This window comes from Haloimpatiens massiliensis (assembly GCF_900184255.1).
Classification (GTDB): Bacteria; Bacillota; Clostridia; order Clostridiales; family Clostridiaceae; genus Haloimpatiens; species Haloimpatiens massiliensis.
Window position 1 is genome coordinate 345492 of the sequence record NZ_LT854640.1, and the last position, 57671, is coordinate 403162.

The 57671-nt window shown below is 29.2% G+C and carries 51 protein-coding genes and 2 pseudogenes (2 of these 53 cut by a window edge); 48 read left to right on the top strand and 5 right to left on the bottom strand.

Features of this window, described 5'->3' with window-relative positions:
* Positions 1–259, bottom strand: partial view of a DEAD/DEAH box helicase gene (locus C1715_RS09815; protein WP_102400318.1) — the 5' portion only. It extends 2714 nt beyond the left edge of the window; only the first 259 of its 2973 coding nucleotides appear in the window; its start codon is at positions 257–259; the stop codon falls past the left edge of the window.
* 694 nt (positions 260–953) lie between these two features.
* On the opposite strand from C1715_RS09815, the gene C1715_RS09820 reads away from it, so the two are divergent.
* The 4 genes from C1715_RS09820 (at position 954) to C1715_RS09835 (ending at position 4296) form a co-directional block, all read left to right on the top strand.
* Positions 954–2204 carry a S41 family peptidase gene (locus tag C1715_RS09820; RefSeq protein WP_102400319.1) on the top strand — a complete coding sequence of 417 codons (1251 nt, stop codon included), beginning with the start codon at positions 954–956 and terminating at the stop codon, positions 2202–2204.
* Between the two features lie 344 nt (positions 2205–2548).
* Positions 2549–3004, top strand: a complete 456-nt coding sequence (locus C1715_RS09825; protein ID WP_102400320.1) for a LytTR family DNA-binding domain-containing protein — start codon at positions 2549–2551, stop codon at positions 3002–3004.
* A 1-nt stretch (position 3005) separates the two neighbouring features.
* Positions 3006–3704 (top strand): LiaF transmembrane domain-containing protein, encoded by a 699-nt coding sequence (locus C1715_RS09830; RefSeq protein ID WP_035287766.1) that lies wholly within the window; start codon positions 3006–3008, stop codon positions 3702–3704.
* Positions 3705–3810: 106 nt separating this feature from the next.
* Positions 3811–4296: a cysteine hydrolase family protein gene (locus tag C1715_RS09835; RefSeq protein ID WP_180964047.1), complete on the top strand. Its 486-nt coding sequence runs from the start codon at positions 3811–3813 to the stop codon at positions 4294–4296.
* A 48-nt stretch (positions 4297–4344) separates the two neighbouring features.
* Here C1715_RS09835 and C1715_RS09840 read toward each other — a convergent pair whose 3' ends face one another.
* Entirely contained in the window at positions 4345–4821 is a 477-nt protein-coding gene (locus C1715_RS09840; RefSeq protein WP_102400322.1) for a YbaK/EbsC family protein, read from the bottom strand.
* 441 nt (positions 4822–5262) lie between these two features.
* Between C1715_RS09840 and C1715_RS09845 the strand changes: the two genes are divergently transcribed.
* The 6 genes from C1715_RS09845 (at position 5263) to C1715_RS09870 (ending at position 12837) form a co-directional block, all read left to right on the top strand.
* A complete protein-coding gene (locus C1715_RS09845) occupies positions 5263–6150 on the top strand; it encodes an AraC family transcriptional regulator (protein WP_102400323.1) in 888 nt (295 codons plus the stop codon).
* 88 nt (positions 6151–6238) lie between these two features.
* On the top strand, positions 6239–6976 hold the full coding sequence (locus C1715_RS09850) for a class I SAM-dependent methyltransferase (RefSeq protein ID WP_242971939.1): 738 nt from the start codon (positions 6239–6241) through the stop codon (positions 6974–6976).
* A 547-nt stretch (positions 6977–7523) separates the two neighbouring features.
* The gene (locus C1715_RS09855) at positions 7524–8912 is read left to right on the top strand and encodes an IS4 family transposase (RefSeq protein WP_102398663.1); all 1389 of its coding nucleotides are present in this window, start codon (positions 7524–7526) and stop codon (positions 8910–8912) included.
* Between the two features lie 239 nt (positions 8913–9151).
* A complete protein-coding gene (gene licT / locus C1715_RS09860; protein WP_102400325.1) occupies positions 9152–9991 on the top strand; it encodes a BglG family transcription antiterminator LicT in 840 nt (279 codons plus the stop codon).
* A gap of 171 nt (positions 9992–10162) precedes the next feature.
* Complete coding sequence (locus tag C1715_RS09865; protein ID WP_102400326.1) at positions 10163–12004, top strand: PTS beta-glucoside transporter subunit IIBCA; 1842 nt, start codon at positions 10163–10165, stop codon at positions 12002–12004.
* An 11-nt stretch (positions 12005–12015) separates the two neighbouring features.
* Positions 12016–12837 (top strand): PHP domain-containing protein, encoded by an 822-nt coding sequence (locus C1715_RS09870; RefSeq protein ID WP_102400327.1) that lies wholly within the window; start codon positions 12016–12018, stop codon positions 12835–12837.
* Positions 12838–13043: 206 nt separating this feature from the next.
* Here C1715_RS09870 and C1715_RS09875 read toward each other — a convergent pair whose 3' ends face one another.
* Entirely contained in the window at positions 13044–13376 is a 333-nt protein-coding gene (locus C1715_RS09875; RefSeq protein WP_102400328.1) for a MarR family transcriptional regulator, read from the bottom strand.
* On the opposite strand from C1715_RS09875, the gene C1715_RS09880 reads away from it, so the two are divergent.
* The 3 genes from C1715_RS09880 (at position 13309) to C1715_RS09890 (ending at position 17011) form a co-directional block, all read left to right on the top strand.
* The gene (locus tag C1715_RS09880) at positions 13309–14031 is read left to right on the top strand and encodes a dicarboxylate/amino acid:cation symporter (protein WP_242971940.1); all 723 of its coding nucleotides are present in this window, start codon (positions 13309–13311) and stop codon (positions 14029–14031) included. The genes C1715_RS09875 and C1715_RS09880 overlap by 68 nt on opposite strands.
* A gap of 309 nt (positions 14032–14340) precedes the next feature.
* The gene (locus C1715_RS09885; RefSeq protein WP_102400330.1) at positions 14341–15387 is read left to right on the top strand and encodes a helix-turn-helix domain-containing protein; all 1047 of its coding nucleotides are present in this window, start codon (positions 14341–14343) and stop codon (positions 15385–15387) included.
* The gene (locus tag C1715_RS09890) at positions 15368–17011 is read left to right on the top strand and encodes an ABC transporter transmembrane domain-containing protein (RefSeq protein WP_102400331.1); all 1644 of its coding nucleotides are present in this window, start codon (positions 15368–15370) and stop codon (positions 17009–17011) included. The genes C1715_RS09885 and C1715_RS09890 overlap by 20 nt, the downstream gene beginning before the upstream one ends.
* A gap of 135 nt (positions 17012–17146) precedes the next feature.
* Here C1715_RS09890 and C1715_RS09895 read toward each other — a convergent pair whose 3' ends face one another.
* Positions 17147–17452 carry a hypothetical protein gene (locus C1715_RS09895; RefSeq protein ID WP_102400332.1) on the bottom strand — a complete coding sequence of 102 codons (306 nt, stop codon included), beginning with the start codon at positions 17450–17452 and terminating at the stop codon, positions 17147–17149.
* Positions 17453–17851: 399 nt separating this feature from the next.
* Here C1715_RS09895 and C1715_RS09900 point away from each other — a divergent pair, with 399 nt between their 5' ends.
* The 13 genes from C1715_RS09900 to C1715_RS09960 all read left to right on the top strand — a co-directional run bounded on the left by C1715_RS09900 (position 17852) and on the right by C1715_RS09960 (position 32176).
* Complete coding sequence (locus C1715_RS09900) at positions 17852–18541, top strand: response regulator transcription factor (protein ID WP_423240835.1); 690 nt, start codon at positions 17852–17854, stop codon at positions 18539–18541.
* Positions 18531–19649 carry a sensor histidine kinase gene (locus C1715_RS09905; protein WP_102400334.1) on the top strand — a complete coding sequence of 373 codons (1119 nt, stop codon included), beginning with the start codon at positions 18531–18533 and terminating at the stop codon, positions 19647–19649. Before C1715_RS09900 ends, C1715_RS09905 begins: the two co-directional genes overlap by 11 nt.
* Positions 19650–20068: 419 nt before the next feature.
* A complete protein-coding gene (locus C1715_RS09910; protein WP_102400335.1) occupies positions 20069–20935 on the top strand; it encodes an ATP-binding cassette domain-containing protein in 867 nt (288 codons plus the stop codon).
* Complete coding sequence (locus tag C1715_RS09915) at positions 20935–22149, top strand: ABC transporter permease (protein WP_102400336.1); 1215 nt, start codon at positions 20935–20937, stop codon at positions 22147–22149. The genes C1715_RS09910 and C1715_RS09915 overlap by 1 nt, the downstream gene beginning before the upstream one ends.
* Positions 22150–22156: 7 nt before the next feature.
* A complete protein-coding gene (locus C1715_RS09920; RefSeq protein WP_102400337.1) occupies positions 22157–23266 on the top strand; it encodes a hypothetical protein in 1110 nt (369 codons plus the stop codon).
* A gap of 344 nt (positions 23267–23610) precedes the next feature.
* Positions 23611–24318, top strand: a complete 708-nt coding sequence (locus C1715_RS09925) for a response regulator transcription factor (RefSeq protein WP_102400338.1) — start codon at positions 23611–23613, stop codon at positions 24316–24318.
* Positions 24315–25226, top strand: coding sequence for a sensor histidine kinase (locus C1715_RS09930; protein ID WP_102400339.1), 912 nt, complete (start codon positions 24315–24317; stop codon positions 25224–25226). Before C1715_RS09925 ends, C1715_RS09930 begins: the two co-directional genes overlap by 4 nt.
* A gap of 268 nt (positions 25227–25494) precedes the next feature.
* Positions 25495–26415 carry an ABC transporter ATP-binding protein gene (locus C1715_RS09935; RefSeq protein ID WP_102400340.1) on the top strand — a complete coding sequence of 307 codons (921 nt, stop codon included), beginning with the start codon at positions 25495–25497 and terminating at the stop codon, positions 26413–26415.
* Complete coding sequence (locus tag C1715_RS09940; protein ID WP_102400341.1) at positions 26408–27154, top strand: ABC transporter permease; 747 nt, start codon at positions 26408–26410, stop codon at positions 27152–27154. Before C1715_RS09935 ends, C1715_RS09940 begins: the two co-directional genes overlap by 8 nt.
* A gap of 98 nt (positions 27155–27252) precedes the next feature.
* The gene (locus C1715_RS09945; RefSeq protein ID WP_102400342.1) at positions 27253–27987 is read left to right on the top strand and encodes a hypothetical protein; all 735 of its coding nucleotides are present in this window, start codon (positions 27253–27255) and stop codon (positions 27985–27987) included.
* Positions 27988–28203: 216 nt separating this feature from the next.
* Entirely contained in the window at positions 28204–28614 is a 411-nt protein-coding gene (locus tag C1715_RS09950) for a hypothetical protein (RefSeq protein ID WP_102400343.1), read from the top strand.
* 1 nt (position 28615) lies between these two features.
* The gene (locus C1715_RS09955; RefSeq protein ID WP_035291080.1) at positions 28616–28819 is read left to right on the top strand and encodes a helix-turn-helix transcriptional regulator; all 204 of its coding nucleotides are present in this window, start codon (positions 28616–28618) and stop codon (positions 28817–28819) included.
* 546 nt (positions 28820–29365) lie between these two features.
* Positions 29366–32176: an immune inhibitor A domain-containing protein gene (locus C1715_RS09960; RefSeq protein WP_102400344.1), complete on the top strand. Its 2811-nt coding sequence runs from the start codon at positions 29366–29368 to the stop codon at positions 32174–32176.
* 283 nt (positions 32177–32459) lie between these two features.
* Here the strand turns inward: C1715_RS09960 and C1715_RS09965 are convergent, their stop codons facing one another.
* A complete protein-coding gene (locus C1715_RS09965) occupies positions 32460–33167 on the bottom strand; it encodes a FadR/GntR family transcriptional regulator (protein WP_102400345.1) in 708 nt (235 codons plus the stop codon).
* A gap of 273 nt (positions 33168–33440) precedes the next feature.
* Here C1715_RS09965 and hypB point away from each other — a divergent pair, with 273 nt between their 5' ends.
* The 22 genes and pseudogenes from hypB to C1715_RS10080 form a co-directional block, all read left to right on the top strand.
* Entirely contained in the window at positions 33441–34112 is a 672-nt protein-coding gene (gene hypB / locus C1715_RS09970; RefSeq protein WP_102400346.1) for a hydrogenase nickel incorporation protein HypB, read from the top strand.
* Positions 34113–34290: 178 nt separating this feature from the next.
* Complete coding sequence (locus C1715_RS09975) at positions 34291–35418, top strand: RNA-guided endonuclease InsQ/TnpB family protein (RefSeq protein WP_102400347.1); 1128 nt, start codon at positions 34291–34293, stop codon at positions 35416–35418.
* Positions 35419–35806: 388 nt separating this feature from the next.
* On the top strand, positions 35807–38497 hold the full coding sequence (locus C1715_RS09980; protein ID WP_102400348.1) for an FAD-dependent oxidoreductase: 2691 nt from the start codon (positions 35807–35809) through the stop codon (positions 38495–38497).
* A gap of 44 nt (positions 38498–38541) precedes the next feature.
* Positions 38542–38883 carry a hydrogenase maturation nickel metallochaperone HypA gene (locus C1715_RS09985; RefSeq protein ID WP_102400349.1) on the top strand — a complete coding sequence of 114 codons (342 nt, stop codon included), beginning with the start codon at positions 38542–38544 and terminating at the stop codon, positions 38881–38883.
* A gap of 166 nt (positions 38884–39049) precedes the next feature.
* Complete coding sequence (locus tag C1715_RS09990) at positions 39050–39901, top strand: pentapeptide repeat-containing protein (protein WP_102400350.1); 852 nt, start codon at positions 39050–39052, stop codon at positions 39899–39901.
* A 571-nt stretch (positions 39902–40472) separates the two neighbouring features.
* A complete protein-coding gene (gene abc-f, locus C1715_RS09995; RefSeq protein ID WP_102400351.1) occupies positions 40473–42401 on the top strand; it encodes a ribosomal protection-like ABC-F family protein in 1929 nt (642 codons plus the stop codon).
* Positions 42402–42824: 423 nt separating this feature from the next.
* Positions 42825–43736, top strand: a complete 912-nt coding sequence (locus C1715_RS10000) for a hypothetical protein (RefSeq protein ID WP_102400352.1) — start codon at positions 42825–42827, stop codon at positions 43734–43736.
* Positions 43737–44317: 581 nt separating this feature from the next.
* Positions 44318–44944: a VanZ family protein gene (locus C1715_RS10005; RefSeq protein WP_180964048.1), complete on the top strand. Its 627-nt coding sequence runs from the start codon at positions 44318–44320 to the stop codon at positions 44942–44944.
* 77 nt (positions 44945–45021) lie between these two features.
* Positions 45022–45693: pseudogene (locus C1715_RS10010) on the top strand (RNA-guided endonuclease InsQ/TnpB family protein); the annotation flags it as partial.
* Between the two features lie 119 nt (positions 45694–45812).
* Positions 45813–46310, top strand: coding sequence for a GNAT family N-acetyltransferase (locus C1715_RS10015; protein ID WP_242971941.1), 498 nt, complete (start codon positions 45813–45815; stop codon positions 46308–46310).
* 163 nt (positions 46311–46473) lie between these two features.
* Positions 46474–48192 carry a methyl-accepting chemotaxis protein gene (locus C1715_RS10020; protein WP_102400355.1) on the top strand — a complete coding sequence of 573 codons (1719 nt, stop codon included), beginning with the start codon at positions 46474–46476 and terminating at the stop codon, positions 48190–48192.
* A gap of 279 nt (positions 48193–48471) precedes the next feature.
* Complete coding sequence (locus tag C1715_RS10025) at positions 48472–48933, top strand: MgtC/SapB family protein (RefSeq protein WP_102400356.1); 462 nt, start codon at positions 48472–48474, stop codon at positions 48931–48933.
* A 124-nt stretch (positions 48934–49057) separates the two neighbouring features.
* On the top strand, positions 49058–49969 hold the full coding sequence (murQ, locus tag C1715_RS10030) for an N-acetylmuramic acid 6-phosphate etherase (RefSeq protein ID WP_341457746.1): 912 nt from the start codon (positions 49058–49060) through the stop codon (positions 49967–49969).
* 60 nt (positions 49970–50029) lie between these two features.
* On the top strand, positions 50030–51430 hold the full coding sequence (locus C1715_RS10035) for a PTS transporter subunit EIIC (RefSeq protein ID WP_102400358.1): 1401 nt from the start codon (positions 50030–50032) through the stop codon (positions 51428–51430).
* A gap of 20 nt (positions 51431–51450) precedes the next feature.
* Positions 51451–52293: a PHP domain-containing protein gene (locus C1715_RS10040; protein WP_102400359.1), complete on the top strand. Its 843-nt coding sequence runs from the start codon at positions 51451–51453 to the stop codon at positions 52291–52293.
* A gap of 253 nt (positions 52294–52546) precedes the next feature.
* A complete protein-coding gene (locus C1715_RS10045; protein ID WP_180964049.1) occupies positions 52547–53401 on the top strand; it encodes a MurR/RpiR family transcriptional regulator in 855 nt (284 codons plus the stop codon).
* A 71-nt stretch (positions 53402–53472) separates the two neighbouring features.
* Positions 53473–53952: a PTS sugar transporter subunit IIA gene (locus C1715_RS10050; RefSeq protein WP_102400361.1), complete on the top strand. Its 480-nt coding sequence runs from the start codon at positions 53473–53475 to the stop codon at positions 53950–53952.
* 164 nt (positions 53953–54116) lie between these two features.
* A complete protein-coding gene (locus tag C1715_RS10055) occupies positions 54117–54350 on the top strand; it encodes a hypothetical protein (protein WP_102400362.1) in 234 nt (77 codons plus the stop codon).
* Positions 54351–54353: 3 nt separating this feature from the next.
* Positions 54354–54554 (top strand): annotated as a pseudogene (locus C1715_RS10060) (ABC transporter ATP-binding protein); the annotation flags it as partial.
* 609 nt (positions 54555–55163) lie between these two features.
* Positions 55164–56084 (top strand): metallophosphoesterase family protein, encoded by a 921-nt coding sequence (locus tag C1715_RS10065; protein WP_180964050.1) that lies wholly within the window; start codon positions 55164–55166, stop codon positions 56082–56084.
* 350 nt (positions 56085–56434) lie between these two features.
* A complete protein-coding gene (locus C1715_RS10075) occupies positions 56435–57304 on the top strand; it encodes a PhzF family phenazine biosynthesis protein (RefSeq protein ID WP_102400364.1) in 870 nt (289 codons plus the stop codon).
* Positions 57305–57519: 215 nt separating this feature from the next.
* Positions 57520–57671 carry the beginning of a nuclear transport factor 2 family protein gene (locus C1715_RS10080; RefSeq protein ID WP_102400365.1) on the top strand. It continues 1084 nt past the right edge of the window, so the window shows 152 of its 1236 coding nt (coding positions 1–152); it begins with the start codon at positions 57520–57522; its stop codon lies off the right edge, out of view.

Consider the following 57671-nt stretch of genomic DNA (forward strand, 5'->3'; position numbering starts at 1 on the left):
ATATCATAAATTCATTACATTTCATCAATTCTGAAGTAATATGGCTTAAAACTTTGCTGCCTTTATTATAATCATTTACAATAAGCTTGGGCCTTAAAGCTAAGTTAGAATCTACCAAGCTATTTACTAATCCTGTTTCATTTGCTTTTAAAATATCTTTGGCAATTTTAATATTATTATCATAGCTTACATCAATTGATTTAAAATCTATAATAGAATCTATAATTTCTTTATGATCTATTTTAGTTGAATTATTCATAGTAACACTTCCTTGATCTATAGATTTCAAAAATAAAATTAAACAATAATTACCTTGCCAACTATGTCCATATAAATTAAAATTCACCTGTTATTATAACATATACTATAGGATAATTATGACACAAAAAGTATTAAATTACTTGAATTATGAAATTTCTCTGGAATGAGTAGCATAAGAAGCCAAGGAATTATTTAAATTTAATTTTATAAATTCTTCTTTTAGATAGATAAAATTATCGTAAGCCTGGCAAGGACGCCAGGCTAGCGTACCTGAGGCAGGACGCTGAATGCGAGCGTTAGGTAATTTTATATGGCTAAAAGATTAGAATTCCTTAAATTAAATTTATTGTTTCGAGCTCTTATGCAAGTCATTGAGGAAAAATTTTATAATTCCAACACAGTATCCTTTAATGGTAAAAAACAGTGTTAGAAATATATGATATAATATAATAATAAATGGTAAAAACTAGTGAATTGTTTAAAGAAAAAGGTGTAATTAAATTTATTAGTGAAGAATATATGTAGTTGCAACATTTTATTGACAATGAAATGTCTACAACAAATTGGGATGAAATTGACATATGCTATTTAGAAAAAGTCTTAGTTACTAACTTAGCTAAGTAAGAAACTAAGAGATTTGCTTCATAAAGGTATGGGAGGCAGAAAGATATGATTCAGTTAAGGAGGGGTTTATGAAAAAGAGATTTAAGATAATATTATTTATAATAATTATAATCATAATACTATTATTAATAATAAAGAATTTTATAACAGTAAGCATAAAAAATGAATTTATAACAAAAGAACAGTGGAAGGAAGATATAGAGTATATAAGTAAGAATTTACCTAAGAAACATATTAATTTATTTTTTAAAATTGATAGAGAAAAGTTTTATAATTCTATAGAAAAATTGGAAAATGACTTGGAAAATCTAGATTCTTCTGAAATACAAGTAAGGATTATGGAAATTATATCCAGCGTAGGAGATTCGCATAGTACTATACGTAATTTTCAATCTAATATCATATATCCTATAAAAACTTATTGGTTTAAGGAATGTCTCTATGTTATTGAAGCTGATTTCCAATATAAAGAAATACTGGGTTGTAAAATATTAAGCATTAATAATGTTCCTATTGAAAATATTGTTAAGAATATAGATACATTAATACCTAATGAAAATAAATTCATGCTTAGGTTAAAAGAACCAGAATATCTGGTAGATCCTAAAGTTATGGAGTATTTTAAAGTTACAAAAGGCAATAATGAAATGAACTTTACACTTCAAGATTTAAATGGCGGAACGTTTAATACGAAAGTAATACCTAAGCGTACAAATGAAATAAAGTATTTGCCTTTAAGTGATTCTGTAAATATAAAACCTTTTTATAGTGAAAAGGAAGATGCATTTTGGTCTAAATATCTAGAAAATGAAAAAATACTTTATTGCCAGTTTAATTCCTGTAAAATTGGGACACCTAGCAAAAATGATATAAACTCAATAATAACTACAGTAAAAGAAAAAAAAGTAGAAAAGTTAATTGTAGATATGCGAAATAATTGTGGTGGAGTTTATACAGGAAAGAATAAATTTGTATCTAAAATAGCAAGTATTACAAATGAGAAATCACCAACCAAATTATACGTTATTGTGGGCAGAAGAACTTTTTCATCAGGAATTTTATATGTTTTAGAATTCCAAAAGTTAACTAATGCTAAATTTTTTGGTGAGCCAACTGGAGGAAAACCAATTCATTATGGTGATATGAGAAATATGACTTTACCGAACTCTAAATTAAATATAACTTACTCAACAAAATTTTTAAAAACTTCAACCAATGAAGCTGACACTTTTACACCAGATTTTATTATAGAACCTAGTATAAAAGACTATTTAAAAGGAATAGATCCTGTAATTGAGACCATAAAATCAAAACATTAGTAACCATAAAAATTATCTATCCTAAAATATCCCTTTTTCAGCAGTTCTCAGAATCATGTCATAATGGAGAAATAGATATGTTTCTTAATCATTAAACAATTATATATTGTTAATATATATAATGTAAGGTAAGCATTATATATAGCTTATTGAAATTAAATAGAGGATACAGAGTATGATTTTAAAATATTTAAAGAAAAATATGATTTTACCTACAAAAGAATTTCTTATAGATAAATATGCGTAAAAAACATACCAGTTACAAGTAAAAACTAACCACTTACTGTTGTTATATTTACAAGGAAAAAAATAGGTAATATAATAAAAATGTGGGGAGTGAAAATATGAAAATACGAATTGAAGTGGATAACAAAATCAAAGAAGATGAAGTTATTATTAGATGTAGTGAACTAAGTCAAGATGTTAAAAATATTCAAATTATACTTGATGATATGTTGTCACAGAAGAAGCATATAACTTTTTACAGAGGTGGTACTGAGTATTATATTTCCTTAGAAAAAATTTTATTTTTTGAAACTGAAAAAAATGGGATTTGTGCACATACCATTGACAATATATATAATGTGAAATATAAGCTTTATGAACTTGAAGAATTTTTACCAGGATATTTTATGAGAGTTTCAAAATCAACAATTTTAAATACAAATCATATTTACTCCATAACACGCAGCATATCATCATCAAGTAAGGTTGAATTTCAAAATACTCATAAACAGGTATATGTTTCAAGATATTATTATAAACCATTAAAAATTAAATTATTAGAAAAGGGGAAATGATATGAAAAAAGATGGGATTTTTTGGGGATTGATATTTATATTAGGAGGAGTTCTCTTGATTATAAATAAGCTTGGATACTTTCCTGATGTAAATGTGTTTAGTTTATTGTTAACAATTTTTTTAGTAGTAGTTATTGTGAAAAGTTTATTTACTCTTAATTTTTCAGGTATTTTATTCCCTATTGCATTTATTTGTATAATATATGATAAACAATTAGGGATAACAAAGATTACACCTTGGACTGTATTACTTGCAGCAGCACTTGGTAGTATTGGTCTTTCTATGATTTTTCATAAACGTACTAAAACGGTTAATTTTAAATGTCATTGTGAAGGCGATAAGTTTGAGAAAATCGATATAGAAGATGGAAGTTATGTTAGATTTAATAATTCATTTAGTGGTACTATAAAATATATAAATACAGATAAGTTTGAACAAGCGGATTTAAAGTGTTCTTTTGGAGCTATGAAGGTGTATTTTGATAATGCGGTCATGAGTAATAATAATGCTGTAGTTAGGATTAATGCTTCTTTTTCAGGAATAGAACTATATATACCTAAAAGTTGGAAGATTGAGAATAAAACTGATGTATTTTTAGCTTCCATTGAAGAAAAGAATAAAAACGATGAAATAACAACAAATACTTTAACATTAGTTGGTAACATTAATTTTTCAGGAGTAGAAATACTTTACATTTAATTAAAATTGTAAAGATGGAAAAATCACATATTTAGTATATCAACCAAGCATTTTCTGTATGAAAATAATTGCTAAAAAATTATATATTAGAGGGGAGTGTATATGTATGAAAGCAGCTTTTTTAATCATAGATATGCAGAATGGATGTCGTGAATTTTGTAAGTGTCAAAGGGAATTTGATGAGGCAGTGGAGTATATAAATGAGGTAGCTAAGTTGTTTAGAGAAAAAGAATTACCTGTTGTAAGAGTAATGGATATTGAAGTAGGGGATGGACCTGGTTCTAAAGGATTTGAATTTGTGGATTCTATTATTGCTAATGAAAATGATATTATAATTCATAAAGAGTATAATAATGCATTTTTTAAGACAGAACTTCATAATAAATTACAAGAACTTGAAGTTGACTTTGTGGTTATAAGTGGATTTGCAGCTGAATATTGCGTACTTTTCTCATATAATGGAGCAATAGAAATGGGATATGGAACATCACTGCTTCAAAATGGTATAGCAGGTGTTGAGTATGATGAAGTGAAAAAAATGCAGATAATAAGGCCAGTAGTTAGTATTGAGGTATTGGAATACTTTTTATAGCTTATGTTGCAACGTATTTTATTCCTAATTAACATTAAATAAATATTTTTATTGGTTAATCCATCCTTTACATACATTAACCCATTTTATTGGATTTGAATACTTTTCTAGTTCCATTATGCTTAATTCCACAGCACTGTTTCCGCTTCCTGCAGCTGGGTATACTGTAGAAAATCGTTTTATTGAAATATCAAGATAAACTTGAACTTTTTCATTTATGGCAAATGGACACACTCCACCTGGTGCATGACCGACTATTGTTTCTACTTCTTTAGCAGGAATCATTTTGGCTTTTTCATGGAATTCTTCTCTGTATTTTCTATTATCTATTTTAGCATCGCCCGCAACGACAATCAATATTCCTTTACTACCGACTAAAAATGAAAGAGTCTTTGCAATCCTTTCCGGCTCGCATCCAAGAGCTTCTGCCGCAAGTTCCACTGTTGCACTTGACTGTTCCAATTCCATTACTTTGTTTTCAATACCAAAGCTTTTAAAATATTCTTTTACTTTAGTAACTGACACTTTTTTAACCTCCCATGTTTTATTCATTCTTATATGCTCTCAGTATACAATAAGTTTATATATAAGTAAAACAATGTTTTCTAATTCATAAATTGCTGAAAATATCTCATCATTACCTAAGGCACATATATGGTATTTAGTATAAATCTTATTACTTGCCTTTTATGATTAATATACATAAATTCTATTTTATTATAGTCCAGTAATTTAAAATTAAAAGTCCTTATAAGATTATATATTAAGCCCCTAAATTAGTTTGGATAATTGTGTATGCATTTAATGTAATGTAGAAAGTAGTTAGGGGGAAGTTATGAAGAGTAAGATTTAGACAAAAAAATTAAAAGTGGAAATATCAATATTTAGCAAAACAGGAACAGTTCTATTGGCAAGTTGTTGTTATAATAAAATTATCCTATGGATAAGGGAAAGGTGGAGGTGACATTGAATTATAGGAAGGATATAGAGAAATGTATTAAATTTATTGAGGAGCATATTAAAGAAAATATTACTATTGAAGAAGTTGCTAATGAATCTGGATATTCTCCCTATCATTTTTGTAGGGTTTTTAGTTTATGTAAAGGCATGTCTGTTATGGAATATATTCGAAGGCGCAGATTGTCTTTAGCAACCGCAGAGTTATTCAAAGGTAGAAAAATTATTGATATTGCTTTGGAGTATGGGTTTGAAACACATAGTGGCTTTACTAGGGCATTTCGTAAAGTGTTTGGTTATAGTCCCACACAGTATATGATACGAATGAATGGATATTTGGATAAAAAAACAACATTTGAAATTGGGGGTGATATTATGAAGCCTGTTATTGTAAAAAGACCTGCATTTAAGGTTGCTGGTTATGGAATTAATATCAATATTACTGGAGTCACATATACAAAGGATATTGCATCTTTCTGGAGCAATTATAATGGTGAAAATTTAGAAAGTAAAATGTATAAAATTTTAAATCCACCTAAACATGCTGAAGTGGGATTGTGTGTTCCATTATCTGAAGATGGAAATGCAATATATCTTTTAGGTGTAATTGTTGATGACTTTTCAAAGGTAGAAGAAGATATGCTAACGGTAGAAGTTCCAGAAGCTGAGTATGCCGTTTTTACAACCACTCCTGTTGATACTACAAATGATAAAGAACAAAAGGGGTTTGCAAAGATTATTAAAGGAACGTGGAAATATATTTTTGAAGATTGGTTTAAAAACAGTGGATATATTTATGACGAAAATAAACTTGATTTTGAATTTTACGATGAACGTTGTCATTATAGAAAGGACACTGTTATGGATATTTATGTTCCTGTTAGAAAAGTGAAATAGAATTGAATACTTTTTTTATACTTAAAATAAGTATTTAGAATAAATCAAAGAAGAAAGGTGATAAAAGGTGTTAAGTTATTATGGGAGTTTGTGTTCAGAAGTATATGATATGGATAAGCCCATAGGTCATTCTTTTGGAGATGTAGAATTTTACATGAATAGATTAGAGTCATGCAAGGGAACTATTCTTGAACCCGCAACAGGAACTGGTCGTATATTAATTCCTCTTTTAGAAAAAGGATTAAATATTGATGGATTTGATAGTTCAAAAGATATGTTAAAGATATGTGAAAATAATTGTAAAAAAAGAGGCTTGAGCCCTAAACTTTTTGAGGCAAAGATGGAGTTTTTTTCACAAGATACAGAATATGATGCCATTATAGTGCCAACGGGAACGTTTCTTCTACTATATAAAAGAAAAGATTCAATAAAGGCATTAGAAAACTTTTATAGACATTTATCTAATGGTGGTAGATTAATTCTTGATATATTTTTACAAACGGATATTTCTATAGGTACAGTTTCCACAAAAACCTTGGAATGTTCTAATGGAGATATAATTACATTAGAAAATAAAATTGTAGAGGTTGACCATATAAATCAATATACTGTTTCTCATGGACGATATGAGAAATGGCGTGAAGGAGTACTTCTACAAACAGAATTAGAGTATTTTCCATTACGTTGGTATGGAGTAGAGGAGTTTAAATCAATACTTGAAAGTATAGGATTTAAAAATATTGTGATTTCTTCAGGTTATAAATTTGACCAGTATCCATCAAATTCTGAAGAAGTAATTACTTTTGAAGCTGTTGCTCTTAAATAGAAATATAATTACTAATTAGATATTTAATATAGTAATCAATCGAAAAAAATTTTTCTCCACTATGGGCTTTTTTGTAAGAGCCCCTAGGATGATAATGTAAGCTGAAAATTATTTTATGGAACTTATTAAACTGATATAAGCTAAGAATGCAATTAAGGTTATCAAAGGAATTCATCCATATGAAGAACCCCTAAGTAATATTATCCCACATCTTCATTTTCAATTTATGGACTCTCCAAATATATTAGAAGCAAACGGATTGCCAATAATGTTTCAGGATATAAGTATTAATTCAATTAATTTTAATTTGAATGAAGCTAATTCAATAGCGTTTTCCGATCTTTTATATGTTGATGTAAAATAAATAATAAAATACTCTAGGTGGTAAGATAGTAGTTGTAGATGAAATTTGTTTAATATATAACTCAACTTTCGCACATAAAATTTAAGGCGGAAGCCTTTAAAATAAACATATAAAGCAAAGAAACATTCCTTTTGGTATAATAGAATCATGACAAACATCACACCAAGGAAAGGAATGTTTCTTATGAATACTATTATATCAAATGATACTACTGATAAACAACTTAATTTTACTATAAATAGATTTTTTAAGGATAACAAAATTGGATACATACTTAAACAATGTAATTTTTCTAAAGAAAAAGGATTTTCCTGTATAAAAATATTTAAATATATCTTTATGCTTGTTTTTACTGGAAAAAACTTATTTAGAAACTTGGAATTTGGAAAAAATAATCAATTTTCAAAGGATACTATATATAGATTCCTTAACTCACCAAACTTCAATTGGAGAAAATTTCTGTTTTTACTTTCTTCATCAATCATAAAAAACATTATTGTGCCTCTTACTTCTGAAGATAGAGTTAATGTACTTGTAGTTGATGATTCTTTATACAGTAGATCTAGAAGTAAATCTGTTGAACTTCTTGCAAGAGTTCGTGATCATGTTGATCATAAATATATCAAGGGCTTTCGCCTTCTTACTCTTGGCTGGTCAGATGGCAACACTTTTTTACCACTTGCGTTCACTCTACTTTCTTCCGAAAAGGAGAAAAACAGACTTTGCTCAGAAAATCACAATATTGATAAAAGAACTAATGGATCTAAACTCCGTAAGGAGGCTATTTTAAAGTCACCCGAAGTTATGATTAGTTTACTTAAACAAGTTTCAAAATATGCTATTCCTGCTTCATATGTTCTTTTTGACAGCTGGTTTACGTACCCAAAAACTCTTATACAGATTTTAGAACTCAAACTTAATACTATTGCCATGGTTAAAGCAATGCCAAGGGTTTACTACAATTACAATGGTAAATTATTGAACCTTAAAGATCTTTACGCTGCTTTAAGAAAAAGGCGTGGTAAGGCCAAAATTCTCTCTTCTGCTATTGTAGGTATTGGCTCTGACAAAAATGGTAATGAAGTAAAAGCAAAAATTGTATTTGTAAGGGACAGAAACAGAAGTAGAAAATGGCTTGCTTTAATTTCAACCAATATATCCTTAGATGATAACGAGATAGTAAGAATTTATGGAAAACGTTGGGATATAGAGGTTTTCTTTAAAATGAACAAGTCCTTTCTAAAACTCGCTAAAGAGTTTCAAGGGCGTTCTTATGATTCCATGGTTTCACATACTTCTATAGTTTTTACTAGGTATATTATGCTTACTTTAGAAAGTCGTAAGAATAATGATGTCAGAACTATCGGTGGATTTTTTTATCAATGTTGTGATGAACTTCAAGATGTTAAGTTTTGTGAAGTAATGAATCTTATTATAGATATTTTAAAAAATGTATTAACTGAAAAACTTCTTCTTTCAAAAGACATTATTGACTCAATAATAGATAGTTTTATTGCTGCTTTACCTTGTTATATCAAGGAGAAGTTAGTCTTTTTGTCCTGCGAAAGTTGAGTATATAATTAATTATTTATAATTTATATTAGTATAATATATTAAAAAATAATAATTTATTTTTATAATATGTTTACAGTGATGTATTTATGTAAGCGTTGACGATGAAAGTTATAATGTAGTATAATACAGATGTAAGATACGGATTGTAATAGCACTTAGCTTGCTACACAAAACCTATTTACAGATATTTTTGTTATATCTGGAGATAGGTTTTTTTGTTTTGGGGGAGGAATTTTATGGTAATAAATAAGATTTTAAACAATAATGCAGTCATAACATTTGATGATAAAGGAAAAGAAATAATTATAATGGGAAAGGGAATAGCCTATGGTAGGAGAAATGGTGATGCTATTGAACAAAGTAAAGTTACTAAAAAATTTATTTTAAGTTCCATGGAATATCCCAACCATCTTGTTGATATTTTAAGTAGTATTCCTACGGAATGTATTGAACTTTGCTATGACATTGTACAATATGCAAAGCAGAAATTATCTATGAAACTTGATGATTCCTTGTATATTTCCTTGATGGACCATATAAGTACTAGTATTGAACGCTATAATAAAGGAATTACACTAAAGAATAAGTTATTATGGGAAATCAAACATTTTTATAAAAATGAATATGAGATTGGACTATATGGAATTGCTATGATTAAAAAAATTTATGGTTTAACCATGTATGAAGATGAAGCTGGATTTATTGCACTCCATATTGTCAGTGCTGAAGTCAGCAATAATATTCATGATGTATATGAGATAACTGGATTTATACAAAATATTATAAATATTGTTAAATATCACTTTAAGCGTAATTTTGATACTGATTCACATAATTATTATCGTTTTATTACTCATTTAAAATTTTTTGGACATAGAGTTTTTTCAAAAAAATCTAATAAAAATGACGATCTTAATAATAATCTGTTGGACATTATAAAAGAAAAATACAAGGAACCGTATTTATGCAGCTTGAAGATAAAACAATTTATTGAAAAAAAGTATTATTATTATTTAGATGATGATGAAGTCCTATATCTTACAATACATATTACAAAGCTTATAAGTGATAAATAAATTAAGACAAGTTATAAAAGTAAATAGCTTATTAAAACTTTTATTTTAGTTTATAAATTGAATAACAAAATAGAGGGGGTGATTGTAAAAAAAGAAAATATTTATTGTTGGGTAGTAACATTAAGTTGGCTAAACCTTCATTTTATAAAATAGGAAATGGAGGAATTTAAAATGAATTATGAAAAAATGGCTAGTGAAATTTTAAAAGCTGTAGGAGGAGAGAATAATATTAATTCTCTAGTTCATTGTGCAACAAGATTAAGATTTAATCTTAATTCTGAATCAAAGGCTGATGATGAAAAAGTTAAGGCAATTAATGGGGTATTATCTTTAGTAAAAAAGGGAGGACAATATCAATTAGTAATCGGTAATGATGTAGACAAAGTCTATAAAGAAATAATGAAAGTTACTAATTTAGATTCATCAAAGGACAATAAGAGTAAGGAAAAGGACGGGATTATAAATAGAGTTCTGTCAGTTATTACTGGATCAATTGCACCAATGATTCCATTACTTGCAGGAGCAGGAATGGGAAAAGTATTACTTTTAATTTTAAGTTTAGTTGGAGTTTTAGATAAATCATCTCAAACATATACTATGTTAAAATTTATTTTTGATACGGGTTTCTATTTTATGCCGGTATTTGTTGGCTTTTCAGCGGCAAAAATATTTAAATGTAATAGATATTTGGGAGCATTTATTTGTCTATCAATGCTTCATCCAAAGTGGATTTCATTAGTAGCTGCAGGAAAACCTGTATACTTTCTAGGAATACCACTATCATTAGTAAGTTATTCTTCACAGCTTGTAACTGCTATTTTAATTGTATGGATAATGTCTTATATTGAGAAATATGTTTATAAGTACGTTCCAGAAATGATTAAAGTGTTTATGGCACCATTGCTAGTTATATTAATCACTGCACCATTAGGATTTATTATAATTGGACCAATAGGTAATTACATTGCACAATTAGTTGCGGATATTGTAATGTTTGTTCAGCAACATTTTGGCATTGTTGCTATTCCAATTTTAGCAGCTGTATATCCATGGTTAGTATCCATAGGTATGCATAAAGCATTAAGTCCAATTTGTGTTATGCTCATCGAACAAAATGGTTTTGACCCTGTTACACGTGTTATTGCATTATGCTCTAATATTTCTCAGGCTGCGGCATCACTTGCAGTATCATTAAAGACTAAAAATAAAGAATTTAGACAAATTGCATTTTCATCAAGTGTTACAGCATTTTTAGGAGGAATTACTGAACCAGCAATGTATGGTGTTAATCTTAAATTAAAAAAGCCAATGTATGCTTGTATGATTGGCGGAGCAACAGCAGGATTATTTGCTGGAATAGTTCAATTAAAGGCTTTCGTCTATGTAACACCAGGATTATTGAGTTTACCAATGTGGGTATCTCAAGGTACTAACAATTTAATATATGCTATCATTACATTAACTATATCTGCAGTAGTAACATTTATTGCTACATTAATTATTGGGTTTGATGACCCAGTTGAAGAGAATAAAGAAGAACAGAAAAAAGTTATAGAAAAAACAGGTTATGAGAATATTTTAACACCAGTAAAAGGAGTGACTGTTCCCTTAAAGGATGTTGCTGATGAAACTTTCTCAAGTGGAGTAATGGGTGCTGGAATAGGAATTATTCCTAGTGAAGGCAAAGTATATGCTCCAGGAGATGGTGTGATTAGTGCCTGCTTTCATACAGGTCATGCTATTGGAATGACTATAAATGATGTAGAAGTATTAATTCATGTAGGAATAGATACGGTATCTTTAGATGGAAAGTATTTTAACTTATTGGTTCAACAAGGGCAAAATGTTAAGAAAGGTGATTTACTATTGGAATTTGATATTGATAAAATAAAAGATGCGGGATATGATTTAACAACAAGTGTAATTATAACCAATAGTAATGATTATATGGATGTATTGCCAACTAATAAGAATAAAGTTGACATAGAAGATGTTTTATTGACAGCAATTTAGGGGGGATTAATATGATATATGCTGATTTGCACGTGCATACAAACCACAGTGATGGTATTTGTGAAATTGCTAATGTTCTTGATATGGCAAAAAAGAAAGGAATAAAGGCATTAGCTATTACTGATCATGATACAGTTGACCAATTTGATGAAATTAAGAAACTAGGCGATAAAATGGATCTTGAGGTAATAAAAGGTGTAGAAATGAGCTGTTATGATTATGATGTATTTAAAAAGGTTCATATTGTTGGACTATGGCTTAATGAAAATACCCCACACATTAAAAAGTTATGTGATAAGACTTTAAAATGTCGAGATAATTATCATAGAGACTTAATAAAGGAATTGTCTCAAAAAGGGTATGATATTACTTATGAAGATGCTAAAAAATATTCCAAATACAGTATTGTCTTTAAAATGAATATTTTTCAAGCTCTAAAGGAGAAATATACATATGAGATGACAAAGGAAAAATACAAGGAACTTTTTGCTTCAAAGACATCAAAGGAAACTGATTTAAAGATGGGATATACTCCTGTAATGAAAGGGATTGAAGCAATAAAAAAAGATGGTGGTATACCAATTATTGCTCACCCATGTCAATATAATAATTATGATGAGATTGAAAAATATGTTGAATATGGATTAAAAGGAATTGAAATAAATCATTCTAAGATGAAGAAAATAGATTACGAAAAAACATTAAATTTGGCAGCTAGATATAACTTAGCTAAAAGCGGAGGCAGTGACTTTCATGACCCTGATTTAATTGAATTTGGGTGTTTTGGTTTAACAAAAGAGCAGTATGAAGAATTAAAGCATTGGCCTAAATAATTAACTTATATGATGAAAGTGCATTAGAATAGAAATATTTTATAGATTTTTTAACAGATATAAAAGTAGATTCGAATGAATCTACTTTTATCATAAACATATGAGCTAGGACAAAAAAGGCATTGTGATGTTGAAGCGGACATTTAAAATCTCATATCCGACGGCGATGAAGTAGGTACTTCCTATCCATAAAAATGCATGTAAAATTATTTAAAATCCTTTTTAATTAGTTCTATGTAAGTATCGATAACTTTGTAAAAAGAATCGATATCTTCAATAGTACATTTCTTTAGTAAATCATCTAATGTTTTGGCAATATCAATAGTGTCATATAATTTGTGAGCTTGACTTAATTTTAAACCTTCTTCAGTTACCTTGAGAAGAATAGTTTTTGCATTATCCTCTTTTTGATAACGAGTTACAAATCCACGTTCCACTAAGCGGCTTACGGTTTTTGAAATTGCTCCTTTAGTGCGATTCCAATATTTTGAAAGTTCAGTTACAGTTGTTCCAGGGTTGTCGCCAATAAAAGTTAATATATGTGCTGGATTAGGATGTTATTTTGCAATTTTAATGGGTCAGAACGGAAAACAGTTAGTGGGACCATTGTCTAGGGCCATGATCATATACATGGTTATAGTTGCCATTTATTATATGCTTTCAAATACTATATTTGCTTATATTGGAGCAGGTAAAAAAGGTGTTCGAGCTTATTGGAAAACTGCAATTACACCATGTTTAACAGCTCTTGGAACTTGCTCTAGTGCTGCATGTATTCCAGTAAATTTAAAAGCTGCAAAGGAAATAGGTATACCTGATGATATAAGTGATATTACAATTCCTATGGGAGCCAATTTACATAAAGATGGAGCATGTATTATAACAATTTTAAAAATTGCATTTATGTGTTCTGTATTTAATGTACCCTTTACAACACCTAAAAATATTGTTATTGCAGTAATTGTAGCGGTAGTTGCTTCAACTGTTATGGGAGCTATACCAGCTGGTGGGTATGTAGGAGAAATATTTATTGTTTCAGCATTTGGCTTCCCGGCTGTTTCAATACCAATTATGGTTTTGATCGGAACAATCACAGATGCTCCTGCTACTGCAATTAATGTAACTGGTGATACGGGTGTTGCCATGATTGTAGCACGATTTGTTGAAGGAAAAAGATGGTTTGAAAATAAGTAAAAGTGAAATATACATTTGTTTTTAATAACTTTTAACTTTATCGAATCTAAGGTTTTATAACATAAACTGGAGGTTTATGTTTGCTAAATATAACATTTTGAATGATTGAGCTGATTCATACCTGCAATTTTATGTTGCTAGTATGAATCAGCATTTTTATAATTAATTATTATTTAAATATTTTCTAATATATTTACCTCAACTACTGGTTTAGTTATATAAAAATACAAGTTATTGAATATAAAACTGGCGTAAACTATAATTAAGTTGATTCATGAATCAACTTAATTATAGTTGGAGGATAAATTTATGTCTATTGAAATTGGAAAACAAATAAAAAATTTACGTATAGAAAAAGGAGTTACTCAGGAGGAGCTAGCAAAGCATTTAGGTATTTCTTATCAAGCGGTGTCTAAATGGGAAAATAATATTACATCACCGGATATTGAGTTATTGCCAAAGCTTTCAGTTTACTTTGGAGTTACTATTGATGAGTTATTTGTTATACCCTCTGAAGTTCAGATAGAAAGAATAGGAAATATGATTTATAACGAAAGGATAATAAGTCCAGAAGTATTTAATTATGCTGTGAATTTTCTTGAAAATACCCTTAAGGATGAGCCTGAAAAATCCGAAGCGTATTTCCTTTTAGGGGAACTTTATAATCATAGGGCTGAAAATGATCATAAAAAAGCAGCCATTTATATAAAAGAGGCTTTAAAATATGAACCTTATGAAAAGGATTATCACGGTGCACTTATTCATGCAGAAAATGGTGTATTTGGTGATGAATATTATAATAGGCATGATGGTTTAATTAAATATTATGAAGAATTTACAAGAGAGCATCCAAATTATTGGAGCGGGCATTTATTTTATTTGGATCAATTAATTAGGGATGGGCATTACGATAAGGCTAGGGATACATTAAAGAAGGTGAAGAAGATTGAGCATACCTCACTAGATTTTATGTATGAAGGAGACATTGAATTTCAGTTAGGTCATAGGGAGAGTGCTATAAAGTTATGGGATCAAGGAGTAAATGAATTCCCATCAGATTGGAAGGCCTATATTTCTCATGGTGATCGTATGGTAAGAGTGGGATATTATGAAAAAGCACTTAGAGATTATGAAAAGTCTGTGCAATTACAGGAGAAACCACGTCTTGTAGATCCACTTGAATTTATGGCATGGATATATGAGCTTCTAGGAAAGTATAAGAATGCTGTTGAAGCTTTGAAGAGAGAGATTTCCATCCTTCAAGAGGAGCACAATATTTCCTCAGGCGAAATGATAGATAAACCAAAAAGAGAAATAGAAAGGCTTAAAAAATATTATGAAAAAGTATCTCTATGAAATAAAACATTTAATACTTTTAAATGTAATTTGTGATCTACTAGCTACTATAGCTTTAGCTAATATTCCTTATTTAACCAAAAAGCTATTTGATTCTATTGGAAATTCTGATGAAACATATTTAGGAATTCTAATTTTAATATATATTGGATGTAATGTTTTAAATTTGGGTCTTTCCTATATGGAAAATTTATTGAATTTTAAACTGGGTATTGCTTTTGAAGTAAGTTTAAAAAAAGACTTCTTTAGAACTATAACTAATTATAGCTACAAGAGATTTTCAGCTAAAGACGTGGGAGAATACATTTCTCTTCAAGGTAATGAGATAACTCAGCTTGAGATGGACTATCTTACTCCTTTTATAGATATAATTAAATCTATCAATATATTTATTGTGTATGGAGTTATGTTTTTCGCTTTTATTGATTGGCGTATTGCATTAGTAATGCTTTTTTCCTCTATAATAGCTACTTTAATTGCGCCTAATCTTACTGCTAAAAAATTATCTTTAAGAAGAAAAGTGTATTTAGATAATATGGGCCTTTATGTGTCTAAAATAAAAGACCTTTTAGAAGGTTTTAAGTTAATTAAGAGCAAAACGAGAAATAATATTTTTAATGAGCAGGAAAAAATTCTTAAGGATACAGCCGAATATAGATTTCAGTACGGTAAATTAAAGTCATTTGCTTTAGTTATTAATGGAGCTTTTATATATTTATTACACATAATTTCCTTTGCTATGGTGGGGTATTTACTTATAAAAAAGGAAATCACCATAGGTACAGCAGTGGCTACTTTTGGCTATATAGAGTGCTTTATAAGTCCCATGGAGTCACTGATTTATGATATAAATACTATAAAGTCAACTAAAAGCATTAAGCTTAAAGTTTTGGAGTTTTTAAGAATTAATGAAAATTACAAAGACTTGATGGTTAAAAAAGAATTTAATTCTCATATAGAATTTAAAAATGTAACTGTAAATTATGAGAACTTTTCTTTGAAAGATTTCAGCTACAGATTTGAAAAAAATAAGAAGTACGCAATAATTGGGCACAGTGGCTCAGGAAAATCCACTATAATTAATGCTTTAATGAGATATGTGGAATTAAATAAGGGGAATATTTATATAGATGATGAAAAGCTAGAGGATTTAGATACCTCTTATATAATTCATAATGTAAATCAGCAGGAGCATATATTTGCTAGCGGGTATAAAAACAATGTGACAATCTTTAATTCATTTCCTTTTAATAAGGTTAGTTTTCTAGAAAATGTTTTAGATAAAAATATGCTAAATTCTATAGCTGAAAAATCAAATTGCCAAGATTTAAGTGGCGGAGAAAAACAGGTTTTAGCTATCTATAGAATGTGTTTGGCTGATGCATCTATTTGCCTTATGGATGAAGTGTTTTCTGCAACGGATATGAATATTACTAATAAGTTGGAAAGGTTCTTATTATCAATGGAAGATAAAACCATGATTATGATAACTCATAAATTATCGGAACAATTGAGATACTTTGATGAAATTCTTCTAATGGAAAACGGAAAGCTTGTACAAAGTGGTACCTATGAAGAGATTTGTGAGTCCATGGAATATAAAAAATTGCGAAATGCTTCTTAAAGGTTTTAAAGGTAGTAATCAATAAAGTGTCTATCTAGCTGCATTTTTATTTTATTAAAATTATACTGTGATTAAACCACATTGTACCCTTTTGTGGTTTAATCCTATTTATAGATTAATTAAACTAGATATCTTTTAATCTTCCTGTTTCTGAAATTCTAAATTGTCAACATACTCTTTAGCTTGAACTAAATTGAAAGAAGTATTATCTCTTAACAATTTGACTGCCTTGACCATTTTTCCCTCATTTTTCAAGCTGATTAATTCATCTTTTAGAGAAACCGAAACATATTTGCTTGATAATTCAGGATTTCCTGTTTTGTCTGCCAAGTTATCCAAACGCGTTATAAGTTTCTGATTTTTGTTATTTAAATCTCCTATTGAGTTCCATGTAAATAACCCAGAGATAATAATAAATGCCAACAATACTGTATATTCCATGTAAATTTCACCTTCCTTACACTAGTATATTACCATATAACAAGTTGTTTGGAAATAAATATTACCACAATAATGCAGTACAATTACCGTGGAAATCAATGAATTACGATAAGTCTTTGAAAATTGTATTGAAGGAAGATTTTAAATGCCTATACAATTGAGTTTTTTGTATGTTTTTTTGAAATTTAATAAGTAGAAGTAGACATTTTATAAAACTAGAATTAAATAATTGTATTTAGAAGATTATACATCATCTATTTTATTTACTACATTAATAAATAAAATGATTATAACAAAGTAAGATACTATGAATTAGTGGATTTTAGGGAGAGTTCTAAATATGTTTATTATTTCTTAATAAACATATAGATTAGGTAGTGTATAATAGAAACGGGTGATATAATGGATAAAATATTGATTGTTGAAGATGATGCTGATATAAGGAATATTCTAAAAATCTATTTAGAAGGACAAGCTTACAAGGTATGGGAAGCAGAAAATGGTGCTGAAGCTATGAAACAATTGCACAAACAAATTGATCTTGTTATTTTAGACTTAATGCTTCCGGACACCGATGGACTAAGTATATGTAAAAATATTCGTGAAAAATACCACTTCCCAATTATTATGATTACAGCTAAAAATGCAGATAGTGATAAAATATTAGGCCTGAGCTATGGTGCTGATGACTATATAACAAAGCCCTTTAATCCTTTAGAAGTGGTTGCTAGGGTAAAGGCACAATTGAGACGTTATAAAGAATATGCCGAAAGCACCACTGATGTGGATAGTATTTATTATAAAGGACTTACTTTAAATAAAAAAAGTAAGCAAGTAAGTATTAATGAAAAAGAAATTAAGCTTACACCAACGGAATTTAAAATTTTAAAAGTTTTATTGGAAAGAAAAGGAGAAGTTTTAAGTGGTGAGGAACTGTTTCATTTAATTTGGGAGGATGATTATTATTCTAAATCCACTAATACTATTACTGTTCATATTAGGAATTTAAGAGAAAAAATAGGAGATTCTTCTGAAAAACCAGAATATATTAAAACAGTGTGGGGGGTAGGTTATATCATTGAAATGTAAAAAATGGAAGTGGAATTATTATATTATATCATTTGTAGCTTTTATACTTATATTATTTTTTGTTGATATATATTTAGAAGGAAGTGTTGGAGAATATTTTGTAAGGAGGCTACTTGATGACAGAGAAGAAGTAGTATTGAGTTACAATGGATACCATGCAATAAGGGGAATTTTTCGATGGGATAGATTAAGAAGTATATTGACATTTATAGTTTTTTCAGTTTTTTTTATAGTGCAAATTAGTATTTACATAGCTTCTAAAATATCTCGAAATGATGAAAAAAAGAAAGTTATAGCTGAAGTTGAGGAGAGGATGCGCCTATTTCGAGATGATGAAAAGCCTAGAGATGATCAGGAGCTAAAGTTTATTGATGTGGAAATTAAATCAATTTTAAATGAAAAGGCAAGGGTGGAACAAGAAAAGGAGATGGAAATCCGAAAGAAAGATGATTTGGTAACTTATTTAGCTCACGACTTAAAGACACCTTTAACTAGTATTATTGGATATTTAAATATTTTAGAAGAGTCTGAAGTTACAGAAGAAATTAGGAAGGATTGTTTAAGAAAAGTCTTAGACAAGGCTTATCACTTAGAAGAATTAACTAATCAGTTTTTTGACATTACAAGATTTAATCTTCAAGAGATTCCTTTAAATAAAGCAGAAATTGATGGAGAATTTTTCTTACAACAAATAACAGATGAGCTTTATCCTCTATTTATGCCTAAGAATTTACAAGTTAATTTAAAAGTATCAGCGGATTTAAAAATATATGGTGATGGTAATCTTTTGGCAAGGGTTTTGAATAATCTTTTGAAGAATGCTATTAGTTATAGTAATAGGGATTCTTTTATTAAAGTTACAGGTATAGGAGACCCTAAAATAACTATTATAACCATAGAGAATGATGGGGATGTTATATCTGACCAAGAACTTAAACTGATATTTGAAAAATTTTATCGTAGAGATAAAGCAAGGAGCCAAGCATCAGGTTCAGGATTAGGTCTTGCTATTGCGAAGCAAATTGTTGAACGTCATGAGGGAACATTAAAAGCAGAAAGCGTAAAAGGTCATACAACTTTTAGTATTTATCTACCAAAACCTTTATAAAATCTTTATAAATTCTACATAAAGTGTGAATAAACCTTTATCTTATCATTGATAAACTAATGATATGATTAACCCACAAAAAGGTACAATGCGATGGAATTATGAAATTTCTCTTCCATGCCTTTCATAAGAGCTAGGAACAATAAATTTAATTTAAGAAATTCTAATCTTTTAGCCATATAAAATTATCTAACGCTCACATTCAGCGTCCTGCCTCAGGTTCGCTAGCCTGGCGTCCTTTTAAGGCTTACGATAATTTTATATGTCTAAAAGAAGAATTTCTAAAATTAAATTTAAACAATTCCTTCGCTTCTTATGAAAGTCATTCCAGAGAAATTTCATAATTCAACTAATGTAATACCTTTTGTGGAATAATCATGCTATAAGATAAAGGTTTATTTTTTTAGGGAGGGCTGAAAATGGAATTAAGGATTGATAAGGTAACAAAAAAATTTAAAGATTTAAAGGCAGTAAAAGATGTTAGTTTGAATTTTACTCCAGGTATATGGGGACTTTTAGGACCCAATGGTGCTGGAAAAACAACTTTGATGAGAATGATGGTAGGAAATTTAAAACCTAGTGAAGGGGAAATTTGTTTTGGCAATAATAAAATCTCTAGTTTAGGAGGAGAGTATTTAGGAAGGATAGGATATTTACCTCAGCATTTCGGATATGATAAGAATCAAAGTGTAGAAGACTTTTTAAACTATATAGGTGCTCTAAAGGATATTGATAAAGCTACAAGACGTACATGCATTACAGAGTTATTGAAACAATTTAATTTATCTGATGTAAAACACAAAAAAGTAGATGAGCTTTCTGGTGGCATGAAAAGAAGAGTAGGTATTTGTCAAGCTATGATCAATAATCCAGATATATTAATTGTGGATGAGCCTACAGCAGGTTTGGATATCGAAGAGAGAAGAAATTTTCGCCATTATTTAACAACCATTAGTAAGGAGAAAATAATTATTCTTTCCACTCATATTGTATCGGATATAGAGTTTATTGCAAATTATCTTATACTTATGGAAAAAGGAGTAATTATTGAATCAGGAGAAAGTCATACATTAATTAATTCTATTGATGGTATGGTTTTTGAAACAGTTATACAAGAGAAGGAAATGTATAATATAGAACAGCAATATCGTGTCATGAACTTTCGTAATGAAGGGAATGGATTAGTGACTATTCGATATGTTGCAAAATTACCACTGAGAAACAGTAAGCAGGTGAAACCTAATTTGAATGATTTCTATCTTTCAAAGGTAAAGGAGGCTAAATAATGGATTTATTTATTTCTGAGCTAAAACGTCAAATGGGCGGGAAGAGATTTATATCTTACCTTCTGGTTTCTATTATTTTAGCAATACTATGGGCATGGTTTATTATAGGAGGAGCAACAGAAGGATTCATGATGACTGGCTGCTATAAGGGACTTAAAGGAATGTCGGCAATAAAAGCTGCAGCTAAGGATAGAAATGTATATGCCGGTAAAATGCTTGAGAAAAATTTTCAAAAAAGTGGAGAAGTTTTTTTGAATTCGAAAAATAAAGAAGATAAGATTATAATGAATGACGATTTATTAAAATTGGCAGTTTATGCAGATACATTGGTTATGCAAAATTATAAACTTAAAAAAATATCAGGAGATGCTAATCTAGAATGTGAAAAATTCCCTGTGGATTTTGGTTCTCATTTTTATGAAAATGAAGACTTATATTATCAAGAGCTTATTTCTAAAAACACAAAGAATCAATCTGAAAAAGAATTAGCTTATAGAATGTGGAATCAGGTAGAAAAACCTTATACTTACTATTCTGGTTATGAAGTATGGGAAGATGGCATTTCACATATTCAATTATTTACTTTTGTACTTTTAATAATTATGGGCTTTTTTTCTAGTGGAATTATTGCTAAGGATAAAGAATGTGGATTAGATGAAATTATATCTTCAACAAAATGTGGGAGGCAGAAGTTAGTGTTTGCTAAACTTTTTATACCAATTATTATGGGATTTTCTATGTACGTGCTTGGAATGGGAACATATATAGGAATTTTAAAGCACTATCTTCCAGCAAATGCTCTTAAAACATCAGCTCAGTTATCAACAACTATTTTACCTTATAATTTAAGTGATTTAATAAAAAACATGATCTTGGTGGGATTTATTGGGACACTTACATTTTGTTCATTTGCAATTTTTATTTCTTCTAAAGTTAAGAAAAAATCAACAGCAATGAGTATTAGTGTACTAGTTATTGTAAGTGGATTTTTATTATGTGTTGGCAGAGATTTAAACAATCTAATATTGAGGGTAATAAAATTAGTTTTACCAGGTAGTTTGGTATTTTCATTTTCTGACATTATGAAATTTAAAGTACCTGTAGTTTCTATATTTGGAAAGGCATTTTTTTATTTTAAATTTTGTTCAGTTATCAGTTTATTGATACTTTTTATAAGTTTGATAATGGCTTCATGGAATTATGTTAGGAGGTAATAAATTCATGATCTTATTGGAAATGAAACGTCGTTTATATACAAAAAATGTATTATTATCTTTACCGGTTATTTTTATTATAACTATAGGTTTGAATTTTATAACAGTAAATGATCAAAAGGATTATATTAATGATTTAAAAAAACAGAACTCCTATGAAGGAAATATTACAGAGAAAAATCTTTATTCAGCTTTAAAGAAAGTGCGAGATGAAAAATCTAAAAGCTACTATTACCAATCACAAATTTGGGTAATCGATAATCTTGTTAAGGATTATCCAGGGATTCTTTATAAAGAGAATAAAATAGAGGACTATCCTGATAAATATGCTACAGAATTTTATGATTGTTGGAGAAATAAATTTAAGGAATTAATTAAAAGACTTCCAGCATCAGAGCAGCAAATTGCCATGGATAATTTAACCAAAGTTAAGACTCCATTTGAACAATATCCTGGACATTATTTTTATTATGATGTCTTTGCAAATATGAAGTTACTTTTTATAATTACTATGTTTTTAGTGACATTCTTTGCTTCAGGAACCTATTCTGACAGCTTTGAAGATGAGAGCATAGAAATTCTTAGAACTACTAAAGGATATAAGAAAAATATGATGGTTAGAACTTTACCGGTAATTTTTTATGGAGTATTATTGACGCTAATTACCATTTTAGGAACAGTAGGAATAATCGGTTCTACGGTAGGATTTAAAACGTTAAAGACTAGCTATAAGATGCTTTCATTATTTTCTTTTGGCAATCTTTCTATAGGGCAAGCTATCATGGTAGCGGCATTAGCAGAAATCTTTGGAATCCTTGCTTTATCAATTTTAATGGGATATATATCTTTAAAGACAAAGAAAACCACCATAGCTATAGCTTCAGGTGTCAGTTTAAGTATATTTTATATGGTGGGAAGCAAACTCCAATCATCTTCAACAAGTTTTATGAATTATATACTAAATGCAATCCCTATGGCGAGCTCTCATATATCAGCAAGTTTGTGTGGATTTTCTCTCAATTTTGGAATATGGGAACCTTATGCAATTATACTGGAAATTTTAATTGTATTTATAATATCTGCTATAGCACTAGTTGTTGCTATTAATAGAAAATAGGTTTAGATATTTATTCACAATAGGTTTGACAATAATAAACTTACATTCCAATGCCATTTATAAAGCTAAGAAAATCCTTTGTAGATTTACTTGGCTTTAATTTATATGGCTAAGTTTTTATGTTTGGTCTTTCGGATTTTAATGACATCCTAATAGATACTATAATACCTCAAAGTGCTTATTTTACAATCTATCTAATTAATATTGTAGAAAATTAAATTTATTTTGTATATAATTATAATGTGTTTTTGTACTTATTTGTATATGAAGTAACTTTTATAAAAACTATATTATTATTGGAAGGTAATATCAATACATATAATACGTTAGATGAAGGTGGCATTATGAAAAATCTAAAGATATTAATCGTAGAAGATGATGTGAATATAAATAATATGATAAAGGAATCATTAATAAAAGAAGGATATGATATTGGACAAGCTTTTGATGGATTTGAAGGGGTAGAAAAGTTTGAAGATGAAGAATATCATATGATAATTATGGATATTATGATGCCTGTTATGGATGGAATTGAAGCCATGAGGAGAATTAGAGAAAAAAGTAAAGTTCCTATTATAATACTTTCTGTAAAGGGAGAAGATAGTGATAAAATAATAGGACTTGGTATGGGAGCTGATGATTATATTGTAAAACCATTTTCAGTACCAGAACTTATAGCAAGAGTTAAATGTAATATAAGAAGAGCCATTTATTATAATGAAACTGAAAATAGCAAAGAAAATAGGATATATCAGTATGGTGATGTAAAATTTGATATGAATAATTACACAGTTACTAAGAGTGGAAAGGAACTTACGCTTACTGCAAAGGAAATGAAAATTTTGAAGCTTTTCTTTGAAAATCCAAATAGGGTATTTACTAAAGTTCAGATATATAACAGTGTATGGGGAGAGGAATTTCTATCGGATTATAATACGGTAACAGTACATATGAGAAGGCTTAGAAGTAAAATTGAAGATGATTCTAATAAACCTAAACTTATAGAAACTGTTTGGGGTATAGGATACAAATTGATAGGTGATAAACAATGAATTGGTTATTAATAATTATTATTGTAATATTATTTATATTGTTATTAAATGATAAAATAAAAACCAATGGAATTACTGAAAAATTAAAAGAAGTCCTTAAAGATAATTCAAGGGAAAGAATAAAATTTAATAATTTAAGTTTAGATAAGAAGGAACTTGTAGAGGAAATTAATAAAATCCTTGATAAATACCAGAAAATTTCTATTGATAATAAAAATTATAAAGAACACCATCAAAAAATGGTTTCAAATATTTCCCATGACATAAGAACTCCACTTACTGCCCTTATGGGATATGTGGATCTTCTTTCGGATAATTCCATTACAAAAGAAAAAAGAGAAGAATATATTAGTATTATTAGAGAAAGAGGTGCTGCTTTAAAAGAGCTTATGGAAGAGTTCTTTCAAATGTCAAAACTTGAATGTAATGATGTGGAGATAACTATTGAAAAGTTTAATATATCAGAGGTAGTAAGAAAAAATATAATTGCTTTTATGAATGAAATAAATGAAAAAGACATAACTCCAAAGATAAACATAGGTGATGAGGAAATTTTTGCTTTTGGAGATAAAAATTATACCAGTAGAATTATAGCTAATCTTATTTCAAATAGTTTGAAATATGGATGTGAAGGAAAGGTTATTGGAATTGATTTAAATGAAGAGGATAAATGGGTAAAACTTAGCATATGGGATAAAGGAAAAGGCATTGATAAGAGTGAACTTCCTTATATCTTTGATAGATTATACACAGGAGAAAAATCTAGGAATAGGAATTTTCAAGGTAGCGGTCTTGGACTTAGTATAGTAAAAAATATGGTTCAGCATATGAAAGGTAGTATAAGTGTTCAAAGTATATCTTATGAAAAAACAATATTTACAGTAAAGCTTCCTAAAAGTAGCAGTTAAGAGTGAGCAAATCATTAGAAAATTATTTTATAGATGTTTAATAAATATAGCAAAAAAGATTTAATAAATTTGTAATAATTGCGTAGCTTGGATTTAAGGATTGTCCCTTATTATGTATATGGATAAGGAGCAATCCTTAATTATTATTCACGTATCGTATAAACGTAGTTTCTATTTTATGTTTTAATATGCTTCTTATATAATTGAAGAATGTTAGATTCTATAAATTTATAATGCAGTTTATCTTTGATAAAAGGGAGGAAAAACAATGGAAAATATATTAAAAACCTATAATCTTACAAGAAAGTATGGTTCTACAGCTGTAGTTGATAATGTTAATATGAATATTAAAAAAGGAGAGATATATGGATTTTTAGGGAGAAATGGTGCAGGAAAGACCACAGCTTTAAGAATGATAATGGGACTTATTTCCCCAACAAAGGGAGAGTATGAGCTTTTCGGAAGAAAGATGGGAAAAAGAGAGGTATTTGGGAGGATAGGAGCAATAATTGAAACACCAGGTTTTTATCCAAATTTAACTGCAAGAGAGAATCTTGAGATTCATAGAAGATTAATGGGAGTTCCTAACAAGGAATATATAGATGAAGCTCTAGAAATTGTTGGACTTACTGATTATGATATTAAAAAGAAAAAAGTTAAGAAATATTCTTTAGGAATGAAGCAAAGATTGGGAGTTGCAAGGGCACTTCTTCATAAACCAGAACTTCTTATTCTTGATGAACCAACTAATGGACTTGATCCCGTAGGCATAAAAGAGATGAGAGAAACTTTACTAGAACTTAATAAAAAGAAAGAAATAACAATACTTATGTCAAGTCATATACTTGGAGAAATACAACAGATTGCCACAAAGATTGGCATTATTCATAAGGGAAAGCTCCTAGAGGAGATAGACTATAAAAGTTTTGAAAAAAAGAATAGGCACTATATTAATTTAGTAGTTAACAATGACAAAAAAGCAGTAACTATTTTAGAAGAATCAATGAATATTAGAGATTATGAAGTAACAGAGCCGAATAAAATTAGAATCTACCAGATGCTTGATAAGTCAAATGATGTTGCAAGAAAAATGATTTCAGAGGGGGTAGAGGTTTATGAGGTTAATGTTATGAATAATACTCTGGAGGATTACTTTGTAAGGCTTACTGGAGGTGGACAAGGTGTTTGATGGATTATATAGTGAATTTTTAAAATTAAAAAGAACGGGATACTATATCACTATTTTATTAGCTGGGCTAATTTGCTTGGAATTTAGTACAATAAATAAAGAAATGGTGTCATCTTTAAATTGGTATGGATACTTTTTTAAATTTGAATTTATAGCATTTAGCATATTTTTTACATTGGTTATTCCAAATATTATTGCAATTATATTTATTAGAGAATTTAGGCATAAAACAGTACCTATAGAATTTACTTATCCTAATGGAAGATTTGGAGCTTTTATTAATAAATTTTTAATGAGCATAATAGTGATAGCTATTATTTATTTGATGAGTTACATTTTTTTAGTTTTAAAAGGAATTATTTTTTTAAAAACACCTTTAACACTAGAACCTCTTATAAATCATTCTAAAATATTTATAATTTCATTTATTTTTCAAGTAGCACTGACACCAATGGCAATTTTAGTAGCTTTAATGGGCAAAAGTATGATTATTTCATCAGTTTATTCCTTAGCATTAATAATAGGAAATACAAATTATATTTTAGGAAGTAAGTATGGTGATTATATATTTTCAATTTTACCAGCAGCACCTGTTGCAAAGTTTAGAACACCTATATGTGGAGTTCCTATACCAGTAAATATGGTAATAAGCAATAGTGATATATTTATTGGGAGTTTTATATTTATACTAGGTATCGCAGGATGTTTTTTATTTTATAGAAAAGCTAATATTTATTAATAACGCATATTGTTTTTAGTGTAGCAAGGTGATTTAATTTGTAACTATTTATTTGGTTTATTAAAAATTATATATAATCTTTAATTAGGAGGGCTTTTATGTTAAATATTGTAGTATGCGAACTAAAGAAGTTTAAAGGAATTTGGATTCCATTAATTATAGGAGTATTTATTGTTGTTCAAATAAGTTCAGTACCTTTAAATCCATCAGTTATGAAAAATGCGGATGACGTATTTACTTGGGTGAATTTAGCGGTATTTTCTTATGGTTTTCTTGCCGCTATAAATTTGCTTATTGCTTACATGTTTATATGGGAATTCAACAATAATACAATGTTGTCCATGTTAACATATAAGCATAAAAGATGGAAGATATTTATAGGTAAAATTATTTCCGTAATGGTAATATTTTTACTATTATATATTATAGAGTTTCTTATGCTTACATCAATTAGTTATATAACTTTTAGAGACACGCTTACAGTATCTATTATTATAAAGCATTTAATGATAACTTTAAAGGCATATTTCTTTCAGATGCTTATGATTACAGTAACTGCCTCCTTGGCAATTGTAAGTAAAAAGATTATTGTACCAATAATGTATATTGCTATTCAGCTTGTAGCTAGTTTCATATTTTTAAGTGAACCAGCAGTGAGGACATTTATACCATTTCCACTACCAGTTATATCTAATCTCATGTTAATAAGTGACAATTATAAAATCATTAAGAATATTTCAATTATGCCAAGCCAAGTTATGATAGCTATTGCAATGTTTATTGGTGGTATTGTGTACGGATGCTGGTATATAAATAAAATGGAAGTGCAATAAATGCTTTTATAGAGTAAGCAGAAAGGTTAAATCATATTTGAAATTGTAATTAAAAATTCATCAAGTTATCCTTTGAATAAAGATTATTTTTGGAATTGTTATGAATTTTATGATATAAATTGTAAAGATATATTTTCTAATTAAATTGACATTCAAACCTCCAAGTGATATATTTATAACATGAAAGTTATAAATATATCACTTGGAGGTTTTGATATGAGGATAAATAAAATTAAACTAGCAAGCCAGCTGTTTTTTAAATCATTAGTAGTATTTTTAATACTTGTTTTATATATTGTGAGTAGAGCCAACTTTGGATTTAACCAATATCACAACATTATTTCAAAGATTTATTATTCTGTGTTAGTTTTATACGGTCTTACTGGATTTATAAAACAAGAAAAAGTGGATGAATTGGCAGAAAAAATTTTATATAAAGTAAATAACATTGTTCTAGTTGTTGTTAATATAGGATTATTCTTACTGGCTATTCTTGTTGCAGCACCTATGTATAGTAATGTTAACGTTACAAGAGATGTTATAGGGTTATTAATATTGATTTTACTATTTATAATTACTACTCTTAAAGCAAGTTTGTTTTATTATTACAATAGGAAAGGATTATAAAATGACTATTTTAAAAACTAATATAAAGGAATTTAGAGAAAAGGCAAATATGAAGCAAAGCCAATTGGCTGATTTAGTGGGTGTTAGACGAGAAACTATTGTGCATCTTGAAAATGGCAAATATAATCCTTCTTTAAAACTTGCTATGGATATTGCTAAAATTTTTAATACCAGTGTAGACAAATTGTTTGAATTTATAGAGTAAGTAAATCATCACTAAATATAAATCTTCCTGCTAAAAGTAAAACAGCTTAAGTAGCAATTTTATTTATGATACATTCCCCGCCATTTATTAAAGTCCCAAATTTTTTCATAGATGCATTATCTGTAGAAATGTGCATTATTATTTCTTCATTATGGTAATGTATTTTTCATATAGTGCATATAAGAAAGTGAAGACATAAAATATAGGTTTATGTCTTCTGTATTTTTTTACAAATCTTACTACAAAGTTTTATATAGATTATTTATAAATTAAATAAATTTATGTATATGAAAACAACTTAATACATTCAATGGTACTTAAGCAATTGATTTTATACATGTAATGTCGAAAAAGTGTATACGGAAAATATTTGAAAAAAATTTAAATTGTAGTATAATTAATTCATAAGTATGAAAATTAATATATTTCAGAATATTCTAACAAAAATAATTTTAGTTTAATTTTGGTTAATAGAGAAATAAGGTACATGTATTCAAAGTACAATATTTTTCTTATATATACTATATATTTTGGGGGGCGTGTATAGTGAAAAAAATTAAGCTTTTAAGTACTATTTTAACAGCTTCTATGTTGTTTACATTAACCAATCCATTGGCAGTAAGAGCTACTACTAGCGGAGAGTTTGAAAATTCATTACCTACAATTCAAAGAAAAGCGTATAATAGTAAAAAATTCACATCAAAACCATTAGTTATTCTAATTGATTTTCCTGACTATAAATATACAGACTTAGATAAAAGGGAAAAAAATTTTAGAATCAATAATTTTAAGGGGGCAGAAACTACTGATGAATTTTATGAAAACCTTTTCTTTGGGGATGAATATTATGAGACTTCAGATGGAAATAAGCATATTACAGTAAATAAATTTTTCAAAGAAGAATCTGGTGGAACTTATGAATTTAAGGGGAAAGTCGTAGGTTGGTATACAGCTGATAAGAAGGCTAAAGAATATGGATCAAATGATGGTAGTGGTGATCAACCAAGAGCAAGAAATCTTGTAAAAGAATCTATAGAAAAAGCGTCTAAAGACTTAGACTTATCAGAATTTGATGTTGAGGATAAATGGGATTTAGATGGAGATGGAAATTATAATGAACCAGATGGAATAATAGATAGCTTAGTTGTAATTCATCCAGGACTTGGAGAAGAGTGGGGTGGAGGATCTTTAGGGGAAGATGCTATATGGCCATTCAGATGGGGGTTTAATGTTTTCGGGGAAGATATGGATAAGCTAAGTGTAGAAAATAAACAGACTATAGTTGCCAAAAATCCTACAGTAAAAGATAGAAATGGAAAAGAATTTAAAATAGAAGACTTTGCAGTATTTGAACAGGATTTACCAGTAGATTTATTTAATCACGAATTTGGACATATTCTTGGACTTCCAGATTTATATGGAACTAATGAACCACCAGTAGAAAATTGGTCTATAATGGGTGGAAGTTATGCTGGAGATCCTAGAGGCTCTGAACCAGTTAGCTATGGTGCCTATTGCAGGGAATTTTTGCAAAAAGATTTTACAAAGCGAGGTAGAATAGCTAATTGGCAAAACTCTGAGGTTTTAAATTTAGAAAATATAGATGAAAAGGGCATAGATGTAGTTTTAGATCAAGCTAGTATTAAGGGGCAAAATAATGACACTATAAGAATTAATTTACCAGAATGCAATGATGAGAGAGTGGTAACTCCACCGGAAGGTAAGTACTGCTATTTTAGTGGTAAAGGGGATAATTTAGAAAATTATATGTCTACTAAAAGTCCTATAGAATTAATGGGAAAAAATAAATCTGAATTAAGTTTTAGAACTTGGTATAATATAGACCCGGGTTTCGATTTTGCCTCAGTTCAAGTAAAGGAAGTAGGTACTAATGATTGGATTTCCGTAAGGGGAAACTTAACTACTGATACTGTAGATCAGTGGGTTAAGGATAATGAAACACCAGAAGAGATAAAAAGAAGAAATCCAGGTCATGGTATAACTGGTAGCTCAAATAAGCAATGGGTGGATGCAACTTTTGATTTAAGTAATTTTAAAGGTAGAAAAGTAGATTTAAGATTTAGATTCAGGACAGATAGTAATACTCCTGAAGATGGAATTTATATGGATGATATAAAGGTGAACGTAGATGGACAAATTAAATACAAAGACAATGCAGAAAGCGATTCAATGTTTAATTTTGATGGTTTTTCAAAATCAAATGGAGTTATGAGTTATAATCATTATTACTTACTTGAGTGGAGAAATAGTGGAGGGGATACCCTAGTGGATAAAGGTTTAAAAACTATTAATATAGGAAGAAAAGGACTAGAATATGATCCGGGATTAGTAGTTTGGTATATAAATGAAAAATATGCAGGGTTTAGGCCAGATCAAAATACAGCAAATCATAAAGGAGAATTGTTTGCAGGAATAGTGGATGCAGATCAAAATCCTGTAACATATAGATATGAAAAAAGCGGTAAATCTGGAGCAGATAGAATAAATTATCAAATGCATGATGCTGCATTTAGTTTAAGAACTGGTTCAGCTTTAAAAATAGAGGGCAAAACTTCTAATGATAAGTATTATGTTGAAGATAATCATACTTTTATGAATCCGGTATTTAGTGATGACAATGATTACACTGCTAGCAGTTATAATAGGGAAGCAGGTTTAAAATTAAAGAAATACGGTTTAAAGGTTTTTGTAACTGATGAAAGTAAGGATAGAAGTACAGCTAAAATTCATATTGCAAGATTTAAGGATGGAAAAAATACTACAGCACAAGACAGTTCTATATTAAAAGAAGTAAAAGTAGAAAATAATAAATTATATGTTGAAGCACAAGCTAAATATGGAGATATGGCTTATATAGAGTATTTAGGAAAAAATAATAAAAAGCAACAAGTAACTTTAAATTATGAAAATGGGAAATATGTAGGTGAGGTTAATTTCTTATCACAGGATAGTAGTTTTAAAATTAGTCATATTGTGTTTATAGATGCTGTAGGAAATGCTAAGGCTATCTATAATAATGAAGTTCATAAGATATTTGGAGCTGATTTTACTAAAATAAAAACATCCACTGATAATGAAACGGAAAATTCAAGTAAGGAAGATGATAAAACAAAAGTTGATGATGCAAATAATAAAGATGATACGAATACTCAAGAGGATACAATTAAAAATACAAATTCAAAACCAAAGGAAAGTAATAATGCAGAAAGAGGAAAGTCATCTGAGATTTTAGCAAAAGCTCTTCCAAAAACAGGTGGAGTAACTCCAATGGAAAATTATATTTTGGGTATGATTTTAATTGCAAGTGGAATAATTGGTAGAAAAAAATTAAAATAAATTAACTGATTAAACCACAAAAATGTACAATGTGGTGGAATTATGAAATTTCTCCTCAATGACTTGCATAAGCTCAATAATAAATTTAATTTAAAAAATTCTAATCTTTTAGCCATATAAAATTATCTAACGATCACATTTAGCATCCTGCTTAAGGTTCGCTAGCCTGGCGTCCTTGTAGGTTTACGATAATTTTATCTCTCTAAATGTAAATATAAATTAAGCGGTAAATATGACAATATATTTACCGCTTATAGTATTTAGAAATAGTTCTATATCTAAATCAGTCTTTAAAGTACACTTGTTTCAGATCATCAATGCGCTCAGTTAAAAATTCATACATTATTCTTCGAGCTCTATCTGGCTCTTTTTTTTCAATGGCATCTATTAATTTGCCCATATAAGTAATAGGTTCGCAGCCAAAAATCCTATATATTATTTCATTAAAGGTAATGCAAAGCTTTTTGAAAGAATTACACACTAATGGATATATATTATTACCTGTAGCACAATATATAGCATGAAGAAATTGAAATTTTAATTGAAATATTTCTGTATTATCGGTAGTTTCAAGAGCTTTTTTATAAATGGAGCTCATAAGTTTTAAATCATCATCCGTGCGGTTTTGAGCTACTAAATATGCGCACTCACAATCAAAATGTATGCGGTAAGATGTTAATGAGTCAAAGGTTTTTTTGTCAAATTTTCCTCCATTGAAGTTGATGATTGACAAAAGTGTATTTAATTGCCCGTTTCTAATATAATCTCCAACAAAAACGCCTTTTCTCGGTATGATTTCAACAAATCCGTTTTGAGCAAGCTCGTAGAGACCTGAATTAATGACAGTTCGACTCACATTTGTTTTTTTCGCCATCTCTCTTTCAGTAGGCAATCGATCGCCAATTTTCCATTCTCCGGATAATATTTTCCCTTCAATTTCTTTAATAAAAAGTTCTTTCATGGTAGGAGGTACTATTTTACGTAAAGACATTTTTAACACATCCTTTGTATTGGTCTAACCAAAGAGCACAAGACTATTGTAGAGAAATCTACAAAAAAAGTCAATTGATTAGTAAATGTAATATATTATTTTTGCATATAATTTTAACTTTATGAGAAAATATTGATTTCTAATACATATAATGTTAAAATTTAGACAAGCTTGGTATGACCACAAAAAAACAAAATAATGGCATGTAGAATTCATAAGTCATACATAAGGAAAATAGAATAAAATAAGGGATATAAATAGGGGGAAGATAACATGAATACTTACAAAGTTATTGAAATTAAGCAAAGTGTCTTTGATGATAATAATCATGAAGCTGATTTGCTTAGAAAAGAATTAAAAAAAGAAAGGACATTTTTGTTGAATTTAATGTCATCACCTGGGTCTGGTAAGACCAGTACTCTCACAAAAACCATTAATGCTTTGAAAGATGAAATGAAAATAGGGGTTATGGAGGCAGATATTGATTCAGATGTTGATGCTAATACTATTTCTCAAACTGGTGCAAAGGTTGTCCAATTACATACAGGTGGAATGTGTCACTTGGATGCAGATATGACCAGACAAGGACTATGTGCATTAGGCACTAAACAAATTGATTTTGCAATTTTAGAGAATGTAGGAAATTTAGTTTGTCCCGCAGAATTTGATACTGGTGCATCAAAAAATGCAATGATATTAAGTGTTCCAGAAGGGGATGATAAGCCATTAAAATACCCTTTGATGTTTTCTATTTGTGATGTTCTATTAATTAATAAAATTGACACATTAGATTATTTTGATTTTGATTTAGAAGAATGTAAAAAGCGAGTAAAGAAATTGAATCCCAATATTAAAATTATTGCAATTTCTGCAAAGACAGGTGAGGGAATAGAAGAATGGACAAATTGGTTACGTAATGAAGTTAAAATATGGAACGAACAATAGCTACAGGAAATTTATTTTAGGAGGCTTATTAACAGTTAAAGAAAGATTATAAAAATTTATAAAAGTCTACTATTTTTTAATAGGCTTCAAAATTATCTAGTAGAATCACCTTAAAATATTATAAAAAATAAGTTATTGAACATAATGATATATAAATAGCAAAGTAAGGTGATAAAACATGATAAAAGCATTAAATATACGGCTATATCCAACACAAGAGCAAATAATTTTAATGTATAAGCATACAGGCTGTATGAGATTTGTTTATAATTGGGCGTTAGCCAAGCAAATGGATAGCTATAAACTTAATAGCAAAAAACTATCAGTTACAGATTTAGGGAAACAATTAACTGTTTTGAAGAATACCGCAGGTTATGAGTGGTTATATGAAGTATCTAATGCAACACTTAAAGAGAGTATTAGAGACTTAGATAAAGCATATACTAATTTCTTTAATGGAAGAGGCTTTCCTAAATTTAAAAGCAAGAAAAAATCAGAACCTAGATTTTATAGCAGATATGACAAAATTTATTTTAAAGATAACTTTGTTAATCTTGAAAAGATAGGTAAAGTTAAATATAGGGTGGATTATGATATTAATTTAACTACTGTAACAAAGTTTAAAAATCCTAGAGTACATTTTAATGGCAGAGTATGGGTACTTTCAATAGGTATTGAAGATAATATTAAAACTGTTAAATTAAATGATTTTAGCTTAGGAATCGATTTAGGAATATCTCAATTAGCAATAACAAATATAGATAAATTAGACACTAGGAATGTTAATAAAACAAACAAAGTTAAAAAACTAAGTAAAAAGTTAAAAAGACTTCAAAGACAATGTTCAAGAAAATATATTATGAATAAGAAGGGAGAGAGTTACCAAAAAACCAAGAACATTGCAAGACTTGAAAAGAAGATTAAAAAACTTCATAGTAAACTTAAAAATATTAGATTAAACCATATACACCAAACTACTTACAAAATGGTGAAAGTCAAACCATATAGAATAGTTATGGAGGATTTAAAAGTATCTAATATCATGAAGAATAAGCACTTATCAAGGGCAATAGCAGAGCAGGGGTTTAATATTTTTATTAATCAGATGAAATATAAATGTGAAAAGTATGGTATTAAATTTGTTCAAGTACCTATATTTTATCCTTCAAGTAAAACATGTAGTCATTGTGGCAATATCAAGAAAGACTTAAAACTTTCAGATAGGGTTTATAAATGCAAATGTGGATTTACTTGTGATAGAGATAAAAATGCTTCATACAACCTTGCAAACTATGGTTTAGTATAATCACCTAAGGCACATTCAAATAAATAACAAGTCAGTATGCTAGTCTATTTTGCGTCATACTGCGTCAGCAGAACCCACCGATAGTTCTACTAGCGGCGGAACCTGCTTCCTTGTCTGACACAAAATATACCAGCATCTTTGACTTTTTATTTATTTTCATGTACCTAAAGGATTTACTAAACTGGGTAATCGTTACAACCCACTATACTTATAAAGTATAGCAAAGCCTATGGAGTGTTACACAAACGAAAGTAGCCGCAATTTAACCTCTTTTCAGGAGGTTATAAAATGGGCAAAATCGGACATTATGAAGTAGGAAAGAAACAAAACTATATATTTATATAATCTTTTTATAAAGTTTTATAAGGTTTTGGTAACGGTAATGAGCATGGCAGTAAAACAAAAAGTTCTTCAATTTGCAAATCAAGTTAGTGGCAATAAGCCTGGATCTAGAGGTTGGTTTACAGAGAATGATGCACGTTATAGAATTCTTGAACCTGTTGTTACAGATGAAATGGCAGAAGTTTTGCTTTGTATGAGCCTTAGAAAAAAAGTTACAGCAGAAGAGGTTGCACCTTTATGCGGAAAAAGTATTAAAAGAACAAAAGAACTTTTATTAGAACTGGCAGATATAGGTGTTTGCTTTGTTAATACTATCAATGGAGAAGATAAATTTTGGTATGAAACATGGGTACCAGGTATTATGGAGATGATGGTTAATAATAGAAAAAATTCTTATAAATATCCTCAAATTGCTGAATCCTTCGATGCATATGGCATAGAAAATGGACCGAGGTCAACAGGTAGTTTTCCACCAGGAGTTGGTCTTATGCGTGTCATCCCAATAGAAACTTCTATAAATGGGGAAACAAGAAGAGCATCCTATGAGGAAATATCAAAGTACCTTAATGAAAATGAAATTTTCTCAGTTTCCGATTGTGCTTGTCGTACTGCAAGAGAACTTATGGGTGAGGGTTGTGGTCACCTAAAAGAGGATATGTGTATTCAACTAGGTCATGCTGCTGAATATTATATTCGTACAGGAAGAGGTAGAAAGATTACTCGTGAAGAAGCTTTTGAAATTATAGAAAGAGCAGAAGAAAATGGTTTAATGCATCAGATACCAAACTTAGATGGTTCAGGAAAAACCCATGCCATTTGTAATTGCTGTGGATGTTCATGTCTTTCATTAAGGGGAGCTTCAATGTTTACAAATGCTGATATGGTTCGTTCTAACTATGTTTCTCATGTGGATAAGGATAAATGTGTTGCTTGCGGTGAATGTGTTGCAAATTGTCCAGTAAATGCTATACAGTTGGGGCAAAAGCTTTGTTCTAGCAAACCTGTTGTTGAAGCAATAGTAAGAGAGGAAACTCCACGTAATGCAGAGTGGGGTCCTGATAAATGGAATGTAGATTATAGAATTAATAGAAAGAATGTTGTTGACACAGGTACAAGTCCATGTAAAACTGCATGTCCTGCACATATTGCTGTACAAGGATATATTAAACTAGCATCTCAAGGAAGATATACAGATGCGTTAGAACTAATTAAGAAAGAAAATCCGTTTCCAGCAGTATGTGGACGTATTTGTCCTAGAAAATGTGAATCTGCTTGTACTAGAGGAGACATTGATGATCCAATCGCTATAGATGAAATTAAGAAATTCATTGCAGAACAGGATTTAAATATGAAAAATCGTTATGTGCCTAAAAAGAGACATGATTATGGAAAGAAGATTGCTATTGTTGGTGGTGGGCCAGCAGGACTGTCCTGTGCTTATTACTTAGCTATTGATGGATATAGAGTAACAGTATTTGAGAAACAAAAGGCTCTTGGAGGAATGCTGACATTAGGAATTCCATCTTTTAGGCTTGAAAAAGAAGTGGTTAATGCAGAAATTGACATTTTAAGAGAATTAGGCGTTGAGTTTAAAACAGGCGTTGAAGTTGGAAAAGATGTTACTCTTAATGATTTAAGAGAACAGGGATACAAAGCTTTTTATCTTGCAATTGGTGCTCAGGCAGGGAGAAAAATTGGCGTAGAAGGAGAAGATGCTGAGGGAGTTATTTCAGGCGTTGATTTTGTACGTAATGTAAACTTGGGAGAAGATATAAATCTTAAGGGGAATGTAATTGTAATCGGTGGCGGTAATGTTGCTATTGATGTGGCAAGAAATGCTACAAGAGTAGGAGCTTTAAAAGTTGATATGTTCTGTCTTGAAAGTCGTGATGAAATGCCAGCTCTTGAAGAAGAAATTGAGGAGGCAATGTCAGAAGATATTACCATCAATAATTCTTGGGGACCTAAGCGTATTGTTACAGAAGATGGTAAGGTTGTTGGAGTAGAGTTTAAGAAATGTGTTTCTGTATTTGATGAAAATAAAAGATTTAATCCTACTTATGATGAAAATGATGTTAAATTTGTTAAAGCAGACTATGTATTACTTTCAGTAGGTCAATCAATTGATTGGGGTAATATACTTGCAGGTAGTAAAGCAGAATTAAATCCAAATAAAACAATAAAAGCTGATCTATTCACTTATCAAACTGGAGAACCTGATATATTTGCTGGTGGCGATTCATATACTGGTCCAAGATTTGCTATAGATGCTATTGCCGCAGGTAAACAAGGGGCAATTTCAATTCATCGTTTTGTTCAGCCAGGACAAAGTTTAGTTAATGGTCGTGATAGAAGAGAGTATCATGAATTAGATAAGAGTAGTGTTGAAATTGGAGGATATGATAACACCCAAAGACAAAGACCAGGACATATAAATGGAGTAAATGCAAAAGAGTCATTTAAAGATGTACGTGCTACATTTACAGAAGAACAGGTGAAAAAGGAAACTAGTCGTTGCCTTGGTTGTGGTGCTGCAATTACAGATGAATTTATGTGTGTAGGATGTGGTCAATGCACAACTAAGTGTAAATTTGATGCTATTTCACTTGTTAGAAAATATGACAATGAAGGTGTGTCATTAGAAAAATTGAAACCAGTGGTTGTTAAGAATGTGATAAAACGTAAGGGAAGAATTACAGTTAGAAAGTTTCAAAAACTTTTTACAAAAAAGCATTAGTCTAAGATTATATGCATAAGCAGAAGATGGGATAGGTGATTAATTTGCATGAACTAGGTGTTGTAATTGAAGTTGTTAACACTATAGAAAAAATTGCAATAAAGCAAAAGCTTACTAAAATTGATACATTAGTTTTACAAATAGGAGAGCTTTCATCAATGATTCCAAAGTATATTGAGGAGTGTTATCCAGCAGCGGTTGATGGAACAATGTTGCAGGATACCAAATTGAAAATTGAGATAATACCAGGAAATGCTATTTGTAAAGAATGCAGCAAAGTTTTTAACATTATTAAAGATGGCAAAAAATGTCCCAAGTGTGGAAGTAATCACTTTGGATTATTAAGCGGAAGAGAGTTTATGATTAAGGAAATTATTGCCTACTAAAATAAATCTGAAGACTTCACTTAGTTTACATAATAGCTAAGTGAGGTCTTCTGTACCTACTACACATAATCCAACAGCATTTTTTATTGTAAGCTTCCTTTCTTTAATAGTAAATGTGGTATAATTTAAAAAAAACATTTTTGTTTTTAATGCGAGGTAGAACAATATGACATATATAAATGAAGATAAATATACTAAAGAACTAAAAGTTGATTGTAAAAAATGTTTTGGTTTATGTTGCATAGCACTGTATTTTTCAGCTTCGGAAGGTTTTCCAACAAATAAAGATGCGGGTAAACCGTGTATAAACCTACAATCAGACTTTACTTGTTCTGTTCACAAAAATCTTAGACATAAAGGGCTTAAGGGGTGCACTGCGTATGACTGCTTAGGTGCTGGTCAAAAGGTAGCTCAAGTTACTTTTAGTGGACATGATTGGCGGGAAAATCCAGAATGTGCTAGTCAAATGTTTGAAACGTTTTTGATTATGAGACAACTTCATGAAATGCTATGGTATCTTACTCAAGCATTTATTTTGCAAAAGGATTATCATATTAAAGAAGAAATAGGTTCATTAAGGGATGAAACTGAACGATTTACATTTCTAGATGTTGATTCACTATTAACATTGAATTTAGAGGCTCATAGAACGAAAGTTAATATGCTACTTAAAAATACTAGTGAACAGGTGCGTATTAAGGCTCAAAGAGAAAGGAATATTATTTTAAGAAACAGAAAAGCCAAATCTCATAGATTGGATTATTTTGGTTCGGATATGAGAAAGAGTAATCTTAGAGGAGCAGACTTGAGAGGAGCATGTCTCATTGCTTCAAATCTTAGAGGAGTGGATTTGAGTTGGGCGGACCTAATTGGTGCTGATCTGAGAGATGCAGATCTTAGTGGAGCTAATCTAGAAAATAGTATCTTTCTTACTCAAGCTCAGATCAATACGGCTAAGGGAGATTCACATACAAAGCTACCTATTATGATAGCTCGTCCAAACTATTGGTTAAAGTAATTAATTTTAGAATATATTTAGGATTCATGATAAAAAATAGAATTTAGGCTTTCTATTTACATAAAATACATAAGATGATATAATGAATAAAAATATCAATTTAGAAGGGGGAAAGTAAGTTATGACACCAGCTAATTGCTAATATTAATTTAAATTTAAAATTAATATTTATTTTATAATGAGTTTTAATTTGCCTAATTATATTTAGGTTTTCTTGTTGTGCTCTTTATGGAATAAGGCATTTAGAAGGTAACTTACTTTACTGAAATTCAATATTATAATTTATGAAATATTTTAATAATTTATTTTAAAATATTAAACTTGATTTTTTGAAAAAATGGATGGGATATATAAGTATTATGAAATGGTTTTATTAGTAGGCATAATTTTTTTCTTATATATGATTTAGATAAATTATAGTAGTAATAAAGTATTTTCAGACTGTAAGAAGCAATGATCTTCTTATGGTCTTTTTATTTTTAACATTATTTTAAAAATTATAGTAGTTAGGACCTTTTTTGCTCTGCCATAAAATGCATGACTTATCTTATGGATGAAAGAAGGAATTTATATGTTTGAATTATCGTTAAATGGTGTAAAAAAATATATGGATGCTACACTTGTTCTTAAAAATATAACATTTCAAGTTTATGCAGGAGAAAAAGTTGGTATAGTGGGGGTTAATGGAAGTGGTAAAAGCACTATTCTTAAATTAATAGCGGGAGTAGAGCCTATGAATTATTGTGTTGGCTATCCCGGGGCTACAAGCCCTGGATATGATGAAGGATTTATTTGTTTGCCCAAAGAAGCTAAATGTGCTTATCTTGAACAAATTCCTCAATATGATAAGAATTTAAAGGTTGTTGATGTTTTAAAATTAGCTTTCAAGGAAGTTTATAGTATAGAAAAAGAAATGCGCGAATTAGAAGAGAAAATGAAATTTTTAGAAGATAATGCATTAGAAAAAGCCTTGAAACAGTACAGTAAATTGACTCAATTATATGAAGTTAAAGGCGGATACAATACAGAAGAAAAATTAAGTAAGATTTGTACGGGTTTGAAATTTCATGACAGCTTTTTAGAAAAGGATTTTAATTTATTAAGCGGTGGTGAAAAAACTACAGTAGTACTTGGAAAGCTACTGATTGATAATCCTGATATATTACTATTAGATGAGCCTACAAATCATTTGGATATGGACTCAATTGAATGGCTTGAAGAGTATCTTAAAAATTACAATGGAATTGTAATTATAGTATCTCATGATAGATATTTCCTAGATAATATAGTGACAAAGATTGTAGAGATAGAGGATATGGAATCCATAACCTATAAGGGCAACTATTCTCAATATATAAAGCAAAAAGAAGAAAACACGCGCATCCAATATGAGAATTTTAGAGAACAACAGAAAAAGATAAATTCTATGGAAAAGACTGTGAAGGAATTAAGAGACTGGGCTATAAGGGCTGATAATAATAAATTCTTTAGAAGAGCAACAAGTATACAAATAAAGCTTGATAAAATGGATAGAATAGATAAGCCAGTTTTTGAAAAACAAAATATGAAATTAAACTTAAAATCTGCACAACGTTCAGGCAATGAGACAATCAAGGCAATAGGGGTATCTAAGAGTTTTGAAGATAAGGTTATTTTTAAGGATGCAGATTTATTGATTAATTTTGGTGAAAGAGTAGCCCTAATAGGTCCAAATGGCAGTGGCAAAACTACTTTTTTAAAACTTTTATTAGGTGAAGAGCAGCCGGATGCTGGTGTAGTGGAATTAGGTGCCAATGTAATGGCGGCGTATTTGCCTCAGAAAATTACTTTTAAAAACGAGGAACTCACTGTGCTAGAGTGTTTTAGGGAAGATATTTGTATATTAGAGGGGAAGGCCCGTGAATATTTGTCAAAATTCATGTTCTATGGTAAGAGTGTCTTTAAAAAAGTAAAGAATTTATCAGGAGGAGAGAAAATAAGGCTGAAGCTTGGCAAATTGCTATTTGAAGATATAAATTTATTGATACTAGATGAGCCTACGAACCATCTTGATATTGACTCCATAGAAACCTTAGAGGAAGCTCTGGAAGATTTTAAAGGAACTATATTCTTTATCTCCCACGATAGGTATTTTATCAATAAAATAGGTGAAAGAGTTATCTCTATTGAGGAAAATGCTTTTAAAAGTTATCCTGGCAATTATGATTATTATAAAAATGTAAAAGATGATCTGAGCCTTAAAGTCATTAAGGAACCAGTGGTAAAGCGTGAAAAAGTTAAGAAACCAAGAAATATTGATGGAAGCAAAAAGAAAGAATTAGAAGTGGCTAAAATTGAAACAAAGGTTGAAAGTCTTGAAAGTGAAATAAAAGAGATTGATTTAGCTATGGCTGACTCAAAATTACATTATGAACAGCTTGATAAATTATATTCTAGGAAAGAGGAATTAAGTAAAGAGTTGGATGGAGTTATGGAAGTTTGGTTAAGTCTTAATAACTAGATATAGGAATAAATTTTGTGACCTCCTATATTATTTAGGGGGTCTAATTTTATAATCTTTTTTATCTCATAAATCTAAAAATTATACTGATTATATATCAGTATTGTATAGTCATCTCATAAAGCAGGACTATCTAGTATGCTTAAAATATGTACAAATATAGAATATAATGGTAGTATATTGTAGAAAGAATTATTACATTACAAAATCATTTAATTATTCAAGCCTAAGGCACATTCAAATAAATACCAAGTCAGTATGCTAGTCTATTTTGCGTCATACTGCGTCAGCAGAACCCACCGATAGTTCTACTAGCGGCGGAACCTGCTTCCTTGTCTGACACAAAATATACCAGCATCTTTGACTTGTTATTTATTTTCATGTACCTAAAGTGAAAGTGTTAAAAATAATTGGAGGTGTCATATGAAGGGAATAAATAAAAATCAGCTAAAGAACATAGAAAGTTACATAATGGAAAATGGCAGAACTATTGAAAAAGCAAAGTGGAATTATACCTTTAATGCTGGTGATAAAGATGCTATCACTTCAGAACTATTAAAATATCAAAATAGCGACGGTGGATTTGGCAGAGGGCTTGAGGCTGATATCTTGATGCCTTATTCATCTAGCATTGCTTCAACTGAAGCTATTTTTATTGCTTATGAATATGGACTAAATTGTAAGGACAGCTGGTTTAAAAACTTACTAAATTATTTTGAAAATACCATTGAAGATGAAACTATAATTTCTTCATTTTGGGAAAAAGTATCTAGTAAGGTAGAAGAGTATCCCCATGCACCTTGGTGGAACTATTCTGAAGAAACAAGGTTTACACCTAATCCTTGTGCAGTGGTAGCTTCTGCGTTTTTAAAATATGGCAGTGAATCTCAAAAATCACTAGGACATAAAATAGCAGAAAGGTGCATTAAATTTTTAAATAGTGACGAGCCATGTTATGATCATGATTGTTATTGTCTTCAAACACTCATTAAAGTTTTACAGGAAATGCATTCAGATTTAATTACTCATACTACAATACTTCATATGAATAGGAGAATCTTGGGGTGTCTTTGCACAGATGCAGAAAAATGGATGGAGTATGTGGCACAACCACTTGATTTAGTAGCAGCGCCTGATTCTCAGTGGTACAAGCTAGTTGAGCCATATATAGAAGAAAATATAAACTTTTGGATCCATTCATTAAATGAAGAAGGTTATTGGCAGCCGAATTTTTCTTGGGGAGTAGACAGTGAAATTTCAAGAGAAGTGACTAAAATATGGAGATGCTATATATCAGTGAAAAGAGCTAGGATTTTAAAGTCCTTTCAGAAATGATATATGATATTCTCAAAGAAAAAGAAGCATTAGTAGCAAGAATGTTACTCTAGAAAATTGCACATCAAGTATCAAAAGGACTAGAACTAAGTGTATAGACTTAGTCCACATAGGAATCTAAAGTTATGCCGGCATTACAAAGGATAGAAGAAAAAGTGAAAACAAAATTACATCCAAAGAAAAATTTCATATAGTGATGGAGACATATACAATGTCAGAAGTAGAGCTTGGAAGATATTGTAGAGAAAATCGTATTATGTTTTATTAAACCTAATTAAGTTGATGATATTGTACGGACGATGGTGTGAGAGGACGGAAAATAAAATAATTATTTTCCTCCTATTTGATTAAGGATAGGATTTTTGTAATAGGTCTATGTAATTTGAGTCTTTCTACTTGTTATGGAGCTACATTTATTAAGTTTTTAAGCAAAGGCGTTTGGAATATTAATATTACATGAAAAGACATTAGAATTATTTAATATATTTGACATTAAAATTGCCAAGATTTACAATTGAAATTGTAAAAAATTTTGGATATAACATTGTTAAGTGTAATTTATATAAATGGGGGGCTTTAGTTTGGAAAATTATTTTGTAATAGCTTTTGCCTTATCAGTTATAATTTATTCAATTATGTATTTATATCTAAGAAAAAGGAGAGCAAAGATTTCTTTTATAAAATTTATAGGAGAATTTACTTTTATAGGCTATTTAATTATGTTGATTTTAGTAACACTAGTTATGGATTATGATCCTAATGTGGTTCGAGAAAGTGATTTGATTCCTTTTAAAGATATTATAAAAAATATTATTTTACAAGAAAATTTTATAGGTTTAAAGCAATTTAATCTTAATATAATAATGTTCATACCGTTAGGTATGCTTATACCTATTATAATTAATAAAAAGAGATGGAGTTTTAAAGCGATACTTTTTTTATCATTTATAGTCACTTTTTTAATAGAAACATGCCAATATTTTACAGGGAGAGCATTTGATGTGAATGATATTATTGCAAATTCAATAGGAGGACTTGTTGGTTATGCAGTATATGTTCTATTATTTTGGGTAACATATTGTATATTTAGGCGTAAACATAAAAATGTTCTAGTAGAGAATAAGTATTTGAAGGAAAGAACAATATCATTAATAGTTGTTATTATTTTTATAGTAGTAGCAACTTATTCAATAATTATAGGAGGGTAATAGAAGCTTACAATTTTAGGTTCAATGCGAATTTGTAAAGATAAGAAGTTGTATATTTGTTCCATATGTTATTGATGCATTTTGTTTCAATTTTAGTTGAAGAAGCTATTAAAGTAGATAATAAACCTTACTCAGAAGGAATGGGCGTAGACCTTGGACTAAAAGATTTTGCAATTTGTAATAATGGTTTATCTAAAAAGAATATTAACAAAACTAAAACAGTTAAAAAAGCAGAAAAGAAACTAAAACGTGAGCAAAGAAAGCTTTCAAGAAAATATGAAAGTTTAAAATTAAGAAATAAAAAAGAGAAAGGAGAAGCTACTGGTCAAAATATCCAAAAACAAATAGTCAAGGTACAAAAACTTCATCAAAGACTTACAAATATAAGAACTGATTATATAAATAAAACAGTGAATGAGTTAATAAAACAAAAACCAAGTTTTATAACTATCGAAGATTTAAATGTAAATGGAATGATGAAGAATAAACATTTAGCTAAAGCGGTTGCTGGGCAAAAGTTTTATGAATTTAGAACTAAACTTATTTCAAAAGCTAAACAAAATGGCATTGAGATAAGAATAGTTGATAGATTTTATGCAAGTAGTAAAATGTGTAGCTGTTGTGGAGCATATAAGAAAGATTTAAAACTATCTGATAGAGTTTATAAATGCAGTTGTGGGCTTTCTATTGATAGAGATTTAAATGCTTCAATCAATTTAGCCAATGCTAAAGAATATAAGATAGCTTAATTAAACAAGCACTTATATGTGTACCCAAGGCTATTTGGGGAATTAACGACTGTGGAGTACTATACAAACTGTAGTAGCTTAGGCAAGACAGAGTACGTTGAAACAGTAAGAATCTCAATATGGATACATTTGACCATGTTTTGAGTAGCAGAATGAAAATGGAACAACAAATTGAGACAAGTAGATTAATTATCAGAAGGTTTAATGAAGATGATTGGCGTGATTTACACGAATATTTAAGTGATGAAGAAGTGGTCTTTTATGAACCTTATGGCACATTCAATGAAGAAGCATGTAAAAAAGAAGCTACCATAAGAGCAAAAGATGGTAGGTTTTTAGCAGTTTGTATAAAGAAAACTGGAAAAGTTATAGGTAATTTATATATGGAAAAACAGGATTTTAATACTTGGGAATTAGGGTATGTGTTTAATAAAAAATTTGAAAAGAAGGGATTTGCAACCGAGAGTGTAGAAAAAATAATGAACCTATATGGACAGATACGTATGAATATGGCATTTTATCAGAAGAGAGGAGTAATAAAAGTGATTAGTGGCATACAAATAAGGGATATGCAGGATTTAGATATTGATGATATTTCAATTCCATCTTTAATTTAAAGTACAAAATAAAAAATACAGTAATATTTTAAATAAAATTAAAATATTAACTATAATGAACATTGAATTAAAAATAAAAATATCGAAAACATAAAATAAATTAAAGTTTATAGGAAATTTTGCGATATTTTAAATATATATGAACTTTAAGGGAGGAGAAAAAATGCTAAACAATTTAAAAGTAAGAAATAAGATATTTTTATTTTCAATTGTAATGATTTTATTACTTTGTATTATAGGTGGAACGGGGTACTATTATATTTCAAAATCTAATGAAGATATAAAAGAAATGTATGAGGTTAATTTATTATCGGTAGAATGGTTAAACGATAATAGAAATCAAGCAAGAGCTATAGAAGCGGATATGTATTATATAATATTAAATGTTGAAAGAAAAGATAAGCAAACTGAAAATGTAAAAGACATAGAAAGTAGAAAGAAAACTTTTGATGAAAACTGGGAAAATTATAAAAAGAAACATATTGATGAAAAAGAAGAAGAGATAATTCCAAAGGTAGAAGATAATCTTAAAAAATATAGATATGCTATGGACAATATTATAAAATTAGCTATGGAAGGTAAGCAAAAAGAAGCGTTAGAGGGATTTACTTCCATTGAAGATACTGCTGAATTATTTCAACAGAATTTAAAAGAATTAGCTTTATACAATACAAAGGGTGCAGCTGAATTAAATATTTTAAATAAAAAAGATCATAATACCGCAATAAGAATAATTATGATAGTATTTTTACTTGCGGTATGTATAAGTATAATTTTAACCGTGTATATTTCAAAATCCATTGCGCATGCATTAACAGTTGCTGTAGATCATTTAAAAACTATAGCTAAAGGAGATTTTTCCAAAGAAGTTCCTCAAATATTTAAAGAAAGAAAAGATGAAATAGGAGATATTATTAATGCAGTAGAAGAAATGCAGTATTCATTAAAACATTTAGTTAATAATGTAAAAAATGAATCTAATAGCATTGAAGAAGTAGTTAATAGTGTTGCGGAAAATGTAAAAAATCTTAACATGAATATAGAGGAAGTTTCTGCTACAACAGAACAATTATCAGCAGGAATGGAAGAAACATCAGCATCTTCACAAGAAATGAATGCATCATCAATAGAAATTGAAAAAGCCATAGAATCAATCGCAGATAAAGCTCAGAAGGGAGCAACTGCCGCAGGAGAAATAAATAATAGAGCAATTACTGTTAAAAATAACTTTACAGAGTCCAAGAAAAAAGCAGCGGTGGTTTTAGAAGAAAGTAAGGAGAGTTTGCAAAAGGCAATTGAAAGTTCAAAAGTTGTGGAGCAAATTAATGTGCTTTCAGAAGCTATTATGCAAATAACATCTCAAACTAATCTTTTAGCTCTCAATGCAGCAATAGAAGCAGCAAGAGCTGGAGAATCAGGAAAAGGGTTTGCAGTAGTAGCAGATGAGATAAGAGGTCTTGCGGAACAATCAAAGGATACAGTTGGTGAAATACAAACAATAACAAAAAAGGTTATTGAGGCAGTAAATAATTTATCCGGAAGTTCAAATCAATTACTAAATTTTGTGGCAAGTGAAGTTGGTAATGACTACAATTCAATGCTTAAAGTAGCAGAACAATACAATGAGGATGCAAATTTTGTTGAAGAACTTGTAATGGAGTTTAGTTCTACATCAGAAGAATTATTGGCATCAGTTCAAGATATGGTAAAAACGATAGAACAAGTATCACAATCAGCTAATGAAGGAGCTAATGGAACAACAAATATTGCTGAAAGGGTTATGGATATAACTAAGAAATCTAATGATATATTAAGCCAAGTTGAAAAATCAAAACATAGTGCAGATAAGCTAAATAGCGAAATAATTAATTTTAAAATTTAAGTAAAAAATAATATGTGAATATAATTATTTTATATCCCTTAAGTGTAGGCAATATACTTAAGGGATTTTATGTTTTTAACTATAATATTTTACTTAAGAATCTGAATGAACTTAGTACATTTTATTATGAAAAAATATTTCATAATAAAATTAAAAGCTTGAAATTATTTTATAAACATATTATAATGGACGTAGTTAAGATATTATAATTACAATTATTCGAAAATTTTTAAATGCACAAATATATATAATATTTAAAAACTGACTGGGGGTAGATGTATGACATATCAACAGGTTTTGATAAGGTTTTTTTTAGCTGTAGTAATGGGGGGAATTATTGGATATGAAAGAGAGTATCAAAAGAGACCTGCTGGATTTATTACGAATATATTAGTTTGTATAGGAGCTGCAATTACTTCTATGATACAATTATATTTGGTTCAAGATTCTATAGATATAATAGGAGAATATCCTCAACTTACAAATGCACTTAAAGTTGATAGTGGTAGGATTATATCACAAGTTGTATCAGGAATTGGTTTTTTAGGAGCAGGTACAATAATACATAATAAAGGGTCTATTAAAGGTCTTACCACTGCAGCTACTTTATGGGTAGTAGCTTGTATAGGTATTGCAGTAGGTATGGGATATTACTTTTTAAGTATTGTAGCCACTATTGGTGTTTATTGTGTGTTGGTTTTATTAAAAAAAGTGAAATTTAGGATACAAGATAAAAATTAAGAAAAATAATTTTTTTTACATAATATGAAATAAAATTTCATATTATGTGTGAAAAAAGTAAATAAAGTTTTAGTTAAGTTTTATAGAAAAATCTATTTAATTTTTATAGAGAGGATGTTTAATTATGAATATTAACCTTGATTTATTAACTACTGAAAAGAGAAATCCAAATACAGTTGAAATAGACAAATTATCAACGGAAGGAATAATAAAACTTATAAATGAAGAAGATAAAAAAGTTGCATATGCAGTAGAAAAAGAAATATTAAATATAGCAAAAGCTGTTGATTTCATTACAAAAAAATTATATGAAGGTGGTAGATTAATTTATTTAGGGGCAGGTACTAGTGGTAGACTAGGTATATTAGATGCTTCTGAATGTCCACCAACTTTTGGGGTTTCTCATGAAATGGTACAAGGTATAATAGCAGGGGGATATGAAGCAATATTTAGTGCCGTGGAAGGAGCAGAGGACAGTAAAGAATATGCAGTTAATGACTTAAAAAAAATTAATTTTAATAAAGATGATGTGTTAGTAGGAATAGCTGCAAGTGGAAGAACTCCATATGTTCTTGGTGGACTTGAATATGCTAGGGATATGGAAGCAATCACTATAGGGGTTACAAATAATTATAATTCTGAAATATCAAAGATAGTAGATGTTTGTATAGCAGTTGAGGTAGGTGAAGAAGTAATTGCAGGTTCAACTAGAATGAAATCAGGTACTGGTCAAAAAATGGTTTTAAACATGCTGAGTACAGGAGCTATGATAAAACTGGGTAAGGTATATGAAAATTTAATGATAGATGTAGAATCAACTAATATTAAATTAAAGGAAAGATGTAAGAAGATAGTTATGGAAGCTACTTCTGTTGATGAATGTGAAGCTAAAAAGTATTTAGAAATAGCAGATTATGATGTTAAGCTGTCAATATTTATGATAAAAACAGGATTAGACAAATTAAAATCCAAGGATATTTTGGATAAACATAAAGGATATGTTAGAAAGGCTTTAGAGTCTGTAAAAAATAAATAGGTATATTTTAAATATCTTCTTTTATTTAAAATAAATAAAAATATTAGGGAGGTTCATGTAATGTCTAAATTATTACCTAAACAATTAGGGGAAAAGATTTTAGAAAATATTGGTGGCAAAGAAAACGTTTTATCAGTTACTCATTGTGCTACTAGATTAAGGTTAGTTCTAAAAGACAAGGGTTTAGTGGACAAAGCTAAACTGAATAATGTAAATGGAGTGCTGAGCATTGTAGAACAAAGTGGGCAATTTCAAATTATATTAGGACCTGGTACTGCTGGAAAAGTTGCCAATGAATTTGGAAAACTTGTAGGTCTTAAAGTAGGGGAAGTAGATGAAGTAAAGGCTAGAAAAGAAGAATTAAAAACAAAAAATAATACTCACTTTAAATTATTTTTAAAACATTTATCAAATATTTTTATTCCGTTGATACCTGCATTTGTTGGTTGTGGAGTTATTTATGGTTCATCTAAGTTGTTAATGAATTTAGGAGTAATAAATAAAAATACTTATGCTATGTTGGGAGTTATAGGTAAGGCTATATTTACCTATATGAGTATAATGGTAGGTATGTATACTGCCAAAGAATTTGGTGGTAGTATTACTTTAGGAGGAGCAATAGCTGGTATTTTAAGTTCACCAGGTCTAGCTAAAGTTGCAATAAATGGTAAAAATCTTGTACCAGAGCAAGGTGGAATAATTGCTGTTTTAATAGCTTGTATGTTGGGTGCATGGTTAGAGAAAAAGATTAGAAAAATAATGCCATCAATTCTAGATTTAATATTAACACCTACTATAGTTTTATTGGTAATTGGGTTAGGCAGTATCTACGTAGTACATCCTTTGGGTGTAATGTTAACTCAAGGAATTAGTAATGTTGTAAATGTGTTAATTGATAAAGGTGGAGTTTTAGTTGGCGCAGTTTTGTCAGGAACATTTTTACCACTAGTAATGACAGGGCTTCATAGAGCTTTAACACCTATAGAAGTAAGTTTATTAAAAGAAACAGGATTGGATTTATTAAGACCTATTTTAGCAATGGCCGGAGCTGGACAAGTTGGAGCTGGAATAGCAATTTACTTAAAAACAAAAAATAAAAAATTAAAGAATATAATAGGAAGTTCATTACCAGTAGCTATGCTGGGAATAGGAGAACCACTAATGTTTGGTGTAACATTACCTTTAGGAAAACCGTTTATTACAGCATGTGTTGGCTCTATGATAGGTGGAGCATACATATCTATAATGAAAGTAGCATCTATAGGTATTGGATTATCTGGATTACCATTAACATTATTGGTACCATCAGAAAAAATAATCCATTATTTAATAGGAACTTTATTAGCTTATGTAGGAGCATTTTTACTAACTTATTTTACTAAATGGGATGATTTATCTGATGATATGGGAGAAGGAATGGAAGCAAATTCAGTACTAAATGAGGTATTACATCTAAAATAGTAAACATTGGAGGAATTATAATGAAATTTGAATTTCATATGCATTCTGTTTATTCAGATGGAAGTTCTAAAGTTGAGGAGATATTTGAGGTCGCTAACTCTTTAAAATTATCTGCTCTAGCAATAACAGATCATGATACAGTATTAGGTCTTGAAAAAACAAATGAATTAAGTAAAAAATATGGGATACCTTTTATACCAGCAGCAGAATTTACAGCTTTAGAAAATGGTATAAAGTTTCATGTTTTAGGATATGGCATAGATTATAATTCTTCAGAATTGATAGAATATTCCAATGATATATTGGAAAAATTAAATAATAAATCTAGAAATCAGATAAAATTAATGCATAAGAATGGCATTAATATTAAAGAAGAAGAATTTTATAAAGAGGGTCAAGGGGGCCCTCTTTATAGAGCTAAAATGCTTAAAGTACTAAGTAAACATGGATATTTAAAGAAAGAAAATATAATGACTTCCTTAAGATTTTATTTTGGAAAAGATGCTCCTTATTATGTGGAAGACAATTTTAAATACTATGGTTTTCAAGAAATATGCAATTTAATAAAGAACAATAATGGCATAGTAGTTTTAGCTCATCCAGAAAAAATAAAGAAGAAAGATGATAAGTTGTATGAAAATTTAATAAATAGTAGTTTGTTAGATGGATTAGAAATATATCATCCTGCAAATAGTTTAAAATCAAGACAAGAACTTAAAGAAATAGCTGATAAAAAAGGATTGGTTATAACAGGTGGATCAGATTATCATGGTGAATATAATAAAGATCAAACACCTATTTGTGGAATAGAAATGCCGAAATGTATTTATGATAATTTATCCCCATATTTACAAAACAAATGATATGATTATCCCACAAAAAGCATTATATTACCTGAATTATGAAATTTCTCTGGAATGACTTGCACAAGAAGCAAAGGAACTGTTTAAATTTATTGTTCCGAGCTCTTATGCAAGTCATGGAGGAGAAATTTCATAATTCCATCACATTATACCTTATTGTGGGTTAATCATGATATAATATAATCACTTTATATGTATAGAATTAAGCCATTTAGTAGCAATGACAGTGCTTAATTTGTATGGAGGTGGATTTTTGAGTAGTATTTTAAAAATAAAAAATTTGCAGAGTAGTTTTACGGATTCTGAAAACAAAATAGCTAAATATATATTAGAACATGGAATTGAAGTTTGTAATTTAACTGCTGAAGAATTAGCTAATACCACTAATACAAGTCCCGCAAGTATTATAAGATTTTCTAAGAAAATAGGTTATTCAGGGTTTCAAGAATTAAAGATTTCTATAGCTAAGGATACAGAAAAAGATAATTTTAATGAAAATAAAATTTATGAAGCTATTACATGTAATGATTCTACTACTGAGATTATAGAAAAAATAGCATTAGAAAATATAAAAGCTATAAAGGACACTATAAAATTATTAGATAAGGATTCTATAGATAAGGCAACAAATGTTATGATTAATGCGGATAAAATAAATTTATTTGGGGTAGGTAGTTCTTCTTTAGTGGCAGCGGATCTTCAATATAAACTAGTTAGAATAAATATGCCAGCAGTTTTACATGAAGATTATCACTTACAATTAGTTTCAGCTTCAAATATGAATGAAAAATCTGTAGCAATAGCTATTTCCCACAGCGGAAAAACAAAAGAAACATATAAAGCATTAGAGATAGCTAAAAAAACAGGAGCTAAAACCATATCTATAACTAAATTTGGAAATAATCCTATTAGTGAAATGGCTGATATAAATATATATACTTCTGAAATAGAAACCAATCTTAGAATGGGAGCAATAGCATCAAGAATAGCGCAACTTACAGTTATTGATATATTATTTGTTAATATTATTAAGAAAAACTATGATGTAATACCATCGTATATTTTAAAAACAGGTCATATAATTGGAGATCTCAAAATAAAAGATTAAATGTTTTGGTGAATTTTCTTTAATGTAACTTTACAAAGATGTCTGCTGTGTTTTTAGAAAGGGGAAATAAAATGTTTAAATTTCTTAAAAAAAATAAGACTGTAGAATTAGTATCGCCAATTACAGGAAAGATATTACCTATAGAGGAAGTTCCAGATAAAGTATTTTCGGAAAAAATGATGGGGGATGGAGTTGCGATAGTTCCTAAAGATGGTAAAATTGTGTCTCCGGTAGATGGAACTATTGCAACTATATTTCCGACTAATCATGCTATTGGACTAGTTACTAAAGAGGGATTAGAAGTGCTTATTCATATTGGTTTAGATACTGTTGAATTAAATGGACTAGGATTTAAGCGTAGGACTGAGAATGGTAGCAAAGTTAAAAAAGGAGATATACTAATGGAGTTTGATCCAAATTTGGTTATGGAACATGGAAAATCACCAATAACACTGGTAATAATAACTAATATGGATAAAGTTAAGCATATTGAAAAAAATAGCGGAGATATTAAAAAAGGAGATGAATTTATATTTACTTGTTTTTTATAGGGTATATTTTTACATATTAAGTAGCATATGTAATATGACATAATTAGTATATGTAATTAATTCCAATAAAGTATTTATGCAGAAGAAATGTTAAGACAAAATGTAAGCAACAAAATTATCATACAATTGATTATGAATGTATAGAAGGAACAGGACGAGGTATTATGTATAAAGTAATGCCCGGTGTTCAAATAATTTTTAATGAATTTTGTGCAGATAGTTGTTTTGGTCATAAAAAAGAATTACAAGAAGATTGGTTAAATTTAAATTACTGTTTTGAAGGAAGGTTTGAGTGTGAGTTTCCTAATAATAGATATGCATTTTTCAATTGCATCTTTGGATTACTATCACATATCTTCATCATTTCCATTAGAATTTTACAAAGGTACAACAATTAAAAGGCACTTTCTGAGTTAATTAAAAATAAAACCGTACTAGTGGTTGCGCACCGTATGAGGACCATTGAAAATGCAGATAAAGTTGTTGTTCTTAAAGATGGTTATGTAAAAGAGAAGGGAAGACCTGAAGATTTATTAAAAAAAGACAGTTTATACAAACATATGGTTAAACTTCAATCTGAAAGTATGGATTGGTCACTGTAAATTTAAAAACAGTTTCATATATTATTTTAAATTTTTCTGAGTAATTTTTGTTCTGAAACATTTATGTATAACTCTTTGTTTTATTGTTGTGTGCAAACTCAATTATAATAGGGAGTTATCATAAATGTTTTTTATTTTATTTAGTTGTGAAATTATTTAATGTTTTTACTATTATGGCTTTAATCAGAAAATATACAATTATTGGACGTAAAGCCATGAATATATAAATATAAATTGTCCTTGTAACGGGAAAAATAACTTATAAAATGATTACACCACAAAAAGGTACAATGTGGTGTAATTATGAAATTTCTCTTCCATGACTTGTATAAGAGCTCGGAACAATAAATTTAATTTAAGAAATTCTAATTTTTTAGCCATATAAAATTATCTAACGCTCACATTCGCTGTCCTGCCTCAGGTTTGCTAGTCTGGCGTCCTTGCCAGGCTTACGATAATTTTATCTGTCTAAAAGAAGAATTCCCAAAATTAAATTTAAATAGTTCCTTTGCTTCTTATGCAAGTTCTTACAGAGAAATTTCACAATTTAAGTAATTTAATACTTTTTGTGGGATGATCATAAAATAACTTAAGCGAGGATAAGAACATATGAAGAAAAAATTGAGAATTATATTTGGAATAATTGTGGCTATAGGTAGTATTTTTGTGATAAGTTCTTCAATGCAAAATATAAGGGCAAAAACTAAAGCAAGTGAATTAGAAAAGGCTAAATTGGTTTTTCCTGTAATAAGTGATGTGCATATTGGAGGAGTCTTATTTCCAGATAGAAAATTTAAAAATGCTCTTACTGATTTAAAGGAATTATACCCAAACTATAATGCATTAGCTATAGTGGGAGATTCCGCGAATACTGGTAGAAAAAGCGAATATAAAAGTTTTATGTTTATTTTAAATAAATATAAAGAAACCAATGCAGAGGTTATGTTGTCTATGGGAAATCACGAGTATTATTGTAAAGGGTATACCAATAGAGAACATGAAGATACTTTTGTAAGTGAAACTGGTATGCCTGCAATATATTATGATAAATGGGTAAAAGGATATCATTTTATAATTTTAGCTCCGGAAAATAATGGCTATGCAAAACTTTCTAATAAGCAATTAAATTGGCTTAAAGATACTATAAAGAAAGATGCAAGTATAGATAAACCTATTTTTGTATTTTTACATCAACCATTTTATGATACGGTTTTTGGAAGTGATGCTTGGGCAGGCATAGAAAATCACGAAGAACTCTATAATATTTTAAAAATGTACCCTCAAGTTATGTTTTTTACCGGTCATTCTCATTACAATTTAGACAATAATAAAACTATGTGTAAAAAAGATTTTACAATGTTCAATACAGGTTCAGTAAACTATATAATGACAAAAGGAGATAGATATGAACCTGTAAATTTAAGTCAGGGATTAGTAGTTGAAGTTTTTGATCATAAAGTGGTAGTTAGGTGTAGAGAATTTTCTAACCACAAGTGGATAAATAAATATGAAGTAAAACTAGGGAAGTAACACTAAAGGAGGCCATTGAACAAGTTGAGCAGTGGGAAAAAACAGGAGAATCTCAGCTATTAGCAAAGAGTAAAATGGCAAGAAGTTACTATTAATAAATATAAATTAACTACAGGTGATTTAAGTAGTTACTGTAGTAATAAATTATACACTTGACGAAGACTATTAAATTAATTTTAAAGCAGTTTTAGTATCTAACTGCTTTTTTTGTGGTACACATGGATACGTTACAATTATTAAAAATTAATGGAAAAAGAGGTTGCTATTTTGAACATATCAATAATACAATTAGAATATAAATTATGTATTAGATAAAGAATATAGGACACATAAAATTGGGGGTAATGATTATGGAAATAAAAGCTTATAAAATAAATGCATTTGCTAAAACTGTAGAGGGTGGAAATCCAGCAGGAGTTGTAATAAATGCAGACTCTTTATCTGAAAATAATATGAAGGAGATAGCTAGTATATTAGGGTTTAGTGAGACGGCATTTGTTATGAGGTCAGATTGTGCAGATTTTAAGGTTAGATTTTTTACGCCTGTTGAAGAGGTTGAACTTTGTGGACATGCCACAATTGGAACATTTTCTACATTACTAGCTGAGGGCTACATTAAACCTGGTAAATATACACAAGAAACAAAAGTAGGGATATTAGATGTCCAGGTAAAGGAAGATTTATCAATAATGATGAATCAGACGACTCCAAGCTTTTATGAAATATTGGATAAATCAGAAATTGCTGATTCTTTGAACATTACTGTAGATAGTATAGATAAAAAATTGCCTGTACAGATCGTATCTACTGGACTTAGAGATATAATGGTTCCAATAAAAAACATAGATGTTCTTAATTCAATCAATCCGAATTTTAACAAAGTAGCAGAAGTTAGCAAGAAGTACAATGCAACTGGTTATCATATTTTCAGCCTACACTCTATTAATAATTCCAATGCTCATTGTAGAAATTTAGCACCCCTATATGGAATTCCAGAGGAATCAGCAACAGGTACATCTAATGGTGCTCTTGCTTGTTATTTATTTAAATATGGCATGATTAGTCCTAAAAATTATAAGAATATAGTTATTGAACAAGGTTATTCAATGAAAATGCCATCGGAAATTCTCGTGTCTTTAAATGTTCAAGGCAACGAGATTACTGAAGTGAAAGTTGGTGGAAAAGCACTAAATCTAAAAGCAATAGAAGTTAGTATTTAAGAAAAGACAAAGTTTAAGAGGAAATAGTTAAGAATTTGGTAAAGAATGATACCGAAATATAGTTTACCTTTATCTACAAAAGTTGCTGTATTAAAATTATAGATGCAGCAATTAAAAATTACAAAGACATAGGCTAAATAAGTAAGAAACTTTGATTTGAAAATATTTAATCATGTAGAAATAAATTAGTAGAGAATAGAAAGGGGGAATTATATATGAGAAGATTTGGGACACAATATTTAGGCAAATCATTAAAAATGTGGGAGATATTTCATAACTCTACAGAGAATCACGCAGAGATTAGAGAAGTTCTTAAGAGTTTACAAGATGGATATTCTGAGAGAAATTTAGAAAAAGTTAATACTTT

Excerpts from the sequence above, each read along its gene's own strand:
- C1715_RS10050 (WP_102400361.1), top strand. The coding sequence starts at position 53,473 with ATGTTTAAATTTCTTAAAAAAAATAAGACTGTAGAATTAGTATCGCCA.
- C1715_RS10035 (WP_102400358.1), top strand. The coding sequence starts at position 50,030 with ATGTCTAAATTATTACCTAAACAATTAGGGGAAAAGATTTTAGAAAAT.
- C1715_RS10055 (WP_102400362.1), top strand. The coding sequence starts at position 54,117 with ATGTATAAAGTAATGCCCGGTGTTCAAATAATTTTTAATGAATTTTGT.
- licT (WP_102400325.1), top strand. The coding sequence starts at position 9,152 with ATGGTAATAAATAAGATTTTAAACAATAATGCAGTCATAACATTTGAT.
- C1715_RS09870 (WP_102400327.1), top strand. The coding sequence starts at position 12,016 with ATGATATATGCTGATTTGCACGTGCATACAAACCACAGTGATGGTATT.
- C1715_RS09835 (WP_180964047.1), top strand. The coding sequence starts at position 3,811 with ATGAAAGCAGCTTTTTTAATCATAGATATGCAGAATGGATGTCGTGAA.
- C1715_RS10075 (WP_102400364.1), top strand. The coding sequence starts at position 56,435 with ATGGAAATAAAAGCTTATAAAATAAATGCATTTGCTAAAACTGTAGAG.
- C1715_RS09950 (WP_102400343.1), top strand. The coding sequence starts at position 28,204 with ATGAGGATAAATAAAATTAAACTAGCAAGCCAGCTGTTTTTTAAATCA.
- C1715_RS09935 (WP_102400340.1), top strand. The coding sequence starts at position 25,495 with ATGGAAAATATATTAAAAACCTATAATCTTACAAGAAAGTATGGTTCT.
- C1715_RS09885 (WP_102400330.1), top strand. The coding sequence starts at position 14,341 with ATGTCTATTGAAATTGGAAAACAAATAAAAAATTTACGTATAGAAAAA.
- C1715_RS09955 (WP_035291080.1), top strand. The coding sequence starts at position 28,616 with ATGACTATTTTAAAAACTAATATAAAGGAATTTAGAGAAAAGGCAAAT.
- C1715_RS09965 (WP_102400345.1), bottom strand. The coding sequence starts at position 33,167 with ATGTCTTTACGTAAAATAGTACCTCCTACCATGAAAGAACTTTTTATT.
- C1715_RS09980 (WP_102400348.1), top strand. The coding sequence starts at position 35,807 with ATGGCAGTAAAACAAAAAGTTCTTCAATTTGCAAATCAAGTTAGTGGC.
- C1715_RS09895 (WP_102400332.1), bottom strand. The coding sequence starts at position 17,452 with ATGGAATATACAGTATTGTTGGCATTTATTATTATCTCTGGGTTATTT.
- C1715_RS10065 (WP_180964050.1), top strand. The coding sequence starts at position 55,164 with ATGAAGAAAAAATTGAGAATTATATTTGGAATAATTGTGGCTATAGGT.
- C1715_RS09865 (WP_102400326.1), top strand. The coding sequence starts at position 10,163 with ATGAATTATGAAAAAATGGCTAGTGAAATTTTAAAAGCTGTAGGAGGA.
- C1715_RS09825 (WP_102400320.1), top strand. The coding sequence starts at position 2,549 with ATGAAAATACGAATTGAAGTGGATAACAAAATCAAAGAAGATGAAGTT.
- C1715_RS10020 (WP_102400355.1), top strand. The coding sequence starts at position 46,474 with ATGCTAAACAATTTAAAAGTAAGAAATAAGATATTTTTATTTTCAATT.
- C1715_RS09920 (WP_102400337.1), top strand. The coding sequence starts at position 22,157 with ATGATCTTATTGGAAATGAAACGTCGTTTATATACAAAAAATGTATTA.
- C1715_RS09890 (WP_102400331.1), top strand. The coding sequence starts at position 15,368 with ATGAAAAAGTATCTCTATGAAATAAAACATTTAATACTTTTAAATGTA.
- abc-f (WP_102400351.1), top strand. The coding sequence starts at position 40,473 with ATGTTTGAATTATCGTTAAATGGTGTAAAAAAATATATGGATGCTACA.
- C1715_RS09830 (WP_035287766.1), top strand. The coding sequence starts at position 3,006 with ATGAAAAAAGATGGGATTTTTTGGGGATTGATATTTATATTAGGAGGA.
- murQ (WP_341457746.1), top strand. The coding sequence starts at position 49,058 with ATGAATATTAACCTTGATTTATTAACTACTGAAAAGAGAAATCCAAAT.
- C1715_RS09925 (WP_102400338.1), top strand. The coding sequence starts at position 23,611 with ATGAAAAATCTAAAGATATTAATCGTAGAAGATGATGTGAATATAAAT.
- C1715_RS10015 (WP_242971941.1), top strand. The coding sequence starts at position 45,813 with ATGGATACATTTGACCATGTTTTGAGTAGCAGAATGAAAATGGAACAA.
- hypB (WP_102400346.1), top strand. The coding sequence starts at position 33,441 with ATGAATACTTACAAAGTTATTGAAATTAAGCAAAGTGTCTTTGATGAT.
- C1715_RS10040 (WP_102400359.1), top strand. The coding sequence starts at position 51,451 with ATGAAATTTGAATTTCATATGCATTCTGTTTATTCAGATGGAAGTTCT.
- C1715_RS10000 (WP_102400352.1), top strand. The coding sequence starts at position 42,825 with ATGAAGGGAATAAATAAAAATCAGCTAAAGAACATAGAAAGTTACATA.
- C1715_RS09990 (WP_102400350.1), top strand. The coding sequence starts at position 39,050 with ATGACATATATAAATGAAGATAAATATACTAAAGAACTAAAAGTTGAT.
- C1715_RS09975 (WP_102400347.1), top strand. The coding sequence starts at position 34,291 with ATGATAAAAGCATTAAATATACGGCTATATCCAACACAAGAGCAAATA.
- C1715_RS09915 (WP_102400336.1), top strand. The coding sequence starts at position 20,935 with ATGGATTTATTTATTTCTGAGCTAAAACGTCAAATGGGCGGGAAGAGA.
- C1715_RS09910 (WP_102400335.1), top strand. The coding sequence starts at position 20,069 with ATGGAATTAAGGATTGATAAGGTAACAAAAAAATTTAAAGATTTAAAG.
- C1715_RS09855 (WP_102398663.1), top strand. The coding sequence starts at position 7,524 with ATGAATACTATTATATCAAATGATACTACTGATAAACAACTTAATTTT.
- C1715_RS10025 (WP_102400356.1), top strand. The coding sequence starts at position 48,472 with ATGACATATCAACAGGTTTTGATAAGGTTTTTTTTAGCTGTAGTAATG.
- C1715_RS09930 (WP_102400339.1), top strand. The coding sequence starts at position 24,315 with ATGAATTGGTTATTAATAATTATTATTGTAATATTATTTATATTGTTA.
- C1715_RS09820 (WP_102400319.1), top strand. The coding sequence starts at position 954 with ATGAAAAAGAGATTTAAGATAATATTATTTATAATAATTATAATCATA.
- C1715_RS09945 (WP_102400342.1), top strand. The coding sequence starts at position 27,253 with ATGTTAAATATTGTAGTATGCGAACTAAAGAAGTTTAAAGGAATTTGG.